Genomic DNA, 48,007 nt, shown 5'->3' on the forward strand with positions numbered 1-48,007 from the left:
ATCTTCTCTGTGCTGTGCATAAAACGAATGGTAGCGTATCATATACAGAGCTGGTTCCGGTAAGTAATCTTTCATGATCTGATACAGGTATTCATCGTGACCCCAACTCATTTTAACCTGATCCAGGCCACAATTTTCCGAATAGATCCCAAATTTATGGTTAAAGCGAGGATCGTTATAATCGGGGTTCTCTTTAAAGAATTCGGGGTACACAATTTTATCGGAATAGGCACAACCCACAGGAAACGTATCGCCAACAACGGCCCATTGCGGTTCGCCAAACAAGCAGAGAACTTTACCAATATCATGTAAAAAACCGGTAAGCACAAACCAATCCGGATGCCCATCGGCACGGATGGCTTCCGAAGTCTGCAACAAATGCTGCAGTTGATCTAAATCGGTATCAGGATCACTATCGTCTACTAAGGTATTCAAAAAAGCAACGGCATCCCACAGCGACATTTCTCGTTTGTCAAATTTGAGAAACTCTCGCTCCTTAGCCACAACAAAATCATAGGTCTGAAACGTATGGTTTAATCGGTAAAATTCTTTCACCGTTTCTACGCGTTCCGAATCTACATAATTGCGATATTCCTCCTTTTCTTTAGCACTTTCCGCCGGGTCGGGATATCGTTCCAATAAGTTTTCTTCCCAATCATCTATGTTTTCCATTGGGTTTTGATCTCTTGCTTGAGAATGTTCCATAATTATCGATTTAAAAAATGTATCACCATTGAATCTTCCGAAAAAGCATCTTATAAATCTAAAATACACTTAATTTACGAATAAAGAACCCATTTCTTTAAATTCTTCACCCCTCAAACTTTCTCAAGCCCACTGTTCATTTTTCGCAGGGCTTCCTACAAAAAATAGCACTCAAAATTTAATACAAAAAATCAATACTGTCAAATCTCAAAATTCACTGCATATATTTTAACAGATAATTATTAAATAATGTCTCATTTTAAGAATTTCTTAGGAAATAAGGGTCAATTGCAACATCATTGATAGAGTTTGCTTCAATAATGATATTGTCAGAAAATGCGTTAACATAATTTTATCCCATTGAGATTACTGCCTAAATCTCCTTATTGATAACTAACAACTTAAATTACACAAACATGATGAAAATCAAAATTACATTTTTCGCATTGTTACTGCTGACGATGCACAACGTACTTTCGCAAAATAGCACAGTAACGGGTGTTGTTTCAGACGAAACAGGAGCTCCTTTGCCCGGAGCATCCATTCAGGTTTCCGGTACCAGTAATGGTACACAAACAGACTTCGACGGTAACTACACTTTAAGTAATGTTCCGTCCAATGCAACACTAGTGTATAGTTATATTGGGTTTGTCACCCAACGCGTTGCACTTAATGGAAGAACCACGGTAAACATCTCTTTAGAAGAAGACCTTCAAAAGCTCGATGAAGTCGTTTTAATCGGATACGGAACACAACGTAAGGAAGCGGTTACGGGAGCCGTTTCTACCGTGAGCGCAGAAGCCGTAACTGCCTTACCTGTGGTTAGTTTTGCCGAGGCATTGCAAGGTAGGGCATCGGGCGTTCAAGTAACCAACTCCGGAGGTCCAGGTACCGATCCTATCGTCCAAATTAGAGGTATAGGATCGATTAGTTTTGCCTCTAGTCCGTTGTACGTGGTAGATGGCTATCCTGTAGGAGGTCTTACCGATTTTGATAATAACGATATTGAATCTATGACCATTTTAAAGGATGCGAGTGCAGCGGCCATCTATGGATCGCGTGCTGCGAACGGAGTCATTTTAGTGACTACCAAAAGAGGTAGAACTACGGGCGATGTTAAATTTACGTATCGTGGGTTTACAGGTTTTGCTCAGGCCGCCAAAAGACTAGATCTTTTAAATAGAGAACAATATTTACAGTTTGGTCGGGAACTTTTAGGAAATGCAGGAGCTACATTCCCATCGCGGTGGAGCCAATTAGACACCCCAATTTTTGAAGGTGCTACACAAACCTTTGCACAAACCGATACCGATTATCAAGATGAGGTTTTCGAAACCGGAATTACAACATCGCATAGCTTAAGCGTTCGGGGCGGTTCAGAAAAATCACGCGTTTTCAGTTCCTTTGGCTATTTTAGGCAAGACGGGATTATTGTAGGTACCGGATTTACCCGATACAATTTTAGGGTAAACTCCGATCACGATATTAACAATTGGCTTACCATAGGGCAATCGTTAACCATCTCCACCAGCGAACGGCTAAATGAGGCCGAGTTGGGTGGCAGAACCCAAATTCAAAACATCATAAGAGGTATTCCCTATATCCCAATTCGGGATCCTACGCTTCCTGGCGGTCTTAGAGCTCCGGATGGTGCCGATGGCACAGATCCTGAAAACCCATTACGCGGTGGTCTTATCGACAAAAACATCAATAGAAACGTCCGCATTTTTGGTACAGCCTATGCACAGGTTAAAATTTTCGACGGATTTAGTTACAAATTTACGGCAGGAATCGATTGGAATAATTTTAGAAACTTACAATTACAACCCATTTATTTTGATGGTTTTGCGGGAAGAAATGAGAACATCACCATAGACAACCAAAGCACATCTACAGGAAATTACTTCTCTAACCAACTTAGCTACGAAAAGCAATGGGGAGAGCATAAATTAGATGTGATTGCGGTAGCGGAAGAGCAAGACTTTTTCCAGAATACCATTACGGGTCAAGGGCGACGGCTTAGCAACGATCTGAATGTACTTTCCGGTACGCAAGCCCAAACCGTGCAGGGTACCGAAGGTGAGAACCAAATATTTTCTTTCCTAGGAAGGGTAAATTATGATTTTGGAGGGAAATACCTTCTTAGTGCCAGTCTAAGACGCGATGGATCATCTAAATTTTCTGAGGATAACAAATGGCGCACATTTCCCGGTATCTCAGCGGGTTGGAATATAGCACAAGAATCGTTTATGGATGGTTTTGAAAATCTTTCTGAACTTAAGTTAAGAGGAAGTTGGGGCAAGATAGGTTTTGAAGGTATAGGCAACTTCGAAAGTCAGGCCGGTATATCTACCAACACCAACGCCATTATCGACAATCAAGAAGTTCAAGGCGCCTTCTTTAACCGTTTGGCCAATTCGGAATTGGAGTGGGAAATTACTAAAATGACCAACATTGGTCTTGATTTAGGGCTGTATCAAAACAGGTGGCAATTCACCGCAGAGTGGTATGAAAGAAACACCGATAATCTTATTTTAGCCGTACCCTTACCTCCGTCATTAGGATTTTCAGGGTCTACCATAGCCAATGTGGGTGGAATGGAAAACTGGGGACTCGATTTTTCTACCTCCTATTTTTCAAAACCGGGTACTGATTTTCAATGGAACGTATCGGCCAATTTAAGTTTAAACCGAAATGAAGTTACTGCGCTGGCTACAGACAGCGGCACTATTTTTGCTGGAAACAATGCGGACACCGGAGGTTTTGATATCACCCGTACCGCTGTTGGAGATCCCATTCAATCTTTCTTTGGTTGGCGTATAGATGGTATTTTCCAAAGTCAGGAACAAATTGCACAATTTAATGCCTTAGATGGAGATGCTAATACTCCCTACCAAGCCAATGCGGCACCGGGAGATTTAATTTTTAGAGATTTGGATGGAAGTGGTAGCATTGATGCCGACGATCGAGAGGTTATTGGGAGTTTTATCCCCGATTTTACCTATGGCTTAAATTTTGACGCCAGCTATAAAAACTTTTCGTTAAGCTTATATATTTATGGTAATCAAGGAAATGATGTGTATAATGCCACTAAGGTATTTACAGAAGGTGGCTTACGGCTTTTTAATCATGGCACAAACGTTCTTAATGCGTGGACGCCTACCAATACGAATACAAATGTACCAAGAATGATCAATGGAGATCCAAATCAAAACACCAGAACCTCAGATCGATTTGTGGAAGATGCGTCATTTTTACGTCTTCAAAGTTTAAGAGTGGGGTATACTATTCCTAAAGATTGGTTATCACGAAGTATTCCTGGCGTAGAAAACATGAACTTTTATGTATCTGGAAACAACTTGTTTACCATAACTGGTTATGACGGTTTCGATCCTGAAATAGGAGCTCGGAACAACAACCTCAATATACAGGGTATCGATTTTGGGCAATATCCAAGAGCCCCAACCATATTAATGGGGGTTGAGGTAGGTTTTTAAAAAATGTTATAAAAAGAAAAAATTAAAATTATGAAAAATTACAAAGTTTTTGTCGCTATTCTTTCGGCGTTGCTCTTTACCCTATCCTGCGATACCGAAGAGGATTTAAGTATTATAAACCCCAACGAGGTGGTAGTAAGTACCTTTTACAAAAATGCAGATGAACTAAGAAGTGGTGTTTTTTCAATTTATGCTACCCTTCAATCGCTACAAATGTATGCCCGTGAATACTTTTTTGTTCACGATTTACGAGGAGACGATAATAAATCGGGAGGTGGACAATTGGAAACTCCTAGAAACCAGCTCCTAATCGGCACCAACGATCCTGCCAACCCGGTTGCCACCGACGTATGGAATGGGCTTTATCGCATGATACTACGATCAAATATTGTCATAACGCAAGGGCCATCGGTACCGGACATTAGTGAAAATCTACGTACCGCGCTTATAGCAGAAGCCAAATTTACTCGTGGTTGGGCCTACTTTGAATTGGGAAGTTTGTGGGGTGGTGCACCCATCTACACCACCTTTGCCACTTCTTTTGAAGATGGGGCACCCAAATCGTCTCAACAAGAAGTGCTAAATCAGGCCATACAGGATTTGCAAGAAGCTGCCGCCGGCTTGCCTGTAGCGTCTCAAACAGAGCAAAAAGGAAGATTTTCAAAAGGATCTGCCTTGGCCATGTTAGGACGTGTGTATATGTTCATCGGCGATTATGCCAATGCTAAAACTGTTTTTGACCAAGTGGTAGATTCTGGGGAATACGCCCTTGTTGCAGAATATGACGATAATTTCCAAGAAGAAAACGAATACAATGAAGAATCTATTGTAGAGATAGGTTATGCCGATATCGGCGGTTTCAATTGGGATGGTACCGGAGACGGCGTAGGAAACGAACACTCTGTAAGAACGCAAGAATATTCTGCCGTGGGGTGGCGAAATTTAATTCCTTCAGAAGGTCTTTTAAACGAATTTGAACGCACCCTAAAAGGAGATGCTAAGAATGACCCGCGTTTTGAAAAAAGCTTTTATACCCTAGGTGATACTTTTAATAACGGACAATCAATTTTAGAAGATGTGCAAGGCGAAGAAACCACTTTTGAAGGAGTTACCACTAAGATTAGCTGGCGGAAATACTCTTTAATGTATAAGGTAGATCCGGGCGGCTTTCTTACCGGAGGTATTAATATGCGCGTTATTCGCTATGCCGAGGTTTTACTGAATTTAGCCGAGAGCGAACTTGAATTGGGCAATACGGCAAGAGCCATTGAATTGCTAAACCAAGTACGAAGTAGACCAAGTGTAGCCATGCCTCCGTATCCTACCGCTTCCTTTCCGGTGAGTAATAGCACCGAAATTATGGAAGCCATTATCCACGAAAAGAGAGTAGAATTAAGTTCTGAGCAAATTCGAAATAGAGACATTTTACGTTGGAGAAAAGAAGGAAAACTTGCTGTAGACCCCATTGCGCATTTCGTGCCAAGACTAGAGTTACTGCCCATTCCGCAGAGCGAGCTCGATAATAATGCACAAATGTCTCAAGCAGATCAAAATCCGGGTTATTAAACAAAATTTGAGTTAGTTAGTAGTTCTGAGTTAGTTGTAAGCGATGCCAAAATCCTAGGATTTTGGCATCAATTTTTTCTTTACATCCATAATTTTTAGGTATATTTAACCATGTTTCGAAGTATTGCGTTTATAGTGGTTTTGGTACTTGCAGGGTGTGCCAAACAGGAGCCAAAAAGCCCCGTATTCGCTAAAATTTCTTCAGCTACATCGGGCTTAGATTTCAGTAATACCATTACAGAGACTGATGTACTCAATATTTTAGATTATGAATACCTCTATAACGGAGGCGGTGTAGGTATTGGCGATTTCAATTCAGATGGCTTACCCGATCTCTGTTTTAGCGGTAATATGGTACCCAGCCGTATTTATATAAATCTAGGAAATTTAAAATTTAAGGATATTACCGAATCGTCTGGATTTATAACAGACAAATGGTGTACCGGTATCTCTATTGTAGATATCAATAACGACGGAAAACCTGATATTTATGTATCCACAGCGCATGATCTTGCCTTAGGAGATTCCGAGAATTATTTTTTTATCAATAAAACGGATGCCAATGGCCAGGTGAAATTTGAAAATTTAGCCAAAGAAATGAATCTGGCTGCTACTTCGTATACCATGCAAGCCGTTTGGTTAGATTTTGACCAGGATGGTCTTCTCGATGTGTTTTTGGCCAATAATTCAAAAGAAGCGTACCCTAAAAATAATCCCTTTGGACAGCGCAAAGACGGTCGTGGAAAAAGTACAGATCGGTTGTACCGCAATAAAGGGTTAAATGCCAATGGTATTCCTGAATTTGAAGATGTTTCCGCAGCGGCTGGAATCGCTATTGAAGGTTGGAGTTTAGGGGTAACCGTAGTAGACCTCAACAACGATCAGTTTCCGGACATCTATGTAGCCAATGATTTTATGTCCAATGACTTACTGTACATTAATAATCGGGACGGTACTTTTACGAATAAAATTACTCAATATTTCAAACACCAAAGTCATAACAGTATGGGGGTAGATGTTGCAGATATTAACAATGATGCAATGTTAGATTTTTTGGTGTTGGATATGCTTCCCGAGGATAACCTTCGAAAAAAAACGATGTTCTCGGATATTCCCTTTGATCGTTTTAAATCGTCGCTTAATGTAGGCTATCAACCGCAATTTGTTCGCAATGTACTTCAAATAAATACCTCCTCAGGATTTAGCGATTTAGGTTACTTTTCCGGAGTCGCTGCGACCGATTGGAGTTGGTCTCCGCTAATTGCTGATTTTGATAATAACGGGCTACGCGATATCTACATTACTAACGGCTATAAAAAAGACATTACCGATATGGATTTTGTTGATTTTAACAATGCCAATAGCTTTTATGGTTCCCCGGAAGAAAAAAGGAACCAATTGGTAGCACAATTGCAACAAATGGAAGGCGTTAAGAAGTCTAATTTTTATTTTAAGAATATCGGAGAAAATCGATTTCTGAATAGCACGGAAACTATGGGGCTTAGCTATCCCTCCTACTCCAATGGTGCCGTTTATGCCGATTTGGATGTAGACGGCGACCTAGATCTTATCATCAATAATATAGATAATGAAGTACTTTTATTTGAAAACCAAACAACAAGCCTTAACCCTAAGGCAAATTACCTAAGAGTATCTTTTGAACCCAATGCAAACAGCCTTGGAGCCAAAGTATGTGTGTATGCGCAAACAGAGACCCTATATGCAGAATTTTATCCTCAAAGAGGATATTTGTCTTCTGTAGAGCCCGTATTACATTTTGGCCTCGGCAGCAAATCCCAAATAGACTCGGTACATATTGTATGGCCGGATACTACCGAGAATTGGCTCTACGATTTAGCTATAAATGAAACCATCGATCCTGTAAAAAGTGGGAACATATTCAAAAAAAACGATAAAACAGCGCCAGGTACCACCTATTTTGAAACTATTGAGTCCTCTCAAAAAATACCCTATGTACATACAGAAAGTAGTTTCGACGACTTTAAACGATGGCCGCTATTTTTTAGAGGGTACAGCCGACCCGGTCCCGTTTTAATTTCGGGTGACATCAACGGAGATCAACTAGAGGATATTTTTATAGCGGGTACCGCCAATAATGACGGACTATTTTACGTCCAAAAGAAAGACGGTACTTTTGAAGAAAAAGGATTAGCATCGGTTGGTCTTGCACAACAAGCCGAAACTTCCGCAGCAATGTTGTTTGATGCGGATGGGGATGGAGATTTAGATTTGTATTGTGCCAACGGAAGTTCAGAGTACTATGCCAATCGCGCCTTATACCAAGACAACCTATACCTTAATGATGGTCAAGGCAATTTTTACTATAGTCCCAAAAGTTTACCGGAAATTACCTTTCCTACCCATACGGTAGTCCCCATAGATATTGACAACGACGGCGATCTTGATTTATTTGTAGGGGGAAGGTTAGACCCGAACAACTATCCGTTTTCGCCAAGATCTTACCTGCTGCGAAATGATAATGGCGTCTTTACGGATGTTACCGCCTCCATAGCCCCTGCATTGCGCAATCCCGGTATGGTCACAGATGCCGTCTCCGTAGATATAGACCAAGATGGCTGGCAAGATCTTATGATAGTTGGAGAATGGATGCCGCTACAAATTTATTACAACAAAAAAGGTACCTTTCAATCGGAAACTAATAAAAACGGTTTAGAATTTTCTAACGGATGGTGGAATTGTATTGTAGCTACTGATTTTGATAACGATGGCGACACCGATTTTGTGGTGGGCAATTGGGGATTAAACAACCCATTTAGTGCAAGCCCAACAGCACCTTTAACCCTATATGCCAAGGATTATGACCAGAATGGAAGCATAGAACCACTTATGACCTATATCTTAGATGATAAGGAGTATTTGATGCACCCAAAAGGCACCTTAGAAAAGCAGTTACCTTTAGTAAGACGGATAGCCAAAAGCTATAAAGCCTACGGAAGCAGCACCTTTAAACAACTGTTTTCGGAATTTGATTTTGATAAAAATGAACTATTTAAAACCTATCAACTGGCATCGGTATACGTTGAAAATTTGGGCAATGGGCATTTTAAACTAAGCCCGTTACCCCATGAAAGCCAGTGGGCACCTATTTTCGATTTTGAAGTAATAGACATTAATAATGACACGAAACCCGATGTATTGGCCGTTGGAAATTATTATGGCTCCGAAGTATTAACCGGATATTATAACGCAGGAAATGGTGTAGCGCTGCTCAACGACGGGGCAGGAGAATTTAGCTTCATAAACAGTACTAAAAGCGGTTTTAGTGTTCCGGAAGAGGCTCGGAAGATCATAAAGATAAAGCATAAAGAAACTGAAGCGTTGTTGCTGATTGGGCTTCAAAATGACAGTTTAAAAATGTATAGGAAACGTCGTTGACAAACTCGCTACTTTTAGCTTTAAAAACTACCGCCGTATGGGTCAATCGTCTTTATGGTACCATCCGGATTATGTTCTAGAACGGTACATTTTACCGATCTCAGATGGGTAACCCCTTTGGACAAACTGGAATCGTGATAAAATAAATACCAGTTGCCTTGAAACTCGCAGATAGAGTGGTGCGATGTCCAACCTACCACCGGATTTAAAATTCGCCCCTGATACGTAAAAGGACCGTAAGGCGTATCTCCAATAGCATAGCAAATAAAATGTGTATCCCCTGTGGAATACGAAAAATAATATTTTCCATTGTATTTATGTACCCAAGAGGCCTCAAAAAATCGCCTGTCATGATCTCCTGCTAAAATCAACTTTCCCTTTTCATCTAAAATTTCAATGGGTTTTGGGGTTTCGGAAAATTCTAAAAGATCCGCTGTCATTTTCGCAACATAAGGTAATAAAGCCGGCTCACTCGCTTTGGGTAGATGTGCAGTTGGGCTTTCCGGAAATGCGGGATTGAATTTACCGCCGCGCCATCGCTGCAATTGACCACCCCAAAGCCCTCCGAAATACATGTAATATGCACCATCCGAATCTTCAAAAACAGCAGGATCAATAGAAAAACTACCCTTTATAGGTTCCGGCATTGGTGTAAAAGGTCCAGTAGGAGCAGTACCCACTGCTACCCCAATTCGAAAGATACCCTCATGATCTTTAGCCGGAAAATACAAATAATAGGTTCCCGCCTTATGCGCTGCATCCGGTGCCCACATCTGCTGTGCCGCCCATGGCACATCCTTTACATGCAAGGCCACACCATGATCAATGGCTTTACTTTGCGGATCGTCCATAGACAGTACATGATAGTCTTCCATAGCAAAATGACTTCCTAAATCATCGAAGGCCTCCCCTGCATCAATATCATGCGACGGATAAATATAAAGTTTACCCTCGAATACATGGGCGGAAGGGTCCGCTGTAAAGATGTGGGACACTAAGGGCTGTGAAATAGCGTTGGTATTTAAAGCATCAAAATCAATATGTTCAATAGCATCTTCAGGCATAATTTACGGTATACGTTTAGTTAGTTCTTCTTTCTTTAAGGTCGGACTCTAATTGTACTTCCATCTTTTTATTTATATGATAAAAAAGTAGTAATGCGATACCGATTAGGAAGGGAATGGACGGGTAAATACTGACCAGCATTCGCGTACCTTGTATGGCACTTTCCGGTTGTACAAGGGGTTCTCCTACAACAGCAGCCTCTTTAGATACATAATGATATAGGCCTAATATCCAGGCCACGCAGGCACTCCCAATACTCAACCCTCCTTTTAAGCCCACCATCATGGCCGAAAAAATAATAGCCGTAGCACGGCGATTGTTTTTCCATTCGGAGAAATCGGCCACATCGGCAATCATGGCCCATAATAAAGGGATGGTAATCCCATAAAAAAATCCATGTAAAATTTGTGATATAAAAATAAGGGCTACTGCCGTTTTTGAGAAAAAATAAAATATGAAGATAAAAATGGTAGATAAGAACAGGGCCACTTGAAATACATCTCTTTTCCCGTATTTATCGGCAAAATATTTAGAAAACGTAATCCCTATGATCATAAAGATGATACCGCCGGCGTTGAACAGCCCAAACCCGGCAGAAACCGGATTCTCACCAAAAAAATTTACGCCAATTTGAGATAGGAAATCTAAAAGCGGCCTCATAAATTGTGTTAGTGTTGCTTTATCGATGTAGTTCTCAAAATAATACACGTAAGAACCTCCTTTCATCGCTAAGGTTATGAATACTAAGGTGGTTACCAACAACATAATAACCCACGGTCTGTTCCGAAACAAATCGTTTAAATCTTCCTTAAGGGTCGACTTTTGCTCTTCAGTGGGTATAATACGTTCTCTGGTTGTAAAAAATGTTATCACCAACATTAGGGTGCCAATAACGGCCAACCATGTCATAACGATTTCAATACCTAAGGCTTTATTTCCATTTCCCGCAGATTCTATGATGGGCAACATAAAAACTTGAACAAAAAATTGAGCAAACATCACGGCCACAAAACGATAAGACGACAAACTGTTTCGGTCTGCCATATTTCCTGTAATAACGCCACTTAATGCAGAATAGGGCAAATTATTTGCGGCATACAGCAATAACAACAAAGTGTAGGTAACCACCGCATAAATCACCTTTCCCCTGTATTCAAAATTCGGCGTACTAAAAGCCAATAGTGCCACAACGCCCAAAGGTATGGCGGTAAACAAAATCCAAGGCCTAAATTTTCCCCATTGCGATTTGGTTCTGTCGGCCAGAGCACCAATCACGGGGTTAAACACAAAAGCGGCAACAAGCCCAACAATTAACATGATTATTGAAGCATGATTGGTCTCTAGACCATAAATATCCGTGTAGAAATAGGCTAAATAGGTAATTAATGTTTGAAAAACTAGGTTGGCGGAAAGATCGCCTAAACTATACCCTATTTTTTCCTTAACGGTTAACATTTGTGTTTTGGTGGTCATAAATTTGGAAATTGGTTGGAGGGTTTAGTCTTTTAGTGCCATAATGCTATCATATGCCATTTTGGGTCTATAGGACCTATCAAAAAGTAAGGGATAATTGGTTCTGCCGCGAATAGGCCAACCGTTGAGCCAAGAACTACCATCGTGAATACCCCAAAAGGTAACCCGGTCTATTTTATCCCTATGCTTTAAAAAAAGTTGAAAAATATCCTGATAGCGTTTTGCAAGCTGTACCTGTACAGAATCTGGCAGTTGATCCGGATAAGGATTCATAAACGGGCTTCCTTCAAAATTTTGACTAATCTCGGCGCCTTGCAGGTCCCACGGATTTGGTAGCACGGTAATGTCTAATTCTGTAACCAACACTTTAACCCCAAGATCATGATAAGCCAGAATACTGTTTTCTATTTCCGTTAAGGTTGGTTCTTTAAGATTCCAATGTCCCTGCATACCCACTGCATCTATCTTTATGTTTTTAGATTGTAATTGTTTCACCAATTTCACTACTCCGGCACGCTTTTCAGGGTTACAAAGATTGTAGTCATTATAAATCAATTGTGCCATAGGATCTATCTGAGATGTCCATTTAAAAGCATTTTCCAAATAGCTCTCGCCCAACACTTCCAAAAAAATTGTTTGGCGAAGTGTACCATCTTCATTTAAGGCCTCGTTGACCACATCCCATGCATCTATTTTTCCTTTATAACGCGATACAATGGTAGTAATATGGTCTTTAAGGTGGTTGGCCAATGAAGTACTGTCTTTTAGTTGATTCACATAATCGGCAAGTTGACTATGCCACACCAAGGTGTGCCCCAGAATATGCATATTATTTTTTAGACCTAAATCTACATAAGCATCTGCGGTTTCAAAGTTAAAACGATCTTCCTCCGGATGAATAAGCATCCATTTCATGTCATTTTCGGGACTTATTGCACTAAATTCCCTTTTAAGTGTTTCCACTGCCAATGTGTCCTCTTTACGAATAACCCTGGCACTTAGTGCTGCTCCAATATAAAAATCTTCCGAAAATGCTGTGCTGAGTGTAGATTTTTTTTGTGTAATCGGTAAAATCTTTTGGTTTCCATCCTTACAAGAAATACTGCCAATACCAAATAAAATGAAGCACAATAGTACAAGGAAATAAGAACTTAATGATAATCGTTTCATCTGTTTATATTTATTTTTTTAGTCGGTCAAACTTCGACTGCGCTCAGTTCAGGAATGTTGCTCGCCAATAGTCATTCTCCTGTGTATTACCCTTTTTTAACATGGCTCGTTTCAAGAAATTCTATTTCTTATTAATCAAGATATAGCTGCTGTTTTTTTGAGGTCAAGGCTCATCCTGACATAGATAAAATGATTGTGTATAATCAAAAATACTGCGTATTTAAAATGAATAAAATTCGCTTAAATACCTTTGACTGAATGTTACTATTGAAGCTATCCGTGTAACAATTGTAGCATCTATCGTAAAAAACAAGGTTTTTTTACCAATTTGACAAAATATGCTCTTATTCCAAGTAAAAATAATACATGCTAAAAAATATGCTTGGTCTGAATGCTTAGGAAAGCATAAATAAAAAACATCCCAAAACCGTATCTTGTTGTACTATATCCGTTTTAATTCTGTAGGAAGTATTCCGAAGTGATTTTTAAAACATTTCGTAAAATAGGACGGCGAAGAAAACCCAACCTGATAGCACACTTCGCTAATGGAAACATCACCGCTTTCAATAAAATCTTTTGCCTTTTCAAGGCGGACAGTCCTCAGAAATTCATTGGCCGTTTGTCCGGTAAGCGACTTTATTTTACGATACAATTGGCTTCTACTTAAATGCAAATCGCCCGCCAATTGTTCTACATTGAGATCTTCATCTGCTATATTTTTATGAATATAATCGAGCACCTTTGTAATAAAATCTTTGTCCAACATCGATGTGTTGTCCGGAATTTTGGTGTTTTTAACATCCTTAAGATACTTTTTAATTAGTGCCTGACGGCTCACCATCATTTGATTTAATTGCGCTCGAAGCACTTTCATATCAAAAGGTTTGCTCATATATACATCGGCTCCGGAGTCTATCCCCTTAACCCAGTCTTCGTTCATAGATTTTGCCGTTAACATTAAAATGGGGATGTGACTTGTTTTTAATTCTTGCCTTATTTGAATACAAAACTCAAAACCGTCCATTTCCGGCATTATAACATCTGTAATTATGACATCGGGGATTTTATGCCGCGCAATCGCCAGACCATCTAAACCGTGAGAAGCTTGGAGTACATTGTATTCTTGTTCTAATTCATGCTTTATATAGGCTCGTAATTCGGTATTGTCCTCTATGAGCAGTAACGTTTTCTTGAGCCCTTTAGTCATCGGCAAAAATGCATCGTCTTGATAATCATTATTATATGTGATGCTATTTTTACTTGTTTGCCCTGTGTTTATGGAAATTGAAAACAGTTCATTCGGCTTAAAATGAGAATTCCCTAAAGGCAGAAAAATCCGAAATCTTGTACCAACACCCTCTTCACTTTCTACAGTGATAGTACCTTTTATTAAGTCTGTAAAACTCTTTACTACTTCCAGACCAATACCTGTACCTCCGATATATTGACTATTCATGTGTTTTACCTGATAAAACCGTTGAAAAACACGATTTACTTCCTCTTTGTTGATGCCGGTACCTGTATCTTCTATATAAATTTCCACAGCAGGCAAGGGTTCGTTTTCAGATATCAAAGGAAATATCACTTTATTCGCAGGCAAAAAGATACCTACCGTAATGGTGCCATTCTCCGGTGTTATCTTAAACGCATTCGACAGGATATTAAAAATAATTTTCTCCAATTTTCCGGGATCACTCCAAATAGAAACGGGCATATCATCCGTTTCTATGGAAAGTATGATATTCTTTAAGGATGCCTCTTCGTCAAAATGGCTAATGACCTCTGACACAAAATCATTTACATGAATTTGAGACACATTTACCGCCATTTTACGCAGCTGTAACTTTCTAAAATCCATTAATTCATCAATTAACCGTTTTAATCTACTCGCATTTTTATGGATTATTTTATGTTTTTCCGTAACTACGGATGGCAATTGCAGTGCAGTTTGCTGTAATAAATCTTCCAGGGGATTAAGTATGAGTGTTAAGGGCGTTCTAAATTCGTGCGAAATATTGGTGAAGAATTGTATCTTTTTTTCGTGTAATTCTTCTTCTTGTATTCTTCTATCTCGCTCAAATTTGGCGAGTCGTTTTTCTCGGAGCGTTGTATCGGCAAATTTGACTACAGTATACAGTATAATACCAAATAATAACAGGTAGGATAACCATGCCGTTTTGGTATTCCACCACGGAGCTAATACTGTTATTTTTAGTTGTGTTGGTGTATCATTCCACAAACCGTCGTTGTTAGTAGCCTTCACTTTAAAATTATAAACGCCGGGCGCAAGGTTGGTATACGTAGCACTTCTTCTATTGCCCACATAATTCCAACCTTCATCAAAACCCTCCAAAAAATATGCATATTGATTCTTTTCAGGTCGCGTAAAATTAATTCCCACAAAATCTATGGTAAACACAGATTGGCGATGGTTAAGCGTAATTTCCTTCGTCTCGGATATCGCCTTTTCCAAAGGTGATTTTTCGGAATTTGGAGAAACTGAGGCATTAAAGAGCTTAAAATCGGTGAAGGATACCGTTACTAAATTGCGATTGACCGGAATATTCTCCAAATCCACAATAGTAATGCCGTTATAACTTCCAAAATACAGAATCCCGTCTGCATCGCTAAAGACCGAATTAAAGTTGAAATCGTTAGCTAACAACCCGTCATTGGTATCATAATGTACAAAGGCTTCAGTATTTACATCCAAATAGGACAACCCCTTATTACCGCCTAACCAGATATTTCCCTTGGTATCTTCAACTATAGAAGCTACCGTTTCGTGTTTTAGGCCGTTCATCCCATTGTACCAAACAAAAGTATCTTCTTCCGGAATATATTTAAAAAGTCCGTCCCCATCTGTACCAACCCATATATTCTTGTTTTTATCTTCGAATATGGACACGATCACATCTACAACTATCCTTACCTCCTTATTCTGGTACATCTTTTCTTTCATGGAACTAAGCGTATAATCGCCGTTAGCTTGCGGTTGCGCTCTAAAGAGTCCATCTGAAGTCCCCAACCATATGGATTGGTCGCTGCCCACAAAGACTTTCCGGACATACCTCTGATCGAGGGTAGATTTTCTAAAAAACTGATTGTTTTTTTGAGTGAACTTTTTTGTTTTTGTATCGTAAGCGTGTAAACCTTCCAAAAAAGTTCCTATCCATATAACTCCGTTATTATCCTCAGCAAAACTCATAATCCGATTAGATAATAAGCCACCGGCGGTATTGCTCATATTGTATTGAACAAAAGAAGTTTGCCCTTTGGGTAAATAAAATATACCTGACTTCCAAGTTCCTACCCATAGGTTATCGGCACTATCCATGAAAAGCGACAATACATCCAAGCTGTTTAATCCTTTCGCAATAGGATTCTCCGGATCGGATAAATGAGTGATTTCATTACGCTCTAAATCGTAAACATCGATCCCTCCACCATCCAATCCAATCCACAGCCGATTTTTTTTATCCTTTATAATGGCGGTAACGGAAGAGGATTGCAGCGAGTTAGGTTCATTAGGTATGCTCTCCAAATCCTTAAACTTATCAAAAAATTTGTCAGATACCGCCACCCCTTTATTATAGGTTCCCATCCAAATACGTTCCTGATGATCTACAAAAACCGACCAAATGGAATTGGACTTTATGCTCCGAGAATCGTCCTTGTTGTGGCGATAATTCTCCATGATACTGCCGTCCTTATCCAAAACAAAGAGTCCATCATTTTCTGTGCCTACCAAAATATGCCCCTCAGGAGATTGTGTCAGCGCCAATATTCTCTTGTCGGTAATCCTTAAATGATTAGATTTTAAAGAGTTAAAAGGACTAATACTAAGCTTAATAATACCAAGTCCAAAAGTTCCCAGCCACAAAGATCCATCATCATCTACCAACATGCTTTCAATTATATGTGCTTGCTGAAATACGGAATCTTCCTTTTCATTGGGGTAAATCACCGGCTTTAGCACCGTATCCTGATACTCAAAAAGACCGATATTAGTCCCTGCAAAAACCGTCCCTTTGCCATTTTTAACCAAACTATTTATCTGTTGTTCAAAAATTGGATATTCGGTTTTTAATGGAATTTGTATCGCCTTTAGCGTTTCGGGGTTTAACGCATAAGCGCCATTATAATGTGTTCCTAAAATTAACGCTCCGTTCTGATCCTCAACAATAGCCCGTATGGGCAATTTATGCGTAGTTGCTACGTAGGGGTCGATCATTACTTCTTCAAAAATGTCTAAATCCCGATTATAGCGGTTTAGTCCGGCCTCCGTGCCTACCCATAAACGGTTTGCCGAATCCTCATAAACCACATAAACGATAGAACTATTTAAGGAGTAAGGTTGATTATAATCTTGCTTATACGTGGTAAAATTTACCCCATCAAACTTAATAAGTCCACCACCTACTGTAGCCATCCAAAGAAACCCTTGATAATCCTGTGTTATTTTATTTACACCACGTAGCGTAGCGTTCTGTTCTATAGGTACAAATACATAATTATCTTCTACAAGCTGAGCTGATACTGACGCAATGCAGAAAAAAACTAACAGGCACGACCTTTTAAGAACTCTCGGTAGTTGAAGAAAATTCCTTTGGCTACGTATTAAGGTTCTACAAACGACATCTAGCGTCATTTTTTTATTTTTACTTTTATAAAATTCATGGCTTCTAAAATAAGAAAATAGGTGAATTTTTGAAAGAATACCATGGAAGGTACGCCTATTTTACGTTAAAAACACAATGATGCTTCAAAAGTAGCAGCATGTGGCACATTTGTAGCAACAATGCCTTTTTTCTGTACAAGTCGGTACCTACACTATCGTAAACTAAGCCAATGGCGATGTTTTATCTTTACATTCTAAAATAAATCGATGACTTACAGAGTGTATTCTTAAGACAAAGGTTTTTATTCTTCGGAAAAATACTAAATTTGCAACCTTAAAATTGCCCACGTGGAGAAATTGGTAGACTTGCCATCTTGAGGGGGTGGTGTTCGTAAGGACGTGCTGGTTCGAATCCAGTCGTGGGCACAAAAAAACCGCTTTAATAGCGGTTTTTTATTTTACCCTTCTTTCTATAGTCGCCGCACCGCCACATTCCGAAACCAAACACCGGCTCCGTGATCTTGCAAGGCCAAATGACCCGTATTGGTAAGTCCATAATCCGGATAGTCATTCCATTTGCCACTGTTGCGACGCGTTTTCCAATCGGCACTAAACTTGTTAAATTCCAGTATTTTTTCTCCATTTAACCAATGTTCTGTTTTACCTCGATTAAAAATAATGACCGAAGTATTCCATTCGCCCACCGGTTTTAGCACTTTTTTGGTATTGGCAATATGCATGGCGTAGTTAGCCCCTGTCATTTGCCATTCTTCAATAGGTTCCGGAAATCCGATATCATCTAACAACTGATACTCAGGTCCGGTCTGATAAGGGGAATGGTATTTTTCGTCCTCTACCACATGGTAAAATACGCCACTATTGCCCGCTTTACTTATTTTCCATTCCCATTTTAATTCAAAATTAGCATACTGTTCTGTACTTATGATGTCTCCGCCTTCATCTCCGGCCTTTCCAAAACATTCGATCTCGTTCTCTTTAATGACCCAATTATCCGGTAGCCCGCTTTGATTGTACCCACGCCAATGAGAAGCATCCATCAAAGAAATCCACTCTTTGTGGTCTACCACTTCTTCCGCCAAACCGGAATTATGTAGTTCCGCCTTCTTTTCTTGTTTGCAGGATCCTATAAAAAATCCAACAAAGAGCACTATGCTATATCGGTTCATCTCTATAAATAATTCATTATTAAATTTTTATATCTATGGATAAAGTCTCCTATTTTCAATGTCTACCCGCCTGCATCCTTCGGGCAGGTCAGGACTTTCAGTTGTACTTACTCCATTGATACTTGGGTTTCTAGTCTCAAAAAAAATCCTAAGCCATTGCGCTATATTAAACTTTTTCCTTTGAAACAGACTATGCGACTTTACTGCCTAATTAGATCAGTTTCATACTTACCGGATCCCATTTAATAGCCTTGTCCTGATAATAGCTATCATTACAAGCCAGTGCAGGTGCGGCAGCCCTATACCCAAATATGGCATCCTCCACTACGGCATCTCCTCCTCTTATAGCATTAAACCAATTGCCAAAATGATCGTAATGGGCTCCCTTGTATCCCTCTTCGGCCATATAAATAATTTCGTCTTGAATCTTCATTTGTTTCCGAGAGCCACTGCCTTTTAATTGAGCCGACTGCGCTTTTAGAAATGGATCGTCATCGTACTGCTCATTATTCCGTTGTAAGGTAATTTTGTCCCACTCCACATTCATAGATCCCTCGCTTCCTACAATGCGCAAATAGGTAGTACCGGATGTACCATCCACAAAATTACAGCGCAACGAAAGGTTAAATGCCGGATGCTGTGCTGTGTCTGGATAATCAAAAACACCTAGAAGCACATCAGGCACTTCCCGGCCGTCATTCCAATAACGCAAACCGCCGGAAGAGTAAATCTTATTAGGGCCATACGAGTTGGTGATAAAATGTAAACTGGAAAAAAGATGTACAAAAAGGTCTCCGGACATCCCAGTACCGTAATCCGTATAATTTCGCCACCTAAAAAAACGGGTAGCATCAAACGGCATCTTCTTGGTATTGCTTAAAAAAGTATCCCAAGCTACTGTTTTTGGCGACGCATCGGACGGAATAGCGTATTGCCATGCACCGGTTGGACTCCTTCTGGCCCAAAATCCTTCTGCATAATTTATTTTTCCAATGGCTCCTTCTGCCAATAATTCTCTAGCCTTTTCGTTCCCGAGAGAAGAGAGCCCTTGGCTACCTACCTGAAAAACCTTCCCTGACTCTTTCTGAGCTTTTATAACATCATGGCCTTCATCTAACGAATGTACCATGGGTTTTTCGCAATATACATGCTTACCGGCTCGTAAGGCATCTACGGAAATCTGCTTGTGCCAATGATCCGGTGTTCCTATAATAACGGCATCTACATCTTTCCGAGCTAAAATTTCCTTGTAGTCTTTGGTCGTAAAAATTTCGTTCCCCCATTGTTTTTTAGCTTTTTCTAAACGACCGGTATACAGATCGCATACCGCCACCAATTTTACACCCGGATGCTTCAATGCAGTATAGGTATCTTCACTTCCCATGCCTCCAGCACCAATAAGCGCAATTTGTATATTGTCGTTTGCGCCATAAGGCTTTCGAGCTAAAAGAGTTTGTTGTGGATGGGTCTTAGAATGCAAAAGCGTTGGCGCACTTGCCAATGCCATGGCACCCATTCCTAATTTAGTGATAAACTGTTTTCTGGTTTGTTTGTTGTTTTTAATCATAACGTAGTTCCTAATTTGTTCCTAAATATATCAAATTACCCCTTTAAAATTAAAAAAAATCGTTTCAAAGCGTAAAGAATATAAAATTGAACTTTTTAACAGTAAATTTATCGCTCATAGATAGGTTTATCGTGATTAATTTGTAATTTTGTTTAATCTTTTGCGGCAATAAATGAACAATGTAAAAAAAGTATTTGGTATCAAAGATTTAGAAAATCTTTCCGGAATAAAGGCGCATACCATACGTATTTGGGAGAAGCGGTATAATTTGTTATCCCCGGAGCGAACCGATACCAATATTCGAAATTACAGTCTGGCGAGTCTCCAAAAATTACTTAACATAACTCTTTTATACAATAATGGGTATAAAATATCCAAAATCGCCAAAATGGGTGAGGTTAAAATTACGGGTATCGTAAAAGAAATTATTGCTGGAAATAGTGTAAAAGACCATGCTATAAGTTCTTTTAAACTGGCTATGATTAATTTTGATAGAATCCTTTTTCACAATACCTGCGCAGCGCTTTTGGAAAACAGGTCTTTTGATGAAGTCTTCAAAACAATATTTATTCCGTTACTCAACGAGTTGGGTCTGTTGTGGCAAACAGACACTATTCGGCTTTCTCATGAGCATTTTATCTCTAATCTTATCAAAGAAAAAATCCATGTACACTTAGAAAAAGTAGCTTCGCAAGAACCGCTACGAAAAGACAAAACGTTTGTGTTGTTTTTGCCGGAAAATGAAATTCATGAAATTGGCCTGTTATATTTAAGTTATGAGGTAGCCTTAAAAGGATATAAATCTATTTATCTAGGACAAACCGTACCGCTTGAGAGTTTGGAGGACTTTACCAAATTTTTCACTAATGTCACCTTTATTTCTTATTTTACGGTAGAGCCTGCAAAAGATAAAATGGATAAATATATAAAGACGTTTCAGTCCCGCCTTGGTCGCAATAATGCGTCCACCTTGTGGCTATTAGGGTATCAAACGCAATACCTGAATGCTGAAAAAATGCCGGAAAACATAAAACTTTTCAACTCAATTGACGAAGTTACACAGGCTTTATAGTTCTTATTTTTAGTTATTTATGAATAAAAAAGTCGTCCTTATAGGATCTGGTTTTGCTTCCCTTTCTGCAGCCTGTTATTTGGCTCAGGCAGGATATGAAGTGCAGATTTATGAAAAAAACAGTACCGTTGGTGGTAGGGCAAGACAATTTATTAAGGATGGTTTTACTTTTGATATGGGACCCAGTTGGTACTGGATGCCCGATATTTTTGACACTTTTTTTGGCGATTTCGGTAAAAAAACTGACGACTTTTATACCTTAGATAAACTAGATCCTGCCTATCAAATCTTTTTTTCAGACGAAACGCTGACCATTGGCGATACCATGGAGAAAATTTGTCAGGAGTTTGAACGCATAGAAAAAGGCAGTGCAGCACCCTTAAAAAAGTTTATAGCCGAAGCACAGGAAAATTATAAGATTGCCATTCATAAAATCGTGCTACGTCCCGGTAATTCACCTCTGGAATTGGTTACTAAAGAAACCATTTTAAAAGTGGCACAATTTTTTAAGACGATAAGCCACGCTGTTCGTAAAAACTTTAAAAATGAAAAATTAATAGCCACCTTAGAGTTTCCGGTGCTTTTCTTAGGGGCTAAACCAAACAAAACACCGTCGTTTTACAGTTTCATGAATTATGCCGACTTCGGTTTGGGTACATGGCATCCGCAAGGTGGAATGCACTGTATTATAGCAGCGATGCAGCAATTGGCCGAAAGTTTAGGGGTTCAGTTCTTTACCAGTGCCCCGGTAGAAAAAATTAGGGTTGCGCAAGGAAAAGTGATTGGCATTCGCAGTATGGGTACTGATATAGATGCAGATATTGTGGTTTCTGGGGCCGATTATCACCATTCCGAATCCTTGCTAGACGAGCCCCACAAGCAGTACACGGAACGCTATTGGGAAAATAAAGTTTTTGCCCCATCATCCTTATTATTCTACATCGGTTTTAACAAAAAACTTAAGGGGGTAACCCATCATAATTTGTTTTTTGATACAGATTTTGAACAACATGCCAAAGAAATTTATGACACGCCAAAATGGCCTAAAAACCCGCTCTTTTATGCTAATTTTCCGTCGGTTACTGATGCGAGCATGGCACCTAAAAATTGTGAATCCGGATTTTTTTTAGTTCCTATAGCCCCCGGCTTAGAGGACACGCCACAAATAAGAGAACAATATTTTAACCTCATTATGGATAGGTTTGAAACCAAGACCACACAAGATGTGAGAAAAGCAATTCTTTTCAAGGAATCATTTTGTGTAAATGATTTTGTAGCACACTATAATTCGTATAAAGGCAACGCTTATGGCATGGCAAATACGCTGCTTCAAACTGCATTTTTACGACCCAAACTGAAAAGTAAAAAAGTAGAAAACTTATATTTTACAGGCCAGCTCACAGTTCCGGGACCGGGCGTTCCTCCGGCACTTATTTCGGGAAAACTGGTTTCCGAATTGATACTTAAAACAAAAAAGACGTAGAAAATGAAAGCCATTTTTGATACCGTTTCTTATCAATGCAGTAAGATTGTGACCGAATCGTACAGCACTTCCTTTGCCTTGGCAACCAAGATGTTGGCTCCGTCTATAAGAGGAGACATTTACAATATTTATGGTTTTGTACGGTTTGCCGATGAAATTGTAGACACCTTTCACGACTACGATAAAGAAGTCCTTTTTAACAGCTTTGAAAGTGAGCTGCAAAAAGCCTTGGAAGACAAAATAAGTCTTAATCCAATCTTAAATTCATTTCAACATACCTATCATAAATACCAGATTTCTATGGATTTGGTCATGTCATTTATGAAAAGTATGCGAATGGATTTATACAAAAAAACCTACCGAACTGAGGCCGAATACAAGGAATACATTTATGGTTCTGCGGATGTAGTAGGTCTTATGTGCCTTAAAGTTTTCGTAAACGGCAATCTAGAAAAATATGAAGCCCTAAAAACTTCAGCTATGGCATTGGGCTCTGCCTTTCAAAAGGTGAATTTTTTACGAGACCTGAAAATGGATTTTGAAAACCTGAACCGCTCCTATTTCCCAAATGTCGATTTTATTAATTTGGATGAAGTGTCAAAATCAAAAATTATACTTGAGATTGAATCCGATTTTTCCATGGGATATTCAGGAATTAAAGCCCTGCCCAATGAAGCGAAGTTTGGGGTGTATACCGCGTATAAATATTATTACAAACTGCTAAAAAAGCTTCAAAAAACAGCACCAACAGAATTAAAAAATGCTCGAATACGGGTATCAGATTATCAAAAATTTGGACTTTTAGCCACTTCTTATGTAAATTATAAATTAAAACTGGTTTAAGATGATACGAGCCCTGCTAAAATGTGTAATTAACAAGGGGATGATTTTGTACGAGTTACATTCCTGTGTTGAGCGCAGTTGAAGCATGACCGATTTAATAAAATAGATATAAACACATGAAAATAGTGATAGCTTTCTTTATTTTTTTACTCACCTTTTCTATAATGGAGTTCATGGCGTGGTTTACCCATAAATATATTATGCATGGTTTTCTGTGGCGTTTGCACAAAGATCATCATAAAAAAGATCACGATTCTTGGTTCGAAAGAAACGACGCCTTTTTTATTTTTTACGCTGTTGTTAGTATGTCGTTTTTTGCCGCAGCCGCTAATACTGATTTTTGGTACGGTTGGCCTATAGGTTTTGGCATTATGGCATACGGCGCTGCCTATTTTTTGGTGCATGATATTTTTATTCACCAACGTTTTAAAATGTTTAGAAACGCCAATAATTGGTATGCCAAAGGCGTACGAAGGGCACATAAAATACATCATAAACATTTGGGTAAAGAGAAAGGAGAGTGTTTTGGAATGCTCTTTGTACCCTTTAAATATTTTAAATCGAAAGAATCATAGCCTTATAAAACAGGTTTAAACTATGTAGAAAAAATCATTGTAGATGGCAGGCACTCGGTACCGTATTATTCTGCCAAAAGGTCATCTAAAACAGTTCTGATTTTGGAACTGTTCCAATCGGCTGCACCTACTTCTTTAATGATCATTTTTCCTTGTTTATCAATAAGATAGGTGGTGGGAATAGATCGGGAAGCTAAGTCATCCGGAACTTCCGACAATCCATAATAGATGGGTAACGTATACCCTTTTTTTTCTATAAACGCAGTTACCTTAGAAACATCATCATTGGCTACAAAGAGAAAATCGACTTTATCGGCATAATCGTCATATAATTTTTGAAAACTGGGCATCTCCGCAACACAAGGCGGACACCAAGTGGCCCATAAATTGATGACCACTACCCTTCCTTTATAATCTTCTAAATTAAGGGTCTGTCCCTGGGTATCTAATAATTGCCAGTTGTAATTATGAACCACCAACTGCTTTTGTTCTTTCAGTACATCAGGACTCCCCGATAAAAACTGATTTACATACACCTTAGCATAAAAACCAATAGGTGTAAAAAGCAGTATTAGTGCGGCTACAACGAGTAAGGCATTTATCAGTTTATCTTTGTGCTTTTTTAGCACTTCTATTTGATGCTTCATTCTGTTAGCATTTTGTCTAGCAATTCATAAACCTTGGTATTATCCCAATCGGCAATACCTTTTTTTTGAATTACTATAGTTCCGTCCTTATCCAAAAGATACGAATTCATGGGTCGCGTCGTTTCCAAAGGATGCTTTTCACCAATAATTAAATAGGTCACCGGAAAGGTAAATCCGTGTTGCGCCATAAAAGCTTCCACGGGTTCGCGTTCTTCATCCGTAATAATATAAAAATCTACACGATCATGGTATTTGTCGTAAAGGTTCTGAATACTTTGCAATTCTATCTGACACGGCAGCTCCCAAGTTGCCCAAAAATTTAGGAATACAACCCTCCCTTTTGATTTTTTAAAATTAAAAAATCGCCAATCCGCATCTTTAAGTTTCCAATCGTAGTCCGTGATTTGCTGCCGGCCCTTCTCATGCTCTATTTTTGGACTGAAGGTTAAAATTTTATTTAAAACCAATTTGGCATAGTTACCCAAAGGGGTTACGAAAAACGACAAAATAAACGCAAATAAAATAATATTGAGTACCGTTTTTCTTCTAATTTTCATGAACTGAATTTCCTTTTCAAAACTAAAAAACTCCTGAGGATAATCAGGAGTTTAAATCATATATTTCTACTTTATTTTAGGCAGCATTTTCCTTTTTTATCACATTTAGTGCCGAACCTTCATTATACCAATGTATTTGCTGCAGGTTGTACGAGTGATTTGCTTTTATAATGTCGGTACTTCCATCATCATGAACCACTTCAATGGTTAAAGGTTTTCCGGGCGCAAATTCTTCAATATCCACAAAATTAAAGGTATCGTTCTCTTGTATGAGATCGTAATCGTTTTCATTTGCGAAAGTGATACCCAACATGCCTTGTTTTTTTAGATTGGTTTCATGGATACGGGCAAAAGATTTCACCAATACTGCAGCCACCCCTAAATGACGAGGTTGCATGGCGGCATGCTCTCGAGAAGATCCTTCCCCATAGTTGTGATCTCCTACCACAATGGTCTTTATACCGGCAGCTTTGTAGGCTCGTTGCGCATCTGGCACACCCACATAGTCACCGGTTAACTGATTTTTTACAAAATTGGTCTTGTTATTAAAGGCATTTACAGCCCCAATAAGGGTATTATTCGCAATATTGTCTAAATGACCACGGAATCGCAACCAAGGGCCGGCCATAGAAATGTGATCTGTGGTACATTTGCCAAAAGCTTTGATTAATAATTTTACACCCTGTAGTTGTTCAGCTTTCAAAGGCATAAATGGATCTAAAAGTTGTAACCTTTCCGATTTTGGATTTACTTTAACCGATACGGTAGAGCCGTCTTCCGTAGGTGCCAAATAACCTGCATCTTCTACATCAAAACCTAAAGGCGGCAGTTCAATGCCTTTTGGTTCATCTAATTTTACATGCTCCCCGTCTTCATTAAGCAGAGTATCTGTCATGGGATCAAAATCTAACCGTCCAGAGATGGCTATAGCAGCAACCATTTCGGGCGACCCTACAAATGCATGTGTATTGGGATTGCCATCTGCTCTTTTAGAAAAATTACGATTAAAGGAATGCACAATAGTGTTCTTTTCGTCTCCTTTTAAATCGCTTCGATCCCATTGTCCAATACAGGGACCACAAGCATTGGTAAATATGGTAGCGCCCAAATCTTCAAAAATCCTGAGCAGGCCATCGCGTTCTGCAGTAAAGCGAATCTGCTCGGATCCCGGATTAATTCCGAAATCTGATTTTGGCTTTATTTTTTTATCTACCGCTTGTTGCGCTATAGAAGCAGCACGCGTTAAATCTTCGTAGGAAGAATTGGTACAAGACCCTATGAGTCCCCAATCTACCTTAATAGGCCAATCATTTTCCTTCGCTTTTATGCCTAACTCGCCTACTGGCGTAGCCAAATCGGGAGTAAACGGTCCATTAAGGTGCGGTCTAAGTGTACTTAGGTCAATTTCTATAAGTTCATCGAAATAGGTTTCAGGTTGGGCGTACACTTCAGGATCTGCTGTAAGGTATTCCCGCACGGTATTGGCGGCATCGGCCACTTCATTCCTTCCGGTAGCTCTTAAATAACGTTCCATAGCATCATCGTACCCGAAGGTAGATGTAGTAGCACCTACTTCGGCACCCATATTACAAATGGTTCCTTTTCCGGTACACGATAAGTTCTTTGCCCCTTCGCCAAAATATTCTATAATGGCTCCGGTACCACCCTTAACAGTTAAAATACCGGCCACTTTTAGGATGACATCCTTGGCAGATGTCCAACCCGATATTTGCCCTGTCAATTTAACTCCTATTAGTTTGGGAAATTTTAGTTCCCACGCCATACCAGCCATGACGTCTACCGCATCCGCACCACCAACGCCTATGGCAATCATTCCTAAACCACCGGCATTCACCGTATGCGAATCTGTACCGATCATCATTCCGCCCGGAAAGGCGTAATTTTCTAACACCACTTGGTGTATAATGCCTGCACCGGGTTTCCAAAAACCAATACCGTATTTATTGGAAACGGACTCTAAAAAATCGAACACTTCTTTACTGGTACTATTTGCAATTTTTAAATCGGCCGCAGCACCACTTTTAGCTTGTATAAGATGATCGCAATGCACTGTGGTAGGCACAGCTACTTTTGGCTTTCCAGCTTGCATAAATTGCAATAAGGCCATTTGTGCTGTGGCATCCTGACAAGCAACACGATCCGGGGCAAAATCTACGTAGTCTTTACCTCTAATAAACTCAGTGGTAGGCTTACCGTCCCATAAGTGCGCATATAAAATTTTCTCGGAAAGCGTAAGAGGTCTTCCAACAATTTTTCGAGCTGCATCTACACGCTCTGCCATGTGGGCATACACCCCTTTAATCATATCAATATCAAATACCATGCTTTTTGCTTTATATTAAATTTGCGTTTGTTCAAAAATAATAAATTAGGAGGCGTAAACGAAATTTTTTACCACAGCTTTGAGACAAATATCGCAGACCTATAAAAAGAGCTTAAGTCAATACCGAATCTCAACGAAAAATGACTACCGGTGGGGGTCTTCTAAAGTATTTGCCACAAAACAGGTAACTTCTGTTACCACAAATGTGTTATGATATCTTCTTCTGAAATTCCTTCCGCTTCCGCTTTATAATTTTTTATAACCCGATGCCTTAAAATTCCAATGGCCACTGCCTTAACATCTTCGATATCGGGTGAAAATTTGCCGTGAACTGCGGCATGCGCCTTTGCACCTAAAATAAGATTTTGAGATGCCCTAGGGCCAGCACCCCAGTCTACATATTGTTTTACGAAATCTGATGAAGTGGTTCCCGGTCGCGTACGCTGTACCAAATCTACCGCATAGTTGATGACATTATCCGGAACGGGAATGCGCCGTATTAAATGTTGCAGGCCTATAATTTCTTCGGAGGTGAACAAAGGGTTTACTTCGGCAACCACATCTGTTGTGGTAGCCTTTACAATTTGAACCTCTTCGGCTGCAGAAGGGTATGTAAGTTCTATAGCAAACATAAACCGGTCCAGTTGCGCTTCCGGCAAAGGATAGGTACCTTCCTGCTCTATAGGGTTCTGCGTAGCCAACACAAAATAGGGAAGCGAAAGTTTGTATTGATTTCCGGCAATAGTAACCGCTCTTTCCTGCATGGCCTCCAAGAGTGCTGCCTGCGTTTTTGGTGGGGTTCTATTAATTTCATCGGCCAGCACAATGTTCGAAAAAACAGGTCCTTTTATAAATTTAAATTGCTGATTTTGGTCTAATACCTCACTACCTAAAATGTCGCTTGGCATTAAATCTGGTGTAAATTGTATGCGCTTAAAATCGAGTCCGAGTGCCTTCGCAATGGTATTTACCATAAGCGTTTTTGCCAAACCGGGCACCCCAATAAGCAAGGAATGACCTCCGGTATAAATAGAGAGTAAGATTTGGCTGATCACCACATCCTGGCCCACAATAATTTTGGCAATTTCTTCCTTTAAAGCCTTGTTTTTTTCAACAAGCCTTTCTATCGCAACTACATCAGACATACCCCTTATTTCTTTAGCCAATTATTAGCGAAATCGCAATCTTTATTATCTGAGTTAATGCTAATGTAGGTATCTTTTATTTTATCGTCCATCCATTTTTTTATGGCATTGAACTGTTTTTCCCTGAGGGCTAATTCTTGTATTTTAAGATAATCTTTAGCAAAATCGGCTACATGTTCATCATAGCGGTTGCTAATCTTTACAATTTTGTATTTGGGTCCGCCTCCTCTTTGGTCTTCTTCTAAAATAGGACGGGAAATTTCGTTGTCTTTTAAATCCCTTACTTGATTATATAAGGCGGGATCCATATTGGTGAGTTCAAAACGAGATCCGTAATCAATAGGATTACGAAGCAAGCCACCATCAAATTTGGTTTCCTTTTCGTCCGAAAAATTTAAGGCTGCCTCCGCAAATGTAAAGTCGCCGGCTAGAATTTTAGATCGAATACTGTCCAATTCCGTCTTCGCCGCATCTAACGCTTTTTGGGGGATTTCCGGAGAAATAAGAATATGTCTTAAATCGAGTTCTTGCCCTCGTATTTTTTCCAGGTAAATAATATGATACCCGAAAGCGGTCTCAAACGGATCCGAAACTTCACCTTGACGAAGACTAAAGGCTACGTCTTTAAATTCTTTTACAAAGGGAGTTTCTTTGGTCATGCTGTAAAAGCCCCCTTTAGACTTAGAACCGGGATCCTGAGAATACAAAATAGCCTTAACACTAAAACTGGCATCATTTTCTTCTACATCTGCTTTAATGGTATTTAATTTGTCTATAACTTTTTGTTTTTCTTCTTCGGTAGGCTTAGGTTCTTTAACAATTTGCGCTATCTCTAATTCGGCACCGAACATAGGGCGCTCATTTTCAGGGATTTTATTAAAAAATTGACGTACTTCCTCCGGAGTAACTTCGATATCTGATACAATTTTTTGCTGCATCTTCTCTGATAACATTCTAAGCTTATTGATCTTAAAAAGTTCCTCTCGAAAACTTTCCTCATCCTCTTTTTTATAATAAGCCAATACCTTTTCCATAGATCCAACTTGAGACACCAATTGCTGAATCTGCCGTTCACCGTTGCCACGAACTTCATCGTTAGATACCAAAATACTATCTTGTACCGCCTGATGGGCATATAAACGATCTTCCATTAATTTTCCTAAAAGCCCGCAATGTGTAACTTCACTTTCGGAAACCCCCTGATTCTTTAAATCGATCAGTGTTTTGGAAATATCGGAATCTAAAATGACATAATCCCCAACCACTGCAGCGATGCCGTCTAACTTTATCCGGACACCGGTTTTGGTAGAATCCTTAACCTCGGCCGCAATCGAATTCATATCTGGCGGCGCTTCACTTTGAGTTTCTACTTCTTGTGCCCTAAGCATGCCGGAGCATGCTAAAGCGCCGAATAACAAGAGACTATTCTTTAGGTTGCACATATACCTCAAATTCTTTTCTTTTGATTGCTTCATCTATAATTTCTGTTTCTAGTTTTCGTAAATAATCTAACCTTTTTCGATTCATTAGCACCTGCCTTATGGTAGGTTCTATATAGGTTAGCGGTGCTATATCATTGATTTTTAAGACATCGGTTATATTCGCCAAATATACCCCTAATGAATCCTGCAATTCAAAAAATTGTGATTTTTTTAAGTATCGGTCTTGATTTTCAAGGGTAAGCGGTGGAATCTCCGCAATAACTCTAGAGGTACTTACCCATATAGAATCATTAAAATTTAATTTGCGAAACTGAACCCCAATAGAGTCTAAATAGATGGCATCTTTTTCATTAAATCGCTTTAGGCTTTCGGCCACTTTATCTTTATCCAAAAACTGCAACGGAAGTTGTATATATTTCAGCTGAATGATCTGTTCTCTCAATTTAAAATTCTCTTTTTCTTTCATGTAAAAGGCGCGCAACTCATCGGCACTAACCAAAGAATCCTGAGATTGTTGCACCAAGGCTTCTTTGTAAGCTCTAGTATACAAATCCCTTTTGTAGTTGGCCACCAAACGATCGTATTTGGCCAATTCCGTTTCCGGCAAATTAATTTTAGATTTTGCAAAAAGCAATTGTTTGGCAGCCCAATCATTAATGTAGTTGGTAACTACGGTAACACTATCTTCCTTAGACATGGTACTCCCTACTACTGCTGCAATTTCATCGCTGTACAAATAGCTATCCTGCACCCGAGCCACTATATCCTTGTCTTCGTAGTTTTTCCAAAGATTGTTGCATGAACTGTTGAGGGATATAATAAAAATCCCGACAAGAACTCCGAATAAAATTCTACCTTTAAAAAAAGAAAACATTTCACAAATTTAAGAAATAACCAATCCTGTGCAAGTTCCGTTATATTGTAATAAACAGTTCAATTTTAACTAAAATTTAGATTCAAAAAGGCGGGGATTACCTCTTGTTCCATAAAAATGCATATTTTAGAACTATGAATAACAGGCAAATTAAACTTATTTGGGATTTTAAGGGAACAGAAGCTGAAAAAATTGCGGCGCACCACGAACAGCATCTTAAAGAATATATTGCTGCAGAAGATTTACAAATAGCAATAACAGGACATAAAACTTTAAGTCCGCTTCACAGTATTGCCTACCTCGTAGTTCCTGAAAGTGATATGCTTAAAATTAGGGATTTGCTAAAGCCACATCGTGGTGAAGTTTATACCGATATTTAATAACCGTTCTAAAAATGAAACTTTATGGCCTATGTGCGAATCATTAGTTATGTCCTTCTACTTTTTTTAGGTGCCGCTTGTCAAAAAAAAGTGACCCCACAAAATCCGCTAGATGCGATACTCTCCAGTACTTCGCCTCACATAAAAAAGGTTATGGACAGTTTGGATCAATATGAAGTGCAGATACGATACACCCAAATAGATCGAAAAAATGACAGTGTTATTTTTACAGATTACGATTTTCAGGTTGATGCAGATACCTATTTCTATCCGGCAAGTACAGTAAAGTTTCCGATTGCTGTTTTAGCCTTAGAAAAATTAAACGCTTACCCAGATATGAACTTGTATACGCGATTCTATATTGAGGGTGATTCGGTAGAGACTACTTTCGCCAATGATGTTTCTAAAATTTTTGCGGTGAGCGACAATGATGCCAACAATCGATTGTTTGAGTTTTTAGGGCAAGACACCATCAACCAAAACTTAGAAAAAAAAGAGCTGTTTCCTGTGCGTATTGCGCATCGGCTTAGCGCACCTGATTCTGATAATCTTACCACGAAACCCTTAGTCATTTATGTAAACGACAGTACCACCACGCTGCACTACCCTATCACTAATGAACCTCTAAAACCATTGCATATTAATGGCTTACAAAAAGGCATCGCTTATTATGACAACGACTCACTTGTTAGGATGCCGTTCAATTTTAGTTTAAAAAACTATTATCCCATTGCAACGCAAGACGGTGTACTAAAACGCATCTTTTTCCCGGAAACCTTCAAGCCTTCGGAACGTTTTAACCTAACCACCGCACAGCTCAATTTTATAAGAAACGCCATGCATACCCTTCCAGAAAAATTGGGTTATCCACCAGCAGAATATTATGATAGTTATGGTAAATTTTTTCTTTTTGGAGACTCCAAAGAAAAGATGCCCGAGCATATAAAAATATATAATAAGGTGGGTTATGCGTACGGTACGCTAACAGACTGCGCGTATATTACGGATTTTAAGAATGGGGTAGAATTTTTGCTTACTGCAACCATTTTAGTAAATAAAAATGGCGTTTTTAATGACAACACCTATGAGTATGACGACGTAGGAATACCTTTTTTAGCAGAACTTGGTCGACAGGTATATGCACACGAACTTGAACGCAAAAGGAAGAATTAGTTCAACAGGTTGGCTGCTTTATATTGACTACCACCACAGCACCGTTTGTCGCTTAAAAGCAGTATCTTTCAGCCTGGATAATCTAGATCGATATTAGGAACGCTTTAAAAACAAAAATATGGCAAAAGGGCAAGACGCAAAGAAAAACGTAAAGAAAAAACCGGAAAAAACCGCCAAAGAAAAAAAAGAAGAAAAAAGAGATAAAAAGTCTAAAAGAATCTAGGATTTTTATGTCAATTATAAAAACACAAACAGGCTTAGCTGAGTGATTCGGCTACCTCCCTTTTCGCTTTTATAAAAAACAACCCTAAAACGGTTAAAAGTGCATTTACAAAGATATTCATAAAGCCAAAATCAAAATTGAACGCATTTATAGCCACCTCGTTTAGGATATAGGTAGATAAGGCAGCGGTAATGCATACTACAGGTACCCATTTATCTCTTAATTGAATTCGAGAAAACATGCCCAGCAGATAGAGCCCTAATAAGGGCCCGTAGGTATACCCGGCGACTTTAAAAATCAATGAAATAATAGCTCCCTTACTCCCTGCGAAACTCATTACGATTACGAAAAGTAAAACATTAAACCCGAATAAAACAATATTTTTTATAGGTTTGCGCCGTGCTTTTGGCTTTTGATCAATTCTTAAAAAATCATAGCAAAAAGAAGTAGTTAAGGCTGTTAGGGCAGAATCTGCACTAGAAAAAGAGGCCGCCACAATACCCAGCAAAAAAGCAATACCCGCTAATAGGCCAAAATGCTCTAGGGAAAGCATGGGAAACAACTTATCGGTATCCAGAAAACTACCGCCATCCATGGCTAGAGCAATTCCGTTGGCCTCGGCATAGACGTACAACAAGACGCCCAAGCAGAGAAAAAGAAATTGTGCTAATGCTAGAAACAAGCTAAAAGTAAGAACATTTTTTTTTGCTTCGTTTACATTTTTACAGGTAAGGGTTTTCTGCATCATGTTTTGATCTAATCCCATCATGGCAATGGCAATTAGTGCACCTGAAATAAATTGTTTAAAAAAATTAGAGCCTGCAAGACTATCCCATTCAAAAATGATAAAATAATCATGGGTTGTTATTGTAGAAAGTAAGCCGGGGCTTGTTAACTGCAGTGCACTTTTTATAGTAAATATAGCAATTACTGCTGCCGAAAGAAGGAAAAAGGTTTGGAGCGCATCGGTCCACACAATGGTTTTTATACCCGATTGATGGGTGTACAACCAAATAAGAAGCAGCAAAATTACGGTGGTAACGTAGATCGGAATTTGAAAGGCATCAAAAAAAGCGTACTGCAAAATTTTAACGGCTAGCAGTAACCGTAAAGCAGCTCCAAAAGATTGCGAAAGGATAAAAAACAAGGAACCGGTTTTATAAGTTGTATCTCCAAATCGGCTATCCAAAAAACTGTAAATGGACACTAACTTTAATTTGTAGTACAGGGGCACAAGGACAAAGGCTATAAACAAATAGCCTACCACATTGCCCATTACAAATTGAAAATAATGAAACGCATCATTACCTACCAAGCCCGGGATAGATACAAAGGTTACCCCGGAAATAACAGCACCTACCATTCCGAAAGCCACCAAGAACCATGGCGATTTTCGGTCCCCGTCAAAAAATGCATTTTCGCCTGAATTTCTCGATGTTCTGTACGAAATGAACATCAATACTACAAAGTAAAAAGCAATAACGGATAAAACGATTAGTGGTGTCAAAATAATGTTACTTAAATAGTTTAAAAGTTAAAGATAGTAGATTAATTGAAGAATCTAAATTCTTACTTTCTAATGAATTTATATTCAGCTTACAGACTGCCGCATTAAACTACTTTAGTTTGCCTACACCGGCTCCGCATACAAATCAAAATCGGCTGCATCTGTAATGCTTAGCTCCGCAAATTCGCCTATTTTTAAATAGTGTTTTGATGCGTCTACCAAAACCTCATTGTCCACATCGGGAGAGTCAAATTCCGTGCGTCCTACAAAATAGGATCCTTCTTTTCGGTCTATAATACAACGTAATCTTTTGCCTATTTTTTCCTGATTTAATTCCCATGAGATTTGCGACTGCAACTCCATAATTTCCGAAGCTCTGCTTTGCTTCACCTCCTCGGGTACATTATCATCTAACAAATACGCATGTGTATTCTCTTCGTGGCTATAGGTAAAGCATCCTAATCGATCAAATCGCATCGCAGATACCCATTGTTTTAAGGTTTGAAAATCTGCTTCTGTCTCACCAGGATACCCCACAATCAAAGTAGTTCTTATAGCCATATCCGGCACGGAATTTCTGAAATCTGTCAGCAATTGCGTGGTTTTTGCCTGAGTTGTGCCACGGCGCATGCTTTTCAAAATAGGATCAGAAATATGCTGCAAAGGAATGTCGATATACTTACAGATTTTTGGGTTTTGCTTCATTACCTCTAAAACATCCATAGGAAAACCGGTAGGAAAAGCATAGTGAAGTCGTATCCACTCAATACCTTCTACTTTCACCAAGGCTAACAGAAGTTCGGCTAGATTGCGTTTTTTATACAAATCCAGTCCGTAATAGGTAAGATCTTGCGCAATTAAAATCAATTCTTTAACTCCATTTGTCGCCAAATTTTGAGCCTCAACAACCAATGCTTCAATAGGGGTACTTTTGTGCTTTCCCCGCATTAGTGGTATGGCACAAAAAGAACAAGGCCGGTCGCAACCTTCTGCAATTTTTAAATATGCATAATTCTTGGGCGTTGTTGTTAAACGCGCTCCTAGAAGTTCATGTTTGTAATCGGCTCCCAATGCCTTCAATAAATTGGGTAAATCACTGGTTCCAAAATAGGCATCTACATTGGGAATTTCCTTTTGTAAATCGGGTTTATACCGTTCGCTTAGGCAACCTGTGACAAAAACTTTATCAATTTCGCCCAATTCCTTACGTTGTACATATTCTAAAATGGTATTTACACTTTCCGCTTTGGCATTGGCAATAAAACCACAGGTGTTAATGACCACGATATTGCCCTCACCTTCATGTACCACTTCTTTTTTGCTGGCTCTTAGCTGTCCCATGAGCACCTCGGAATCGTATACATTTTTAGAACATCCTAATGTAACCACATTAATTACATTTTGTTTAAGAGATTTTGTACGCATCTAACTAAAATTGAAGTGCAAAAATACAATAAGCATAACGATACATCGGCTTTTAAAAATATTTTTACTGCTTTGGCGTTTTCACGTAACTATTATATTGATCTCATATTTGTTTTAGATACGGTAACCGACTCCCATTATGAAACTAGCTACTACAATTTTTTTGAGTATTACACTTGTTTTCGCGATAAGCTGCTCTAAAGATGCCACCGGTGACAGCATTAGTCCTATTAGTAGTGCGCTGTATTTTCCTCCTATTGGAAGTGGGGAATGGGACACCATTTCAGTAGCGGAATTGAACTGGGAGGCTACTGCCGAACAACCACTCTATGATTTTTTGGAAGCCTCAAACACGGATGCTTTTATTATTTTAAAAGATGGTAAAATAGTGATTGAGAAGTATTTTGGTTCTTTTACGGCTACAACGCCGCATTCTTGGAATTCGGCAGCAAAAACACTGACCGCATTTACCGTTGGTGTTGCGCAGGAAGAAGGCTTGCTCGATATCCATAAGAGTTCTGCTGCGTATTTGGGGCATGGGTGGTCTATGCTTACCGAAAGTCAAGAAAGCCAAATTACCGTAACACATCATCTTACTATGACCACCGGATTAGATTATACAGTTCCTGAAAATTTCTGCACGGATAAAGAATGTTTAACGTATAAAAATGAACCGGGCACCTATTGGTACTATCATCAAGCGGCGTATACGCTTTTAGATAACATTGTAAGTAGCGCTGTAAATCAAGATTTTAGTAGTTATTTTAATACCAAAATTAGGAACAGAATAGGAATGCAAGGTGCATGGGTAAAAACAGGGTACCTCAATCTCTATTTTAGCAATGCCCGAAGTATGGCACGCTTTGGTTTGTTACATCTCAATAAGGGCATTTGGGACAAAACACCTATTCTAAATGATATAAATTATTTTAATGCGATGACCAACAGCACGCAAAACCTAAATGAAGCGTATGGCTATTTGTATTGGTTGAATGGCAAAGCGAATTATAAAATACCGCGATCTGAAGATTTATTTTCAGGCAAACTTATTCCTGCTGCGCCAGATGATTTATACGCTGGGCTAGGAGCTTTTGATCAAAAATTATACATTGTACCCAGTAAGGGATTGGTTATTATTAGATTAGGTGATGCTGCAAATGAAGAAGAATTGGGGCCAACCGCTTTTGATAATGCGTTATGGATTAGAATTAATGCCTTAATAAACGAATAACATCATTGATACCCTTTTGGCAATTTTCTAGATTGGGTGTGTTTTTCAAAAGCAGTTCCCAAAGCGTATAATTTGCCTTCTTGATACTGTTTGGCTATAAAGGTTAAGCCAATAGGCTCGCCATTAGGTTTATAACCCATGGGTACTATGAGTGCCGGAAATTTGGCCGCGGCCGCAACACTTGCGTGATAATTATTAATTGATAAAACAGCATCCAGCCGATGCTTCGTCATCATTGCGTTAAAAAATTCTCGTGTAATGGTCTGCAAGCGTTTCTTGATGATTTTTAGTTCTTCGGCAGATGTTTCATCCTTTAGAATTCCATCTAAAATAGCTTGCCCGTAAGGCATCCTGATCAGGGAATCTTTCTTATTGAAAGCCAGCACATCTTCAACAGAACGTACACGTACTCTATCTTTGTTTTTTACCTGTGTGCTCAAATAGTTTGGCAAATCGGTCTTCATATCAAGATTCAAGATACTGATAAACCCATCCATTTCCGGGGCTTCCGCATCCATCTCAATAACTACGCCTCCTGCTTCTCGTATACGATCCAAGGTGTATGTATACTCCTCGTGTTGTGCAACTAAGGACTTAAATACACCAAAACGCTTGCCTTTTAAAGTTACGTCGGTTCCAGGCTGATACCATCTCGCTTCCCAATCGGCCCGTACCGATTCATCATCGTCTTCATCAAAACCTCGCATGGCATCGAGCACAATACCATTATCGATTACATTTTTGGTCATTGGTCCTGGTGTATCCAAAGTACTGGAAATGGGCACAATCCCTGTTCTGCTTAAAAGTCCCACCGTAGGTTTTAAGCCCACCACAGAATTCTGACCAGACGGTGATAAAATAGAGCCCGAAGTTTCTGTACCCACTGCCGCCACCGCATAATTGGCTGCCACAGCCGTACCACTCCCTGAACTGGAACCTCCGGTTTCAAATTTACGCCGTCCGTAGGGATTTAGTGTCTGACCCCCAACCGCACTATACCCCACGGGGCAACCACTACAAAAGAAATAAGCCCATTCGCTTAAATTTACCTTCCCCAAAATAATGGCTCCATTTTCTTTTAAACGACGAACCACAAAAGCGTCATCAGTGATGTTCTCTTTCAAAGCGATTGCTCCCGCAGTAGTATTCATTGCTGCTGTACCTATATTATCCTTTAACAAAATGGGCATGCCAAATATGGGATGTTGCGCAGACGTAGCGACCTCCTTGTCGCGCAATTTGGCCTGCTCAATACAATTAGGATTTAACGCTATAACCGTATTTAGGGTTGTAACATTAGGAATTTCAAAAGTATAAATACGGTACAAAAAGAAACGTACCAAAGTTTCATAATTCAATTTTTTATCAGCGATGTGCGCCTGGATGGTAGGTATATCTTGTTCTATAATAAAGGGTTTTAATCGTTCATAGTCTGCCGGAGTCATTTTTAACACTTCGCTATAAAGAGGTTCAAAGACCGAATTCTTATCTAAACCTTTTGATTGAATGAGTTTATAACGCATTCGCGCTATGTTGTGGTTTTGATTGGCCGCTACCTCTGCGGAATCATTGTAAGGCTCCCAGAGCGGAGCGTCGATGGTATCCTCGACCTCAGCAGTATTCTCTGGCGCTGCTATTGGCGGGGTTGTATGTTGCTCGCCGCCGGACTTACAACTCGTAAGTAAAAAAAGCCCCATGCCAAACCACATTAAAAGACCCGTACCTAATCGTGAATTAATTTTTTCCATTTGGCAATATTTTCTTGATTCATACGGACAAATTCGTCTTTTCCTTCCGCTTCAGCCAATTCTAGGGATTTTTGAGCCGATTTTATAGCATCCGAATAGTTCTTTAATTCTGCTTCAACCAAAGATTTCACTCTATAAAAGTAATAGGTATCCCCACCTATCCGTATGGCTTGTTGCAAATACGATAAAGCACGTGAGGCATCTTTTCCTTGTTCTTGCAAATACCGAGCGGCTTCATAATAGGTCTGGGCCGTGGGATTGCGCTTTATGTTATTTGCGATCTCGCGTTCCATCAAATCATCCGTATCAATGTGTATGGGCACCCGTATTCTACGATAGTCCCAGTGCAAGATCATGTCCATACTATTGTGATCTATACGATCAAAAGAAATGAGAAAATTCTCTTGCTGTGTAGTTGTTTTTTCAGGTACAACTCGAACTCTAATCGCATCTTCATCTGGGTTGTAGGCGGTGCGACCGTCGCCCCAATGCGTAGTATTCTTATGAAAGATAAACGTCCATTCTTCTGCTTCCGGAAATGCATAAAGCGCATAGGTACCGGGCGGTAAGGCATGCCCCATTATATATAGTTCGGAATCGGTAGTGAATTTAGTAGATTCATTGGCTCCTACACGCCAAATGCGACCATAAGGTACCAGAGCACCCCAAATTTGTCTGGCCTTTACCGCCGGTCTGGAATAGGCCACCGTAATAGTTGCTAAACCTAAGCTTTGCTGTGTCTGAGAAAACGGACTCGCCTTAGGATGATTTATTTGCGACATGGCTCCGGCGCAGCATAAATACATAAAAATCATCGAGGCTATTTTCAATTGGTATGGCTAAAAAATGAATCTACAAACTCGTATTTATTAAAGACCTGTAAATCCTCTATTCCTTCGCCTACACCAATATATTTTACCGGAATTTGAAATTGATCGGAAATACCGATAACCACACCTCCTTTGGCGGTACCATCTAACTTTGTTACCGCTAATGACGTTACCTCGGTGGCTTTTGTAAAAGCCTTAGCCTGTTCAAAAGCGTTTTGCCCGGTTGAACCATCTAAAACCAAAAGTACATCGTGTGGCGCATCAGGTATTACTTTTTGCATCACCCTTTTCACCTTGGTTAATTCGTTCATTAAATTTACCTTATTATGCAGTCGCCCGGCAGTATCAATGATAACTACATCCGCATTTTGGGTTACCGCAGAAGTTAGCGTATCAAAAGCAACCGAAGCGGGATCGCTACCCATCTGCTGTTTCACTATGGGCACCGAAACCCGATCTGCCCAAATTTGCAGTTGGTCTATGGCTGCAGCCCTAAAGGTATCGGCGGCGCCCAAAACCACCTTAAAACCCTTCTTTTTAAACTGATAGGCCAATTTGCCAATGGTGGTAGTTTTCCCTACCCCATTTACACCTACCACCATAATTACATAAGGGCTTTTAGCCGGGGAAATGGTAAAGTCTACGGCTTCACCGATGTTGGTTTCCGAAAGGAGTCCAGCGATCTCCTCCCTTAAAATGAGATTTAGTTCTTCAGTGCCCAGATACTTGTCGGAAGCGACTCTGGCTTCTATCCGATCAATAATTTTAAGGGTGGTGGTCACGCCTACATCCGAGGACACCAAAACCTCTTCCAGCCGATCGAGTACTTCTGCATCTACTTTGGACTTCCCTGCAACGGCTTTGCTTAGTTTGGTTAAAAACGTCACAGTAGTTTTTTCCAAGCCTTTGTCTAAGCTCTCTTTTTTCTCATTAGAAAATATCCTTTTAAATAAGCTCATTCCGTAGATTTCGTTGGTTCATCAAAGATATAAAAATAAAAAAGCCACTTTCTTAAGAAAGTGGCCTAAACCTTATTTTATTTTGATTGTTATTTTTTCAACCATTCATTTACCATTTCCGGTGCCATAACGGCTTCAGTAAATGTATATGCACCAGATTTTGTAGATTTTACCATTTTTATCACCTTGGTTAATCTTTTGGAACTTGTTTGTAAACTTGCTACCGTCTTCTTCGCCATGATTTCCTATTTAATTTCTTTATGAACTGTAACCTTATTTAGGACACGATTAAATTTTTTAATTTCCATCCTGTCCGGAGTATTCTTCTTATTCTTGGTTGTAATATATCGGGATGTTCCCGGCATGCCCGATGCCTTATGCTCGGTGCATTCTAATATTACCTGAATTCTATTACCCTTCTTTGCCATGATTTTATTCTAATGAGTAAGGAAAACTAAATTAATCCTTTTGTTTTAGCTTCTTTTAATACCTGAGAAATGCCTTTTTTATTGATGCTCTTTAAAGCTTTTGTAGATACCTTTAAGGTAATCCAACGATCTTCTTCCGGTATGTAGAACCTTTTTTTGGAAAGATTTACCTCAAATCGTCTCTTGGTTTTATTGATAGAAAAGGAAACATTGTTTCCTACCATACCTTTCTTTCCCGTAAGTTCACAAACTCTTGACATTTCTATTCTTTTTTGTGTGATTTTTAAACAGGCTGCAAATTTATGTCATTTTTATGGGACGCACAAAATTCTTTTTCAGAATTTTAAAATTTCTTTTTGAAGCAGTTCAAACGCCTTATTAGCCGTCTTTTGTATCACCCTTTCCCTATGGTTCCCCATTGAAAATTGTTCCGAAAAAACTGTAACGGGAGTGGCAATAGCAATAAACACAGTACCTACATCGGCCGTTGCATCGCCCTTGGACGGTCCTGCATTCCCTGTTGTGGCTATGGCAAAATCCGATTTAAAAAGCTTCTTTACGTTTTCTGCCATGGCCTCGGCCACCTCGGCACTTACCACAGAAAATTGGTCTATGAGTTTTTGCGGTACCTGCAAGACATCTACTTTAGCTTGCGTGGCATAACTTACCACTGTACCGTTGAAATACTTGGAAGCACCGGGCAATGCGGTAATCATCTCAGCTAACTTTCCGCCCGTACAACTTTCGGCGGTCGCCAGCGTAATTGCTTTGCCAATCATACACTTGGCCACGGAAGCTTCAATAGTTTCCTCGTCCTCCGTTCCGTAAAGAATATCATCTACCAGCGTGGCAAGCGTATTAGATGCTGCCTCCAAAGATTGAGTTAACACTCGTAAATCCGTGCCTTTTGCAGTAAGCCGCAACCGCACTTTTCCTACATTAGGTAGGTAGGCCAGCTTTATGAAGGCAGGCAGATCCTCCTCTAACTGAACCAAGCGTTCGGCGATACTGCTTTCACCCATGCCATAGGTAACAAGGGTACGGTGCAGTATGTGTGGTCGTTGAAATGTACGCACAATTCTTGGGATAACCTCTTCCCGCATTAAATACTCCATTTCGTAAGGTACGCCGGGTAGTGAGACAAAAACAGACTTACCGCCATTGAGCCACATGCCCGGAGCGGTACCAAAAGCATTGTGCAATACAATGGATTTGGACGGCACCAATGCCTGTTTTCTATTGATTTCCGAAATAGGAACTCGAATGTATTTTTTAAATAGTTGCTCTACGTGCAAAAGCACGTTCGTATTTTCTATTAAGTGATCTCCGAAATAGGTACAGAGCGTATGTTTGGTGATGTCGTCTTTGGTTGGGCCCAATCCTCCGGTCATAATGACAAGATCTACTCTGGATTCGGCTTCTTTCATAGCCTGCAAGATGTGGGCACTATCATCCTGTACTGAGGTAATTTGATACACCGATATCCCAATCTTGTTCAATTCCTTGGCCATAAACACAGAATTGGTATCGGTAATTTGGCCTATGAGAATCTCATCACCAATCGTAATAATTTCTGCCAGCATCCTTAAAACTGAAAATCTTGTTTTAATTGAGCCACCACTTGCTGTATATCCTTTTTAAGTAATGGGAAGATCCTAGCGATTTCTGCAGTGTTGGCTTTGCCCTTACCTAAGGTTTCAATTTGTAAGGCCATATCCCGGGTCTGCTCCATACCCAGTAAATCTACGTTGGGTTTTATTTTGTGCGCCAACTTATACACCTGCTCATAATTGCGTTCGTTCAATGCTTTTTCCAATTCACTTAAATCCTGAGGTACTTCCTCCAGAAAAACGGCTACTACAGAATTGATGAAGTCTTCATCCCCTTCCGCCATTTCGTTCAACTTATCTAAACTGTATATCATTATTTAATTTTTACCGAAAACATCGTCTCATTTTCCAAGAAGCCCGTAAGATAATCATTTGCCATTATTTTACCAACTCCGGCAGGTGTTCCTGTAAATAGAATATCCCCTTTTTTAAGCGTAAAAAATGTAGATACATAGGCCACCAATTCATCAATTTTCCAGAGCATGTGACTTGTGTTCCCTTTTTGTACTATGGTCCCGTTTTTCACCAATGAAAAATTGAGGTTGTTGATGTCCTGAATCTGACTTTTCGGAATCCATGTGCCAATTACAGCAGCACCATCAAAACCTTTGGCCTTTTCCCAGGGCAATCCTTTTTCCTTTAATTTGGTTTGAAGATCGCGTGCCGTAAAATCGATCCCTAAGCCAATTTCATCGTAATAGGAATGAGCAAATTCCTGAGCTATATGTTTCCCAACTTTATTGATTTTCACCAATACTTCCACTTCATGGTGCACGTCATCCGAAAAATCGGGAATATAAAAATCTTGTTCCTTGGGCAATACCGCAGAATCCGGTTTAATAAAAACTACAGGATCTGAAGGTCTTTCATTGGCCAATTCTGCAATATGATCTACATAATTTCTACCAATACAGATAATTTTCATGGTTTACTATACTACTTAGTTAAGCTTGGTATTGAGTTTATTCAACTTTATTTGGGTTAATACTTTTTTGGTGTACAGCGGAAAATCGGCATTTAAAATCCACCCAAAATAGCCCGGTTCGCTTTCTAGCACCTCATGTACTTTTTTACCTTTGTGCTTCCCAAAAGCGAAGACTTCATTACCATCCTCATCAAATGCAATAAAGCCGGCAAAATCTGCAAAAGTCCTGTGTGTAGAAAATTCGGCCAACTTTTTTATATTGTTTTCCAACTCCGGATATTTAACCAATTGAGCCAAAAGGACTTCGTAAGTGGCTTTAGTATCTGCCGCCGCACTATGAGCATTAGCCAGCTCCTTGTTACAATAAAATTTATATGCGGCTTCTAATGTCCGTTTTTCCATTTTATGAAAAATGGTTTGGACATCTACGGAAACGGTGTTTTTCATGTCGAAATCGACCCCAGCCCTAAGCATTTCTTCGGCCAATAAGGGAATATCAAATCGATCCGAATTGAAACCGCCCAAATCGCTATCCTGTATCATTTTATAAATTTCCTTGGATACCTGTTTAAAAGTGGGTTCGTGCGCCACCTTTTCGTTTGAAATGCCGTGTATGGCCACCACCTGTTCCGGGATTTCCATTTCCGGATTTACCAACCACGTCTTACTTTCCTTATTACCGTTTGGGTAAATTTTTAGCATGGAAATTTCAACAATTCTGTCTTTGGCGACATTGGTTCCTGTAGTTTCCAAATCAAAAAAACAAATCGGTTTTGTTAGCTGTAGTTGCATCGTATGTGGTATTTCTGCAAATATAGTTTTTAGATCCTTTTCAGAAAATTAATCGCCCCTAATGTCAAAAAAGAATTGCCTATGAAAGACTAAATCTCTCTATCGATGTCCCATGCCTCTAAATAATCTGCAACCGATTTTACAAACATACCTCCCAAGGCACCATTAACCACCCGATGGTCGTAACTGTGGGAAAGAAACATTTTGCTTCGAATACCAATAAAATCGCCCTCTGGGGTTTCAATAACCGCCGGTACCTTTCGAATGGCACCCAAAGCCAGAATACCTACTTGGGGTTGGTTTATTATCGGCGTTCCAAAGACACTACCAAAAGAACCTACATTCGTAACGGTATAGGTGCCATCTTTAACTTCGTCGGGTTTTAAGGCATTAGTACGCGCCCTTTTGGCCAAATCGTTTACCGCCTTAGACATTCCCACTAAATTTAACTGATCGGCATTCTTAATTACCGGCACAATTAAATTTCCATCGGGCAATGCAGCAGCCATACCTATATTGATGTTTTTTTTCTTGATGACGGTATCCCCTTGTACCGAAATGTTGATCATGGGATATTTCTTAATCGCTTTTGCGACGGCTTCCATAAAAATGGGCGTAAAGGTTAGTTTTTCGCCTTCTCGTTTTTCAAAAAGGTCTTTCACCTTATTTCGCCATTGCACCACATTAGTGACATCTACTTCTACAAAACTCTGCACATGAGCAGAGGTAGAAACACTATCTACCATATGTTGCGCTATCAGTTTTCCCATTCGCGACATGGGGATTACTTCTTCTCCCACCAAACTTGAGGTCTTGGTATCCGAGCTATTTTCGGGAAGCGATGCTTTTATTTCCTTGGTGTTCAATGCCTCCTTTTCCTGATGTTTAGGCTGCGTAACCACAGTTGCGTCTGTTTGCCCTTTTTTCTGTTCTACATACGCTAAAATATCACTTTTGGTGAGTCTTCCCTCGCTTCCACTGCCGGGAATGGTATCTAATTCGGCAACGGAAATACCTTCTTGCTTCGCAATATTTTTCACTAAAGGAGAATAAAATCGGTCTGAAGTATGATACTCCGAAACTGCCACGCGTACCGTTTCTTTAGCAGCAACCACACTGTCTTCTATCGCTTTAACCGAAGCTACTGCTTGGGTTACCGTTTCTGCTTCAGTTTCGGAAGGTGCGGCGGGTTCTGAAAGTACCGCCTTTTCCGTTTCTATAATGGCCACGGTTTGCCCTACTTTTATGATATCATCCGGGTTAAAAAGTTTTTGAATTAAAACACCCTCTACCTCACTAGGCACCTCAGAATCTACTTTATCAGTGGCTATTTCAAAAACAGCTTCGTCCATGGCTACTGTATCGCCTACCTCCTTTAACCATGAGGTTAAGGTTGCTTCGGCCACACTCTCCCCCATTTGCGGTAATTTCAATTCAAATTTTGACATTTTACTATTTTATATGCGATTAAAGCCTAATATTTTGCAAAAATAATATAAAATACGTCTCGTTTTTACACTTTGTGCATTTGCGGCAGTAAGACTAGGAAATTTTCAAGGAGTTTTCAAACGGTATTCTGTTTACGATACTCCTTCCTAGGGTTATTTCATCGGCAAATTCTAACTCGTCGCCTACCGCAATTCCTCGGGCTATGGTTGATGTTATGAGTTGTATCCCTTCTAATTTCTTAAAAATATAAAAATTTGTGGTATCGCCCTCCATCGTGGAACTGAGCGCAAAAATAAGTTCCTTTATCTTGCCTTCTTTTACCTTCCTCACCAAGGGTTCTATGGTTAAATTATGAGGGCCAATACCCTCCATTGGCGATATTTTGCCTCCTAATACATGGTATAAGCCTCGAAATTGCCCTGTATTTTCTATAGCCATTACATCTCGAATGTCCTCCACCACACAAACCAAAGTTTCATCCCTTTTTGGATTGGCACAAATCTCACAAATGGCGACATCAGAAATATTAAAACAATTGGTGCAAAATTTAATTTCTGAGCGCAATTGTTCCAAACTTTGTGCAAGATGCGTTGTTTGGGAAGGCGGTTGCTTTAAGAGATGTAAAACCAATCGCAGTGCCGTACGTTTTCCTATACCGGGCAACTGGGACATTTCATAGACTGCGCTTTCCAATAATTTAGATGAAAAATCCATGGGGTCAAAATTACAATTTTTGATTTATGTTTTAGCTTTTTTACCGTTGGCATTTGAAATAAATATTCTGGCTCATTGGTCTACTAACCAAGGTAAAATATCAGAAACTCCCCGCCATCACAAGGAAGTGGAATGCATATCTAGAGGTTGATTTCTAGCATTCACCATCAAAACACATTATCTAAGGTACCTTAACTACCCCTTTAGCACTGGTAAGACCTTGTATTTCTAAAACGGCCTACAAAACTGCCCTTAGTACAATGCCATTTCCATAGCATTACAAGACCTTACCTAAAATATTCGACTTCAAATTTCGCCAAAGGTGCCATTTTTGCTTTGAATAGTGAAAGCGTAGTTTCGGTGGCATGGTAATTATCTGCTGTTTCTAATACAGTTAAAAACTGTTGTTCGGTATCTAAATCTTCACAGGCCATTAGGGTGGTTGCCATTTTGGAAAAACTAATGTTGTACTCGTCTTTTAGTTCGTAACTTCCATTAAACGTATTACAACCGCCATTCCCATGAACTCGGTCGTTTTCCGTTTTTAAAATTAAAAAAGCTTCGCGTTGCCCTTCTTTGGTTTCTATGGTTTTTCCGTTTAATTCAACTAATTTCCAATATTTTTCAGTAATAGTGGTATCTTCTTTTCTAAGTACATACTGGTCGGCCAAATCGCCTACAATACTTTGGCCATCTTGATCTAACATAAATAATTGATTTTCGCCCACCTTAAATTGCGTATTTACACTCTCATAGCCCAGTAATTGAATTTCCGAGCCTGCGGTATTCCAGCTAAACTTTCCCGTATTTTCAACAGCATCATCGCCTTTCCCCATGTATTTTGTTTTGTGCGTATAGCTTCCATTTTTGTTTAAAATTAGGACTGTGGCAATGCCTTCGCAGTCGGCACAAGGCAGCGTACCTTTATAAATACCATCCCAATCTAATGCGTTTTGACTATTATCGGCGGGTGTCGGTATTTTATTTTCAGTCGATGGGTATTCCGTGGTTTCTTGTGTACCCGGATTCATATTTTTGCATGATCCTAAAGACAGCATGGATATGAGACAAATGGTGCTTAGTGTTTTGGTTGACAACATGGGTTATTATTTTAGGGTTATACCTGTTGTGCATTTTGATTATTTAGTGCTTATTTGACACTAAAATCTACATTAATTGCCTCGATACCGAAGGAAGTAATGAAAATTTCTAAAATGCATCCTTTAAGTCAGGGCAAAAATTGAAGAAATCAAGTCAAAACGAACATCGGGTTAAGGTTATGATTAAATTAGCCATCCCCCGAAAATTGAATGTGACAATCGAAAAAGCATTGATTTTATTGATGTTTTGAGAGGTTTTTAAA

38 protein-coding genes and 1 tRNA gene (1 of these 39 only partly in view) are annotated in these 48,007 nt (G+C 39.5%); 11 read left to right on the forward strand and 28 right to left on the reverse strand.

The window, feature by feature from the left end; translation table 11 throughout:
- A protein-coding gene (locus tag U1E44_RS08900; protein ID WP_322930720.1) for an inositol oxygenase family protein crosses the window boundary here: on the reverse strand, positions 1-705 show its 5' portion. Its footprint begins 171 nt before the window's first position; the window shows 705 of its 876 coding nt (coding positions 1-705); it begins with the start codon at positions 703-705; its stop codon lies off the left edge, out of view.
- A 416-nt stretch (positions 706-1,121) separates the two neighbouring features.
- Between U1E44_RS08900 and U1E44_RS08905 the strand changes: the two genes are divergently transcribed.
- The 3 genes from U1E44_RS08905 (at position 1,122) to U1E44_RS08915 (ending at position 9,185) form a co-directional block, all read left to right on the forward strand.
- Complete coding sequence (locus U1E44_RS08905; RefSeq protein WP_322930721.1) at positions 1,122-4,202, forward strand: SusC/RagA family TonB-linked outer membrane protein; 3,081 nt, start codon at positions 1,122-1,124, stop codon at positions 4,200-4,202.
- Between the two features lie 30 nt (positions 4,203-4,232).
- The gene (locus U1E44_RS08910; RefSeq protein ID WP_322930722.1) at positions 4,233-5,768 is read left to right on the forward strand and encodes a RagB/SusD family nutrient uptake outer membrane protein; all 1,536 of its coding nucleotides are present in this window, start codon (positions 4,233-4,235) and stop codon (positions 5,766-5,768) included.
- A 111-nt stretch (positions 5,769-5,879) separates the two neighbouring features.
- Positions 5,880-9,185, forward strand: a complete 3,306-nt coding sequence (locus tag U1E44_RS08915; RefSeq protein WP_322930723.1) for a VCBS repeat-containing protein — start codon at positions 5,880-5,882, stop codon at positions 9,183-9,185.
- Positions 9,186-9,205: 20 nt separating this feature from the next.
- On the opposite strand, the gene U1E44_RS08920 is transcribed toward U1E44_RS08915, so the two are convergent.
- The 4 genes from U1E44_RS08920 to U1E44_RS08935 form a co-directional block, all read right to left on the reverse strand.
- The gene (locus tag U1E44_RS08920; protein WP_322930724.1) at positions 9,206-10,249 is read right to left on the reverse strand and encodes a glycoside hydrolase family 43 protein; all 1,044 of its coding nucleotides are present in this window, start codon (positions 10,247-10,249) and stop codon (positions 9,206-9,208) included.
- Positions 10,250-10,265: 16 nt separating this feature from the next.
- Positions 10,266-11,723 (reverse strand): MFS transporter, encoded by a 1,458-nt coding sequence (locus U1E44_RS08925; RefSeq protein WP_322930725.1) that lies wholly within the window; start codon positions 11,721-11,723, stop codon positions 10,266-10,268.
- Between the two features lie 24 nt (positions 11,724-11,747).
- Positions 11,748-12,893: an endo-1,4-beta-xylanase gene (locus U1E44_RS08930; protein WP_322930726.1), complete on the reverse strand. Its 1,146-nt coding sequence runs from the start codon at positions 12,891-12,893 to the stop codon at positions 11,748-11,750.
- Positions 12,894-13,335: 442 nt separating this feature from the next.
- Positions 13,336-17,544 carry a two-component regulator propeller domain-containing protein gene (locus tag U1E44_RS08935; RefSeq protein ID WP_322930727.1) on the reverse strand — a complete coding sequence of 1,403 codons (4,209 nt, stop codon included), beginning with the start codon at positions 17,542-17,544 and terminating at the stop codon, positions 13,336-13,338.
- A 312-nt stretch (positions 17,545-17,856) separates the two neighbouring features.
- On the opposite strand from U1E44_RS08935, the gene U1E44_RS08940 reads away from it, so the two are divergent.
- Positions 17,857-17,940, forward strand: a tRNA-Leu gene (locus tag U1E44_RS08940).
- Between the two features lie 44 nt (positions 17,941-17,984).
- Here the strand turns inward: U1E44_RS08940 and U1E44_RS08945 are convergent.
- Both U1E44_RS08945 and U1E44_RS08950 read right to left on the reverse strand, forming a co-directional pair.
- Positions 17,985-18,701 (reverse strand): 3-keto-disaccharide hydrolase, encoded by a 717-nt coding sequence (locus U1E44_RS08945; protein ID WP_322930728.1) that lies wholly within the window; start codon positions 18,699-18,701, stop codon positions 17,985-17,987.
- A gap of 211 nt (positions 18,702-18,912) precedes the next feature.
- Positions 18,913-20,268, reverse strand: coding sequence for a Gfo/Idh/MocA family protein (locus U1E44_RS08950; protein ID WP_322930729.1), 1,356 nt, complete (start codon positions 20,266-20,268; stop codon positions 18,913-18,915).
- A gap of 172 nt (positions 20,269-20,440) precedes the next feature.
- Here U1E44_RS08950 and U1E44_RS08955 point away from each other — a divergent pair, with 172 nt between their 5' ends.
- From U1E44_RS08955 to U1E44_RS08970, 4 genes are all read left to right on the forward strand, one after another.
- Positions 20,441-21,340, forward strand: coding sequence for a MerR family transcriptional regulator (locus tag U1E44_RS08955; protein WP_322930730.1), 900 nt, complete (start codon positions 20,441-20,443; stop codon positions 21,338-21,340).
- Between the two features lie 19 nt (positions 21,341-21,359).
- Positions 21,360-22,823 carry a phytoene desaturase family protein gene (locus tag U1E44_RS08960; RefSeq protein WP_322930731.1) on the forward strand — a complete coding sequence of 488 codons (1,464 nt, stop codon included), beginning with the start codon at positions 21,360-21,362 and terminating at the stop codon, positions 22,821-22,823.
- A 3-nt stretch (positions 22,824-22,826) separates the two neighbouring features.
- A complete protein-coding gene (locus U1E44_RS08965; RefSeq protein ID WP_322930732.1) occupies positions 22,827-23,666 on the forward strand; it encodes a phytoene/squalene synthase family protein in 840 nt (279 codons plus the stop codon).
- A 116-nt stretch (positions 23,667-23,782) separates the two neighbouring features.
- A complete protein-coding gene (locus U1E44_RS08970) occupies positions 23,783-24,241 on the forward strand; it encodes a sterol desaturase family protein (RefSeq protein WP_322930733.1) in 459 nt (152 codons plus the stop codon).
- 65 nt (positions 24,242-24,306) lie between these two features.
- Here the strand turns inward: U1E44_RS08970 and U1E44_RS08975 are convergent, their stop codons facing one another.
- From U1E44_RS08975 to U1E44_RS09000, 6 genes are all read right to left on the reverse strand, one after another.
- Positions 24,307-24,888: a TlpA family protein disulfide reductase gene (locus tag U1E44_RS08975; RefSeq protein ID WP_322930734.1), complete on the reverse strand. Its 582-nt coding sequence runs from the start codon at positions 24,886-24,888 to the stop codon at positions 24,307-24,309.
- Positions 24,885-25,445, reverse strand: coding sequence for a TlpA family protein disulfide reductase (locus tag U1E44_RS08980; protein WP_322930735.1), 561 nt, complete (start codon positions 25,443-25,445; stop codon positions 24,885-24,887). The genes U1E44_RS08975 and U1E44_RS08980 overlap by 4 nt, the downstream gene beginning before the upstream one ends.
- 76 nt (positions 25,446-25,521) lie before the next feature.
- The gene (locus U1E44_RS08985; protein ID WP_322930736.1) at positions 25,522-27,789 is read right to left on the reverse strand and encodes an aconitate hydratase; all 2,268 of its coding nucleotides are present in this window, start codon (positions 27,787-27,789) and stop codon (positions 25,522-25,524) included.
- Between the two features lie 194 nt (positions 27,790-27,983).
- Positions 27,984-28,934, reverse strand: a complete 951-nt coding sequence (locus U1E44_RS08990) for an AAA family ATPase (RefSeq protein ID WP_322930737.1) — start codon at positions 28,932-28,934, stop codon at positions 27,984-27,986.
- Positions 28,935-28,939: 5 nt separating this feature from the next.
- Entirely contained in the window at positions 28,940-30,409 is a 1,470-nt protein-coding gene (locus tag U1E44_RS08995; protein ID WP_322930738.1) for a peptidylprolyl isomerase, read from the reverse strand.
- On the reverse strand, positions 30,357-31,250 hold the full coding sequence (locus tag U1E44_RS09000) for a hypothetical protein (protein ID WP_322930739.1): 894 nt from the start codon (positions 31,248-31,250) through the stop codon (positions 30,357-30,359). Before U1E44_RS09000 ends, U1E44_RS08995 begins: the two co-directional genes overlap by 53 nt.
- A 134-nt stretch (positions 31,251-31,384) precedes the next feature.
- On the opposite strand from U1E44_RS09000, the gene U1E44_RS09005 reads away from it, so the two are divergent.
- A complete protein-coding gene (locus U1E44_RS09005) occupies positions 31,385-31,630 on the forward strand; it encodes a hypothetical protein (RefSeq protein WP_322930740.1) in 246 nt (81 codons plus the stop codon).
- A gap of 24 nt (positions 31,631-31,654) precedes the next feature.
- Entirely contained in the window at positions 31,655-32,803 is a 1,149-nt protein-coding gene (locus tag U1E44_RS09010) for a serine hydrolase (RefSeq protein ID WP_322930741.1), read from the forward strand.
- 257 nt (positions 32,804-33,060) lie between these two features.
- Here the strand turns inward: U1E44_RS09010 and U1E44_RS09015 are convergent, their stop codons facing one another.
- Both U1E44_RS09015 and rimO read right to left on the reverse strand, forming a co-directional pair.
- Complete coding sequence (locus tag U1E44_RS09015) at positions 33,061-34,533, reverse strand: sodium:solute symporter (protein WP_322930742.1); 1,473 nt, start codon at positions 34,531-34,533, stop codon at positions 33,061-33,063.
- 123 nt (positions 34,534-34,656) lie between these two features.
- On the reverse strand, positions 34,657-35,958 hold the full coding sequence (rimO, locus tag U1E44_RS09020) for a 30S ribosomal protein S12 methylthiotransferase RimO (protein WP_322930743.1): 1,302 nt from the start codon (positions 35,956-35,958) through the stop codon (positions 34,657-34,659).
- 139 nt (positions 35,959-36,097) lie between these two features.
- Between rimO and U1E44_RS09025 the strand changes: the two genes are divergently transcribed.
- Positions 36,098-37,189 carry a serine hydrolase domain-containing protein gene (locus tag U1E44_RS09025; RefSeq protein WP_322930744.1) on the forward strand — a complete coding sequence of 364 codons (1,092 nt, stop codon included), beginning with the start codon at positions 36,098-36,100 and terminating at the stop codon, positions 37,187-37,189.
- A 2-nt stretch (positions 37,190-37,191) separates the two neighbouring features.
- Here U1E44_RS09025 and U1E44_RS09030 read toward each other — a convergent pair whose 3' ends face one another.
- From U1E44_RS09030 to U1E44_RS09090, 13 genes are all read right to left on the reverse strand, one after another.
- Positions 37,192-38,937 (reverse strand): amidase family protein, encoded by a 1,746-nt coding sequence (locus U1E44_RS09030; protein ID WP_322930745.1) that lies wholly within the window; start codon positions 38,935-38,937, stop codon positions 37,192-37,194.
- On the reverse strand, positions 38,913-39,752 hold the full coding sequence (locus U1E44_RS09035; RefSeq protein WP_322930746.1) for a DUF2911 domain-containing protein: 840 nt from the start codon (positions 39,750-39,752) through the stop codon (positions 38,913-38,915). The genes U1E44_RS09030 and U1E44_RS09035 overlap by 25 nt, the downstream gene beginning before the upstream one ends.
- An 11-nt stretch (positions 39,753-39,763) precedes the next feature.
- A complete protein-coding gene (gene ftsY, locus U1E44_RS09040) occupies positions 39,764-40,726 on the reverse strand; it encodes a signal recognition particle-docking protein FtsY (protein WP_322930747.1) in 963 nt (320 codons plus the stop codon).
- Between the two features lie 89 nt (positions 40,727-40,815).
- Positions 40,816-40,965, reverse strand: coding sequence for a DUF4295 domain-containing protein (locus tag U1E44_RS09045; RefSeq protein WP_322930748.1), 150 nt, complete (start codon positions 40,963-40,965; stop codon positions 40,816-40,818).
- 6 nt (positions 40,966-40,971) lie between these two features.
- A complete protein-coding gene (gene rpmG, locus U1E44_RS09050) occupies positions 40,972-41,154 on the reverse strand; it encodes a 50S ribosomal protein L33 (RefSeq protein WP_322930749.1) in 183 nt (60 codons plus the stop codon).
- Between the two features lie 26 nt (positions 41,155-41,180).
- Positions 41,181-41,414, reverse strand: coding sequence for a 50S ribosomal protein L28 (gene rpmB, locus U1E44_RS09055; protein ID WP_322930750.1), 234 nt, complete (start codon positions 41,412-41,414; stop codon positions 41,181-41,183).
- Positions 41,415-41,489: 75 nt separating this feature from the next.
- Positions 41,490-42,737, reverse strand: a complete 1,248-nt coding sequence (locus tag U1E44_RS09060) for a competence/damage-inducible protein A (RefSeq protein ID WP_322930751.1) — start codon at positions 42,735-42,737, stop codon at positions 41,490-41,492.
- Positions 42,738-42,739: 2 nt separating this feature from the next.
- On the reverse strand, positions 42,740-43,078 hold the full coding sequence (locus U1E44_RS09065) for an Hpt domain-containing protein (RefSeq protein WP_322930752.1): 339 nt from the start codon (positions 43,076-43,078) through the stop codon (positions 42,740-42,742).
- Positions 43,078-43,689, reverse strand: coding sequence for a fumarylacetoacetate hydrolase family protein (locus U1E44_RS09070; protein ID WP_322930753.1), 612 nt, complete (start codon positions 43,687-43,689; stop codon positions 43,078-43,080). The genes U1E44_RS09065 and U1E44_RS09070 overlap by 1 nt, the downstream gene beginning before the upstream one ends.
- Before the next feature lie 15 nt (positions 43,690-43,704).
- Positions 43,705-44,481, reverse strand: a complete 777-nt coding sequence (locus U1E44_RS09075; protein WP_322930754.1) for a 3'-5' exonuclease — start codon at positions 44,479-44,481, stop codon at positions 43,705-43,707.
- 89 nt (positions 44,482-44,570) lie between these two features.
- A complete protein-coding gene (locus U1E44_RS09080) occupies positions 44,571-45,929 on the reverse strand; it encodes a dihydrolipoamide acetyltransferase family protein (RefSeq protein WP_322930755.1) in 1,359 nt (452 codons plus the stop codon).
- A 94-nt stretch (positions 45,930-46,023) separates the two neighbouring features.
- A complete protein-coding gene (gene recR, locus U1E44_RS09085) occupies positions 46,024-46,644 on the reverse strand; it encodes a recombination mediator RecR (RefSeq protein ID WP_322930756.1) in 621 nt (206 codons plus the stop codon).
- Positions 46,645-46,931: 287 nt separating this feature from the next.
- Positions 46,932-47,744, reverse strand: coding sequence for a copper resistance protein NlpE N-terminal domain-containing protein (locus U1E44_RS09090; protein ID WP_322930757.1), 813 nt, complete (start codon positions 47,742-47,744; stop codon positions 46,932-46,934).
- Positions 47,745-48,007 lie beyond the last annotated feature (263 nt).

It is taken from the genome of Aurantibrevibacter litoralis, assembly GCF_034651555.1.
GTDB lineage: Bacteria > Bacteroidota > Bacteroidia > Flavobacteriales > Flavobacteriaceae > Aurantibrevibacter > Aurantibrevibacter litoralis.

Bases quoted from the DNA above. Each gene is read 5' to 3' on its own strand.
- U1E44_RS08905 (WP_322930721.1), top strand. From the start codon at position 1,122: ATGATGAAAATCAAAATTACATTTTTCGCATTGTTACTGCTGACGATG.
- U1E44_RS08910 (WP_322930722.1), top strand. From the start codon at position 4,233: ATGAAAAATTACAAAGTTTTTGTCGCTATTCTTTCGGCGTTGCTCTTT.
- U1E44_RS08915 (WP_322930723.1), top strand. From the start codon at position 5,880: ATGTTTCGAAGTATTGCGTTTATAGTGGTTTTGGTACTTGCAGGGTGT.
- U1E44_RS08920 (WP_322930724.1), bottom strand. From the start codon at position 10,249: ATGCCTGAAGATGCTATTGAACATATTGATTTTGATGCTTTAAATACC.
- U1E44_RS08925 (WP_322930725.1), bottom strand. From the start codon at position 11,723: ATGACCACCAAAACACAAATGTTAACCGTTAAGGAAAAAATAGGGTAT.
- U1E44_RS08930 (WP_322930726.1), bottom strand. From the start codon at position 12,893: ATGAAACGATTATCATTAAGTTCTTATTTCCTTGTACTATTGTGCTTC.
- U1E44_RS08935 (WP_322930727.1), bottom strand. From the start codon at position 17,544: ATGACGCTAGATGTCGTTTGTAGAACCTTAATACGTAGCCAAAGGAAT.
- U1E44_RS08945 (WP_322930728.1), bottom strand. From the start codon at position 18,701: ATGAACCGATATAGCATAGTGCTCTTTGTTGGATTTTTTATAGGATCC.
- U1E44_RS08950 (WP_322930729.1), bottom strand. From the start codon at position 20,268: ATGATTAAAAACAACAAACAAACCAGAAAACAGTTTATCACTAAATTA.
- U1E44_RS08955 (WP_322930730.1), top strand. From the start codon at position 20,441: ATGAACAATGTAAAAAAAGTATTTGGTATCAAAGATTTAGAAAATCTT.
- U1E44_RS08960 (WP_322930731.1), top strand. From the start codon at position 21,360: ATGAATAAAAAAGTCGTCCTTATAGGATCTGGTTTTGCTTCCCTTTCT.
- U1E44_RS08965 (WP_322930732.1), top strand. From the start codon at position 22,827: ATGAAAGCCATTTTTGATACCGTTTCTTATCAATGCAGTAAGATTGTG.
- U1E44_RS08970 (WP_322930733.1), top strand. From the start codon at position 23,783: ATGAAAATAGTGATAGCTTTCTTTATTTTTTTACTCACCTTTTCTATA.
- U1E44_RS08975 (WP_322930734.1), bottom strand. From the start codon at position 24,888: ATGAAGCATCAAATAGAAGTGCTAAAAAAGCACAAAGATAAACTGATA.
- U1E44_RS08980 (WP_322930735.1), bottom strand. From the start codon at position 25,445: ATGAAAATTAGAAGAAAAACGGTACTCAATATTATTTTATTTGCGTTT.
- U1E44_RS08985 (WP_322930736.1), bottom strand. From the start codon at position 27,789: ATGGTATTTGATATTGATATGATTAAAGGGGTGTATGCCCACATGGCA.
- U1E44_RS08990 (WP_322930737.1), bottom strand. From the start codon at position 28,934: ATGTCTGATGTAGTTGCGATAGAAAGGCTTGTTGAAAAAAACAAGGCT.
- U1E44_RS08995 (WP_322930738.1), bottom strand. From the start codon at position 30,409: ATGAAGCAATCAAAAGAAAAGAATTTGAGGTATATGTGCAACCTAAAG.
- U1E44_RS09000 (WP_322930739.1), bottom strand. From the start codon at position 31,250: ATGTTTTCTTTTTTTAAAGGTAGAATTTTATTCGGAGTTCTTGTCGGG.
- U1E44_RS09005 (WP_322930740.1), top strand. From the start codon at position 31,385: ATGAATAACAGGCAAATTAAACTTATTTGGGATTTTAAGGGAACAGAA.
- U1E44_RS09010 (WP_322930741.1), top strand. From the start codon at position 31,655: ATGGCCTATGTGCGAATCATTAGTTATGTCCTTCTACTTTTTTTAGGT.
- rimO (WP_322930743.1), bottom strand. From the start codon at position 35,958: ATGCGTACAAAATCTCTTAAACAAAATGTAATTAATGTGGTTACATTA.
- U1E44_RS09025 (WP_322930744.1), top strand. From the start codon at position 36,098: ATGAAACTAGCTACTACAATTTTTTTGAGTATTACACTTGTTTTCGCG.
- U1E44_RS09030 (WP_322930745.1), bottom strand. From the start codon at position 38,937: ATGGAAAAAATTAATTCACGATTAGGTACGGGTCTTTTAATGTGGTTT.
- U1E44_RS09035 (WP_322930746.1), bottom strand. From the start codon at position 39,752: ATGATTTTTATGTATTTATGCTGCGCCGGAGCCATGTCGCAAATAAAT.
- ftsY (WP_322930747.1), bottom strand. From the start codon at position 40,726: ATGAGCTTATTTAAAAGGATATTTTCTAATGAGAAAAAAGAGAGCTTA.
- U1E44_RS09045 (WP_322930748.1), bottom strand. From the start codon at position 40,965: ATGGCGAAGAAGACGGTAGCAAGTTTACAAACAAGTTCCAAAAGATTA.
- rpmG (WP_322930749.1), bottom strand. From the start codon at position 41,154: ATGGCAAAGAAGGGTAATAGAATTCAGGTAATATTAGAATGCACCGAG.
- rpmB (WP_322930750.1), bottom strand. From the start codon at position 41,414: ATGTCAAGAGTTTGTGAACTTACGGGAAAGAAAGGTATGGTAGGAAAC.
- U1E44_RS09060 (WP_322930751.1), bottom strand. From the start codon at position 42,737: ATGCTGGCAGAAATTATTACGATTGGTGATGAGATTCTCATAGGCCAA.
- U1E44_RS09065 (WP_322930752.1), bottom strand. From the start codon at position 43,078: ATGATATACAGTTTAGATAAGTTGAACGAAATGGCGGAAGGGGATGAA.
- U1E44_RS09070 (WP_322930753.1), bottom strand. From the start codon at position 43,689: ATGAAAATTATCTGTATTGGTAGAAATTATGTAGATCATATTGCAGAA.
- U1E44_RS09075 (WP_322930754.1), bottom strand. From the start codon at position 44,481: ATGCAACTACAGCTAACAAAACCGATTTGTTTTTTTGATTTGGAAACT.
- U1E44_RS09080 (WP_322930755.1), bottom strand. From the start codon at position 45,929: ATGTCAAAATTTGAATTGAAATTACCGCAAATGGGGGAGAGTGTGGCC.
- recR (WP_322930756.1), bottom strand. From the start codon at position 46,644: ATGGATTTTTCATCTAAATTATTGGAAAGCGCAGTCTATGAAATGTCC.
- U1E44_RS09090 (WP_322930757.1), bottom strand. From the start codon at position 47,744: ATGTTGTCAACCAAAACACTAAGCACCATTTGTCTCATATCCATGCTG.